The organism is Devosia sp. (assembly GCF_017744655.1).
Lineage (GTDB): Bacteria > Pseudomonadota > Alphaproteobacteria > Rhizobiales > Devosiaceae > Devosia.
The window spans coordinates 57,672-115,342 of sequence record NZ_JAGIAW010000008.1; the positions used below are offsets into that span (position 1 = coordinate 57,672).

46 protein-coding genes (2 of these 46 cut by a window edge) are annotated in these 57,671 nt (G+C 61.4%); 35 read left to right on the forward strand and 11 right to left on the reverse strand.

From position 1 onward, the window contains the following. From J7557_RS15895 to J7557_RS15905, 3 genes are all read left to right on the forward strand, one after another. Nucleotides 1–1,033, forward strand: the 3' portion of a protein-coding gene (locus tag J7557_RS15895; protein ID WP_291421023.1) for a glutamine synthetase family protein. 326 nt of this gene lie to the left of the window's left edge; the window shows 1,033 of its 1,359 coding nt (coding positions 327–1,359); its start codon lies off the left edge, out of view; it ends in the stop codon at nucleotides 1,031–1,033. A 180-nt stretch (nucleotides 1,034–1,213) separates the two neighbouring features. Next, nucleotides 1,214–2,596 (forward strand): aldehyde dehydrogenase family protein, encoded by a 1,383-nt coding sequence (locus tag J7557_RS15900; protein WP_291421024.1) that lies wholly within the window; start codon nucleotides 1,214–1,216, stop codon nucleotides 2,594–2,596. Between the two features lie 154 nt (nucleotides 2,597–2,750). Beyond that, nucleotides 2,751–3,905, forward strand: a complete 1,155-nt coding sequence (locus J7557_RS15905; protein WP_291421025.1) for an iron-containing alcohol dehydrogenase — start codon at nucleotides 2,751–2,753, stop codon at nucleotides 3,903–3,905. A 122-nt stretch (nucleotides 3,906–4,027) separates the two neighbouring features. Here the strand turns inward: J7557_RS15905 and J7557_RS15910 are convergent, their stop codons facing one another. Then, nucleotides 4,028–5,512, reverse strand: a complete 1,485-nt coding sequence (locus J7557_RS15910) for a mannitol dehydrogenase family protein (RefSeq protein ID WP_291421109.1) — start codon at nucleotides 5,510–5,512, stop codon at nucleotides 4,028–4,030. Nucleotides 5,513–5,655: 143 nt separating this feature from the next. On the opposite strand from J7557_RS15910, the gene J7557_RS15915 reads away from it, so the two are divergent. After that, the gene (locus tag J7557_RS15915; RefSeq protein WP_291421026.1) at nucleotides 5,656–6,567 is read left to right on the forward strand and encodes a sugar kinase; all 912 of its coding nucleotides are present in this window, start codon (nucleotides 5,656–5,658) and stop codon (nucleotides 6,565–6,567) included. A 140-nt stretch (nucleotides 6,568–6,707) separates the two neighbouring features. On the opposite strand, the gene ppk2 is transcribed toward J7557_RS15915, so the two are convergent. Then, entirely contained in the window at nucleotides 6,708–7,562 is an 855-nt protein-coding gene (ppk2, locus tag J7557_RS15920) for a polyphosphate kinase 2 (RefSeq protein WP_291421027.1), read from the reverse strand. A gap of 87 nt (nucleotides 7,563–7,649) precedes the next feature. Between ppk2 and J7557_RS15925 the strand changes: the two genes are divergently transcribed. Further along, nucleotides 7,650–8,942: an ATP-binding protein gene (locus J7557_RS15925; RefSeq protein WP_291421028.1), complete on the forward strand. Its 1,293-nt coding sequence runs from the start codon at nucleotides 7,650–7,652 to the stop codon at nucleotides 8,940–8,942. Nucleotides 8,943–9,103: 161 nt separating this feature from the next. Here the strand turns inward: J7557_RS15925 and J7557_RS15930 are convergent, their stop codons facing one another. Then, nucleotides 9,104–9,655: a gamma carbonic anhydrase family protein gene (locus J7557_RS15930; RefSeq protein ID WP_291421029.1), complete on the reverse strand. Its 552-nt coding sequence runs from the start codon at nucleotides 9,653–9,655 to the stop codon at nucleotides 9,104–9,106. A 128-nt stretch (nucleotides 9,656–9,783) separates the two neighbouring features. Then, the gene (locus tag J7557_RS15935) at nucleotides 9,784–11,193 is read right to left on the reverse strand and encodes a protein adenylyltransferase SelO (RefSeq protein ID WP_291421030.1); all 1,410 of its coding nucleotides are present in this window, start codon (nucleotides 11,191–11,193) and stop codon (nucleotides 9,784–9,786) included. A gap of 88 nt (nucleotides 11,194–11,281) precedes the next feature. Here J7557_RS15935 and J7557_RS15940 point away from each other — a divergent pair, with 88 nt between their 5' ends. Together J7557_RS15940 and J7557_RS15945 are read left to right on the forward strand one after the other, a co-directional pair. Next, nucleotides 11,282–11,944 carry an HAD family phosphatase gene (locus J7557_RS15940; protein WP_291421031.1) on the forward strand — a complete coding sequence of 221 codons (663 nt, stop codon included), beginning with the start codon at nucleotides 11,282–11,284 and terminating at the stop codon, nucleotides 11,942–11,944. Nucleotides 11,945–12,434: 490 nt separating this feature from the next. Then, nucleotides 12,435–13,340 (forward strand): cell wall hydrolase, encoded by a 906-nt coding sequence (locus J7557_RS15945; RefSeq protein WP_291421032.1) that lies wholly within the window; start codon nucleotides 12,435–12,437, stop codon nucleotides 13,338–13,340. A gap of 48 nt (nucleotides 13,341–13,388) precedes the next feature. On the opposite strand, the gene pckA is transcribed toward J7557_RS15945, so the two are convergent. Continuing rightward, complete coding sequence (gene pckA / locus J7557_RS15950; RefSeq protein ID WP_291421033.1) at nucleotides 13,389–14,981, reverse strand: phosphoenolpyruvate carboxykinase (ATP); 1,593 nt, start codon at nucleotides 14,979–14,981, stop codon at nucleotides 13,389–13,391. 240 nt (nucleotides 14,982–15,221) lie between these two features. Here pckA and J7557_RS15955 point away from each other — a divergent pair, with 240 nt between their 5' ends. From J7557_RS15955 to J7557_RS15975, 5 genes are all read left to right on the forward strand, one after another. Beyond that, entirely contained in the window at nucleotides 15,222–15,938 is a 717-nt protein-coding gene (locus J7557_RS15955) for a response regulator transcription factor (protein ID WP_035079460.1), read from the forward strand. 101 nt (nucleotides 15,939–16,039) lie between these two features. Beyond that, on the forward strand, nucleotides 16,040–17,731 hold the full coding sequence (locus J7557_RS15960; protein ID WP_291421034.1) for a sensor histidine kinase: 1,692 nt from the start codon (nucleotides 16,040–16,042) through the stop codon (nucleotides 17,729–17,731). 184 nt (nucleotides 17,732–17,915) lie between these two features. Then, nucleotides 17,916–18,380, forward strand: a complete 465-nt coding sequence (locus J7557_RS15965) for a hypothetical protein (RefSeq protein ID WP_291421035.1) — start codon at nucleotides 17,916–17,918, stop codon at nucleotides 18,378–18,380. A 142-nt stretch (nucleotides 18,381–18,522) separates the two neighbouring features. After that, nucleotides 18,523–18,927: a PTS sugar transporter subunit IIA gene (locus J7557_RS15970; RefSeq protein ID WP_035079454.1), complete on the forward strand. Its 405-nt coding sequence runs from the start codon at nucleotides 18,523–18,525 to the stop codon at nucleotides 18,925–18,927. A gap of 1 nt (nucleotide 18,928) precedes the next feature. Then, nucleotides 18,929–19,222 carry an HPr family phosphocarrier protein gene (locus J7557_RS15975; RefSeq protein ID WP_291421036.1) on the forward strand — a complete coding sequence of 98 codons (294 nt, stop codon included), beginning with the start codon at nucleotides 18,929–18,931 and terminating at the stop codon, nucleotides 19,220–19,222. Nucleotides 19,223–19,364: 142 nt separating this feature from the next. On the opposite strand, the gene J7557_RS15980 is transcribed toward J7557_RS15975, so the two are convergent. Next, entirely contained in the window at nucleotides 19,365–19,688 is a 324-nt protein-coding gene (locus tag J7557_RS15980) for a YARHG domain-containing protein (RefSeq protein ID WP_291421037.1), read from the reverse strand. A gap of 168 nt (nucleotides 19,689–19,856) precedes the next feature. Here J7557_RS15980 and J7557_RS15985 point away from each other — a divergent pair, with 168 nt between their 5' ends. Both J7557_RS15985 and J7557_RS15990 read left to right on the forward strand, forming a co-directional pair. Further along, entirely contained in the window at nucleotides 19,857–20,780 is a 924-nt protein-coding gene (locus J7557_RS15985; protein WP_291421038.1) for a VOC family protein, read from the forward strand. A 44-nt stretch (nucleotides 20,781–20,824) separates the two neighbouring features. After that, nucleotides 20,825–21,370: a DUF924 family protein gene (locus tag J7557_RS15990; RefSeq protein WP_291421039.1), complete on the forward strand. Its 546-nt coding sequence runs from the start codon at nucleotides 20,825–20,827 to the stop codon at nucleotides 21,368–21,370. A 117-nt stretch (nucleotides 21,371–21,487) separates the two neighbouring features. On the opposite strand, the gene J7557_RS15995 is transcribed toward J7557_RS15990, so the two are convergent. Next, nucleotides 21,488–22,729 carry an aminopeptidase gene (locus J7557_RS15995; RefSeq protein WP_291421040.1) on the reverse strand — a complete coding sequence of 414 codons (1,242 nt, stop codon included), beginning with the start codon at nucleotides 22,727–22,729 and terminating at the stop codon, nucleotides 21,488–21,490. Between the two features lie 802 nt (nucleotides 22,730–23,531). Between J7557_RS15995 and J7557_RS16000 the strand changes: the two genes are divergently transcribed. Next, nucleotides 23,532–25,328, forward strand: a complete 1,797-nt coding sequence (locus J7557_RS16000; protein WP_291421041.1) for an ABC transporter ATP-binding protein — start codon at nucleotides 23,532–23,534, stop codon at nucleotides 25,326–25,328. Nucleotides 25,329–25,368: 40 nt separating this feature from the next. On the opposite strand, the gene J7557_RS16005 is transcribed toward J7557_RS16000, so the two are convergent. Then, entirely contained in the window at nucleotides 25,369–25,926 is a 558-nt protein-coding gene (locus J7557_RS16005) for a hypothetical protein (protein WP_291421042.1), read from the reverse strand. Nucleotides 25,927–26,075: 149 nt separating this feature from the next. After that, nucleotides 26,076–26,576: a cytochrome b/b6 domain-containing protein gene (locus J7557_RS16010; protein ID WP_291421043.1), complete on the reverse strand. Its 501-nt coding sequence runs from the start codon at nucleotides 26,574–26,576 to the stop codon at nucleotides 26,076–26,078. Nucleotides 26,577–27,197: 621 nt separating this feature from the next. Here J7557_RS16010 and J7557_RS16015 point away from each other — a divergent pair. Together J7557_RS16015 and J7557_RS16020 are read left to right on the forward strand one after the other, a co-directional pair. Then, a complete protein-coding gene (locus tag J7557_RS16015; protein WP_291421044.1) occupies nucleotides 27,198–27,482 on the forward strand; it encodes a hypothetical protein in 285 nt (94 codons plus the stop codon). Nucleotides 27,483–27,548: 66 nt separating this feature from the next. Then, nucleotides 27,549–29,630, forward strand: a complete 2,082-nt coding sequence (locus J7557_RS16020; protein ID WP_291421045.1) for a DUF87 domain-containing protein — start codon at nucleotides 27,549–27,551, stop codon at nucleotides 29,628–29,630. A 3-nt stretch (nucleotides 29,631–29,633) separates the two neighbouring features. Here J7557_RS16020 and polA read toward each other — a convergent pair whose 3' ends face one another. Then, entirely contained in the window at nucleotides 29,634–32,555 is a 2,922-nt protein-coding gene (gene polA / locus J7557_RS16025) for a DNA polymerase I (RefSeq protein ID WP_291421046.1), read from the reverse strand. 147 nt (nucleotides 32,556–32,702) lie between these two features. On the opposite strand from polA, the gene cfa reads away from it, so the two are divergent. From cfa to J7557_RS16055, 6 genes are all read left to right on the forward strand, one after another. Further along, nucleotides 32,703–33,821, forward strand: a complete 1,119-nt coding sequence (gene cfa / locus J7557_RS16030) for a cyclopropane fatty acyl phospholipid synthase (RefSeq protein ID WP_291421047.1) — start codon at nucleotides 32,703–32,705, stop codon at nucleotides 33,819–33,821. Nucleotides 33,822–33,916: 95 nt separating this feature from the next. Beyond that, on the forward strand, nucleotides 33,917–34,486 hold the full coding sequence (locus J7557_RS16035) for a TetR-like C-terminal domain-containing protein (protein ID WP_291421048.1): 570 nt from the start codon (nucleotides 33,917–33,919) through the stop codon (nucleotides 34,484–34,486). After that, complete coding sequence (locus tag J7557_RS16040) at nucleotides 34,483–35,637, forward strand: SGNH/GDSL hydrolase family protein (RefSeq protein WP_291421049.1); 1,155 nt, start codon at nucleotides 34,483–34,485, stop codon at nucleotides 35,635–35,637. The genes J7557_RS16035 and J7557_RS16040 overlap by 4 nt, the downstream gene beginning before the upstream one ends. 191 nt (nucleotides 35,638–35,828) lie before the next feature. Beyond that, nucleotides 35,829–36,158 carry a phosphopantetheine-binding protein gene (locus J7557_RS16045; RefSeq protein WP_291421050.1) on the forward strand — a complete coding sequence of 110 codons (330 nt, stop codon included), beginning with the start codon at nucleotides 35,829–35,831 and terminating at the stop codon, nucleotides 36,156–36,158. Next, nucleotides 36,155–37,357, forward strand: coding sequence for a beta-ketoacyl synthase (locus J7557_RS16050; RefSeq protein ID WP_291421051.1), 1,203 nt, complete (start codon nucleotides 36,155–36,157; stop codon nucleotides 37,355–37,357). Before J7557_RS16045 ends, J7557_RS16050 begins: the two co-directional genes overlap by 4 nt. Nucleotides 37,358–37,516: 159 nt before the next feature. Beyond that, entirely contained in the window at nucleotides 37,517–37,789 is a 273-nt protein-coding gene (locus tag J7557_RS16055; protein ID WP_291421052.1) for a hypothetical protein, read from the forward strand. Nucleotides 37,790–37,855: 66 nt separating this feature from the next. Here J7557_RS16055 and J7557_RS16060 read toward each other — a convergent pair whose 3' ends face one another. Continuing rightward, on the reverse strand, nucleotides 37,856–38,428 hold the full coding sequence (locus tag J7557_RS16060) for a GcrA family cell cycle regulator (protein ID WP_291421110.1): 573 nt from the start codon (nucleotides 38,426–38,428) through the stop codon (nucleotides 37,856–37,858). A gap of 365 nt (nucleotides 38,429–38,793) precedes the next feature. Between J7557_RS16060 and J7557_RS16065 the strand changes: the two genes are divergently transcribed. The 12 genes from J7557_RS16065 to J7557_RS16120 form a co-directional block, all read left to right on the forward strand. After that, nucleotides 38,794–39,993, forward strand: coding sequence for an aspartate aminotransferase family protein (locus J7557_RS16065; protein WP_291421053.1), 1,200 nt, complete (start codon nucleotides 38,794–38,796; stop codon nucleotides 39,991–39,993). Nucleotides 39,994–40,175: 182 nt separating this feature from the next. Then, nucleotides 40,176–41,108: an ornithine carbamoyltransferase gene (gene argF, locus J7557_RS16070; RefSeq protein WP_291421054.1), complete on the forward strand. Its 933-nt coding sequence runs from the start codon at nucleotides 40,176–40,178 to the stop codon at nucleotides 41,106–41,108. Nucleotides 41,109–41,278: 170 nt separating this feature from the next. Then, nucleotides 41,279–42,271, forward strand: a complete 993-nt coding sequence (locus J7557_RS16075) for an Hsp33 family molecular chaperone (protein ID WP_291421111.1) — start codon at nucleotides 41,279–41,281, stop codon at nucleotides 42,269–42,271. Nucleotides 42,272–42,385: 114 nt separating this feature from the next. Continuing rightward, on the forward strand, nucleotides 42,386–43,102 hold the full coding sequence (locus J7557_RS16080) for a LuxR family transcriptional regulator (RefSeq protein WP_291421055.1): 717 nt from the start codon (nucleotides 42,386–42,388) through the stop codon (nucleotides 43,100–43,102). 299 nt (nucleotides 43,103–43,401) lie between these two features. Next, nucleotides 43,402–44,046, forward strand: a complete 645-nt coding sequence (locus tag J7557_RS16085; RefSeq protein WP_291421056.1) for an acyl-homoserine-lactone synthase — start codon at nucleotides 43,402–43,404, stop codon at nucleotides 44,044–44,046. A 10-nt stretch (nucleotides 44,047–44,056) separates the two neighbouring features. After that, nucleotides 44,057–45,877 carry a glycosyltransferase family 2 protein gene (locus J7557_RS16090; protein WP_291421057.1) on the forward strand — a complete coding sequence of 607 codons (1,821 nt, stop codon included), beginning with the start codon at nucleotides 44,057–44,059 and terminating at the stop codon, nucleotides 45,875–45,877. A gap of 41 nt (nucleotides 45,878–45,918) precedes the next feature. Further along, nucleotides 45,919–46,425: a DUF2937 family protein gene (locus J7557_RS16095; protein WP_291421058.1), complete on the forward strand. Its 507-nt coding sequence runs from the start codon at nucleotides 45,919–45,921 to the stop codon at nucleotides 46,423–46,425. 88 nt (nucleotides 46,426–46,513) lie between these two features. After that, nucleotides 46,514–47,917 carry an adenosylhomocysteinase gene (gene ahcY, locus J7557_RS16100; protein WP_291421059.1) on the forward strand — a complete coding sequence of 468 codons (1,404 nt, stop codon included), beginning with the start codon at nucleotides 46,514–46,516 and terminating at the stop codon, nucleotides 47,915–47,917. Between the two features lie 100 nt (nucleotides 47,918–48,017). Further along, complete coding sequence (locus J7557_RS16105) at nucleotides 48,018–50,336, forward strand: methyl-accepting chemotaxis protein (protein ID WP_291421060.1); 2,319 nt, start codon at nucleotides 48,018–48,020, stop codon at nucleotides 50,334–50,336. A 207-nt stretch (nucleotides 50,337–50,543) separates the two neighbouring features. Next, nucleotides 50,544–52,535 carry a methyl-accepting chemotaxis protein gene (locus tag J7557_RS16110; RefSeq protein WP_291421061.1) on the forward strand — a complete coding sequence of 664 codons (1,992 nt, stop codon included), beginning with the start codon at nucleotides 50,544–50,546 and terminating at the stop codon, nucleotides 52,533–52,535. Between the two features lie 251 nt (nucleotides 52,536–52,786). Further along, a complete protein-coding gene (locus J7557_RS16115; RefSeq protein ID WP_291421062.1) occupies nucleotides 52,787–54,832 on the forward strand; it encodes a methyl-accepting chemotaxis protein in 2,046 nt (681 codons plus the stop codon). A 459-nt stretch (nucleotides 54,833–55,291) separates the two neighbouring features. Beyond that, nucleotides 55,292–57,671, forward strand: partial view of a PAS-domain containing protein gene (locus J7557_RS16120; protein ID WP_291421063.1) — the 5' portion only. Its footprint extends 5 nt past the window's final position; the window shows 2,380 of its 2,385 coding nt (coding positions 1–2,380); its start codon is at nucleotides 55,292–55,294; its stop codon lies beyond the right edge, outside the window.

Consider the following 57,671-nt stretch of genomic DNA (forward strand, 5'->3'; position numbering starts at 1 on the left):
TCATCACGAGCCCATTCCGCATGCGCCGCGCAGCATTCTGAAAAAGCAATTGGCGCGGCTCGAAGCCATGGGGCTCTCGGCCAATTTTGCCAGCGAGCTGGAATTCTATCTCTTCGACGAGACGTTCCGCTCGGCCCATGACAAGGGCTATCAGAACCTGACCGCGGCCGGCTATTACATCGAGGACTACCACATCTTCCAGACGACCAAGGAAGAAGGGGTGATGCGGGCGCTGCGCAATCAACTGCATGCCTCGGGCATTCCGGTCGAAAATTCCAAGGGCGAATGGGGCCCCGGCCAGGAAGAGATCAATGTGCGCTATGCCGAGGCGCTTGTTATGGCCGACCGGCATGTGGTCATCAAGAATGCGACCAAGGAAATCGCCTTCGGCCAGGGCAAGGCCGTAACCTTCATGGCCAAGTGGGCCTATGATCTCGCCGGGTCTTCCGCGCATATCCATATGTCGCTGGCGAAGGGCGGAAAGAACCAGTTTGTGGATGAGAGCGACCCGCTCGGCATGTCCGCGCTGATGAAGCATTTCATGGCCGGGCTGCTCACCTATGCCGGCGACATCACCTATTTCCTCGCGCCCTATATCAACTCCTACAAGCGCTTTCAGGTTGGCACCTTTGCGCCGACCAAGGCGATCTGGAGCAGTGACAATCGCACGGCGGGTTTCCGGCTTTGCGGCGAGAACACCAAGGGGGTGCGCGTCGAGTGCCGTATTGGTGGTGCGGATCTCAATCCATATCTGGCCTTTGCAGCGCTGCTGGCGGCGGGGTTGAAGGGGATCGAGGACAAGCTGGTGTTGGAGCCGGCCTTTTCGGGCGACGCGTATTCGGGCGAAAAACTGCGTGAAGTGCACAAGACACTGCGTGATGCAGTGGCTGCGCTCAAGGGCTCAAAAATGCTCCGAGAGGCTTTCGGGGCCGAGGTGGTGGAGCACTATGTGCACACCGGCAATTGGGAGCAGTTCGAATACGATCGCCGCGTGACCGACTGGGAGCGCAAGCGCGGGTTCGAGCGGAGTTGAAGAGGCCCGTTTGCAGCAACACCCATGGTTCGTCGTCATTGCCGGGCTTGTCCCGGCAATCCATCTTGCCTCCGCATGGACTACCGGGACAAGCCCGGTAGTGACGAAGGAATGGGGGCGGCTGGTGGGTTCTCTCGAGAGCCACCCGGCAATGATATAAAGTTTGAGTGGAACAAAAGCATGACCGAGACGGTCCAGATCATTTCCCCCGTGGACGGAAAAGTGTTTGCCGAGCGGCAGACGCTGGAGGGAGCAGCCATTGCCGCGGCCGTGAGCAGGGCCAAGGCGGCGCAGCGGGCCTGGCGCGCGGTGTCGGTGGGCGAGCGCGTTGCGGCGGTGGGACGGATGGTCGATTCCCTCCTCGCCATGAACGACGAAATCGTGCCCGAGCTCGCCTGGCAGATGGGGCGGCCGATCCGCTTTGGGGCGGAAAAGCGCGGGGTCGAGGAACGCAGCCGGCATATGCTCGATATTGCCGAGACGGCCCTGGCACCGTCGATGCGGCCCACGAAAGAGGGTTTTGTGCGCTATATCTCGCATGAGCCGCTGGGCGTGGTGCTGGTCATAGCGCCGTGGAATTATCCGTTTCTCACGGCGGTCAATTCCATCGTGCCGGCGCTGGTGGCGGGCAATGCGGTGCTCTTGAAGCATGCGAGCCAGACACTGCTGGCGGGCGAGCGCTTTGCGGCAGCGGCCAAGGCGGGCGGGCTGCCGGAGGGGATTTTCCAGAACCTCGTGCTCAGCCATGCCGACACGGAAAAACTGGTCGGCTCGGGCGAGATCGACCACATCAATTTCACCGGATCGGTGGAAGGCGGGCGGCGGATCGAGAGGGCAGCGGCCGGGACTTTTGCCACTTTGGGCCTTGAGCTTGGCGGCAAGGACCCGGCCTATGTCCGCGCCGACGCCAATCTCGATTTTGCCGCCGAAAACCTCGTCGATGGCAGTTTTTTTAACTCGGGGCAATCCTGCTGCGGCGTCGAACGCATCTATGTGCATGCTGACGTTTATGATGGGTTTGTCGAGCGCTTCATCGAGCAGGCTCGGAGCTGGACCCTGGGCGATCCGCTCGATCCCGACACGATTGTCGGACCCATGGCGCGCGGCAATTTTGCTGATCATGTGCGGAGCCAAACGGAAGAAGCGGTGCGTGGTGGGGCGAGGCGGCATCTCAACTGGGGCGACAAGCGCGATGCAGCCGGTTCGCCTTATCTGGCACCCGAAGTTCTTACCGGCGTCAATCATCAGATGAGCGTCATGCGCGAGGAGAGCTTTGGGCCGGTTGTAGGCATCATGAAGGTGGCTGACGACGCCGAGGCGATTACGCTGATGAATGACAGCCCCTATGGGCTGACGGCGTCGATCTGGACCGAAGACATCGCGGCCGCCGGACGGATCGGCGGCGAGGTCGAGACCGGCACGGTTTTCGCCAATCGCTGCGATTATCTTGATCCCGCGCTCGTCTGGACCGGTGTGAAGGATACCGGGAAGGGCGGGGGTCTGAGCGAGATCGGCTACCACAATTTGACCCAGCCGAAGAGTTTTCATCTGCGGCGGGTCTAGTGCCAGGCCCTCGTGGTTCGAGGCACAAGTGAGGATTTCTCTCCGTTCTATCGTCACCACCGGGCTTGTCCCGGTGGTCCATGCGGAGGCGAGATGGATTGCCGGGACAAGCCCGGCAATGACGACGGAGAGTTAGTTAGGGACACGAGGCAGAATGACCAAAGCCAACTGGAATTATCCGACCGCCGTCCGCTTCGGGGCGGGGCGCATTGCTGAATTGCCCGATGCGCTGAAGGTGGCGGGAATAAAAAAGCCGCTGCTGGTGACCGATGCGGGGCTGGCGGCATTGCCGGTAACGCAAAAAGTGCTGGCGGATTTGAAGGCCGGAGGCATCGAGGTTGGGCTTTTCTCCGACGTAAAACCGAACCCGATTTCGGCCAATGTCGAGGCGGGCATCAAGGTTTTGCGCGAGGGTGGTTATGACGGGGTCATCGCCTTTGGCGGTGGTTCCGGGCTCGATACGGCCAAGGTGATTGCCTTCATGGCCGGACAGACGCGGCCGATGTGGGATTTTGAGGATATCGGCGATTGGTGGACGCGCGCCGATCCAAAGGGGATTTTTCCGATTGTTGCGGTGCCGACCACGGCGGGAACGGGCTCGGAAGTGGGGCGCGCTGGCGTCATCACTGACGAGACTACGCACACCAAGAAGGTGATCTTCCATCCCTTGATGATGCCCAAGGTGGTCATTGCCGATCCCGAACTGACGGTGGGCATGCCAAAGTTCATCACCGTGGGCACGGGCATGGACGCGCTGGCGCATTGTCTGGAAGCCTATTGCGCGCCGGGCTATCACCCGCTGGCTGACGGCATTGCGGTGGAAGGTATTCGGCTGGTGTTCGAAAATCTGCCGAAGGTTGCGGCCAATCCCGGTGATATCGAGGCGCGCGGGCACATGATGAGCGCGGCGGCCATGGGGGCGACGGCGTTCCAGAAGGGGCTCGGGGCCATTCATGCGCTGAGCCATCCGGTGGGGGCGCTCTATGATACCCATCACGGCATGACCAATGCGGTGTTCATGCCCTATGTGCTGCAGGCGAATAAATCGGCCATCGAAGGCAAGATCGCGCGACTGGCGGCCTATATCGGGCTGGCGCCGAGTTTTGAGGCATTTCTGCATGCGGTGATTGGGCTGCGCCTGCGATTGGAAGTGCCGCACACGCTGCGGGATTTCAAGGTCGATGGCGAGCAGCGGGACAAGATCGGGGATATGGCCATTGTCGATCCCACAGCGGGTGGCAATCCGGTGGAACTGACCAAGGAACGGGCGCTGGCGATTTTCGATCGGGCGCTGGAGGGGAAGGTTTAGGTTTTTTCTCGACCTCCCACTCTCTCGGTGTCATCCCCGCGAAAGCGGGGACCTCCGTTTCTAGGGGTTCCCGCTTTCGCGGGAATGACACCGTGGAGGAATGTGAGCGCGGTGGCTCGCCGTCAGCCGACGATCTCCGCCACCGTCGCCTTGGCCCCCTCGTCAAACAGGCTTTCGAGATGGCCGACTACCGTGTCGCGGAACACGGCATGGCCAGCCAGGTCCGTACCAAAAACTTCCGTCAGGCTCGACAAGCCATCATATAGCGCCACCGGATCGTCTCCAGCATCTGCTGCAATCGCCATCATCTTCAGCGCATGCGGATCCCTGACGTCGATCTCGTTGCCGTCCTCGTCAATGCCGGTGACATAGCGCATCCAGGCGGCGACGCCGAGGGCGAGGCGGGTGATCGGCTGGCCGGCCTTGAGACGATCACGGATCGTGCCGAGGAGGCGCTGCGGCAGTTTTTGCGAACCATCCATGGCGATCTGCCAGGTGCGGTGCTTTAGCGCCGGATTGCGGAAGCGCTCGAGGAGCTGGTCGCGATAGGCGCCGAGATCGACACCGGGCATGTCGAGCGTCGGCATGGCTTCTTCGGTCATCAGGCCGTGGATGAGTTTTACATAGGCGGCGTCGCCCATGACCTCGGCGATATATTGGTAGCCGCCGAGATAGCCCAGATAGGACATAGTCGAGTGCGAGCCGTTGAGCATGCGCAACTTCATGTGCTCGAAGGGTTCGACCTCTTTCACCAGCTGTGCGCCGACCTTTTCAAAGGCCGGGCGGCCCGCCGGAAAATGGTCTTCCACAACCCACTGGGTGAATGGCTCGGTCATGATCGGCCAAGAGTCTTCGGCGCCGATCAAGCTCGTCACTTCTTCGCGGTCGGCATCGGTGGTGGAAGGCACGATGCGGTCGACCATGGTCGAGGGGAAGGCGACCGATTTGACCCATTCGCCGAGATCGGCATCACGTAGCGCAGCAAAGCGGGTGACGATGCGCTTGGCGGTTTCGCCATTGGAGGGGAGATTGTCGCAGCTCATTACGGTGAAGGGGGCGATGCCGGCCGCCTTGCGGCGGGCAAGGGCTTCGACCAGCATGCCCGGTGCCGATTTCGGCGATGCGGGATTGGCGAGGTCATGGACCACGTCGGGATGGTTCTGGTCGAGTTCGCCGGTCGCGGGGTCGTGGCAATAGCCCTTTTCGGTCACTGTCAGCGACACGATGCGGATAGCGGGCGATGCCATCAGGTCGAGGAGGGCGTCGCGCTCGGTATTGGCGTCCATGACCGAGAGGATGGAGCCGATGACGCGCGGATGCGTGCCTTCGGCGTCGCGCACGGCGATCGTGTAGAGCCCGCCTTGCGGTTCCAGCGCTTCCTTGGTGTCGGGGCGGCGAAGGCTGGCGCCGACAATGCCCCAGCTCGGATCGTCCGCGAGGAGATCGTCGACATAGACGGCCATGTGCGCGCGATGGAAGGCGCCGATGCCTAGGTGCACAATGCCGGGAGTCACCTTGGCCCGATCATATTTCGGCACGCCGATGCCCGGCTTGAGGGAGCCGAGGGTGGCTGGGCTGAGGCGCGGGCTGGTCATGACGGCTCCAATTGAGGCAAATCGGGGCGCAGCATAGTGACTTCCAATCTTGTATGGAAGACTAGTTGCGGCTAGCTACGCTTGTTTATGGGTTGCAGGCTTGTCCGCGCAAGCGGGGCCCGGCATAAGCCTTTGGAGGAATTGGGAGGATGGCCATGGCCGGCAAGCGGATCGTCAGCATTGGCGAGTGCATGATCGAAATGAGCGGCGGCGAAGATCGCACCTATCGCCTGGGCTATGCTGGCGACACGCTCAATACGGCCTGGTATCTGCGCGCGCTGCTCGGGAAGAGTTGGGACGTCGACTATGTGACAGCGCTGGGCAAGGACCGGTACTCCGACGATATCCGCGGCTTTCTCAAGACCAACGGCATCGGCACCGATCATATCGGCACGATCCCCGAGCGGCGGCCGGGGCTCTATATGATCCATCAGGACAAGGGCGACCGGCACTTTACCTATTGGCGCGACCAATCGGCGGCAAAGCTGCTGGCGGACGACAAGTCGGCGCTGCAAAAGGCCGTGGAAGGCGCGAGCCTTGTCTACTTCTCCGGCATTACCCTCGCCATTCTGGCACCCAAAGCGCGCGGGCGGCTGCTCGGGGCCATCGTCAAGGCGCGGGACAACGGCGCGAGGATCGCTTTTGATACCAACTTGCGACCGGCTTTGTGGTCCAGCCCAAGGGTTATGGCCTCGGTGCTGACGGCCGCAGCCGGCCTTTGCGATGTCGTGCTGCCGACGCATACCGATGAAGCGCCGCTCTTTGGCGACAAGAGCGTGGATGAGACAGCCGACCGCTATCTCGAGCTTGGGGTCGAGGAGGTGGTGGTCAAGGATGGGGCCAAGGAAGCGCTGATCGCGACGGCGATTGAGCGCGTGCGGATTGCGCCAAAACCGGCCGAGAAGGTGGTGGATGCCACCGGTGCCGGGGACAGTTTTAATGGCGGCTATCTCTCGGCGCGGCTCAATGGAAAATCGATCCGCGAGGCGGCGGAAGAGGCGCATCGTGTGGCGGGGGTGGTTATCGGCCACAAGGGTGCGCTGGTGGAGCCGAAGTTTTTGAAGTGAGGTAGAAAGGCCCCCTCACCCGGCCTGCGGCCGACCTCTCCCCCAGAGGGAGAGGTGGGGGATTGCTGAAGTCGCTGAGCGACACCTCTCCCTCTGGGGAAGAGGTCGACGGCGCAGCCGGCGGGTGAGGGGGCCTTTCTCTACTCCCCATCCATCTTCAGAAATTCATCCGCGCTCAGCACGATCTTGTCGTCGATCTTGCCGATGGCCTTCTTGTCCTTGCCCTCATATTCGAAGCCGTTGAGCACGGTGCGGATGACGTTCAATCGCAGCCGGCGCTTGTCATTGGCACGGATGACGGTCCAGGGCGCATGGGCGCAATCGGTGCGCTCCAGCATGCGGTCCCTCGCCTTGGAATAGTCGTCCCACTTGCTGAGCGCTTCGAGATCGATCGGCGAGAGTTTCCAGGTTTTGAGTGGATCGTGCCGCCGATCGTGAAAACGCTTCAATTGCATTTCGCGGCCGATGGAGAGCCAGAACTTGAAAAGGCGGATGCCGTCCTTTGTCAGGCGCTTCTCGAATTCGGGGGCCTCGTCGAGAAAAAGTTCGGTCTGTTCGGGCGTGCAAAAGCCCATGACCGGCTCGACGCCGGCGCGATTGTACCAGGAGCGGTCGAAGAGCACCATTTCTCCTGAGGCGGGGAGCCAATCGACATAGCGCTGAAAATACCATTGCGTGCGTTCGCGGTCGTTCGGCTTGGGCAGCGCGGCGATGAGATTGAAGCGCGGATTGAGATTTTCGAGGATCGTCTTGATGGTACCGCCCTTGCCGGCAGCATCGCGCCCCTCGAAGACGAGGACGATGCGCTCGCCGGCCTTGGCCATATGGGCCTGCAACAGCACGAGTTGCTTTTGCAGCGCATAGAGCTGCGTGTCATACTCGTCGCCATCGAGCTTCTCGTCATAGGGATAGCCGCCCGATTTCAGGGCCGCTTTCTTGATGGCGGAGGGTAGCTCGGGATTGTCGATGTCAAAGCCAGTAAGGGGATCGCTCACACTGTCGCTCCATTGTCACGAGCAACGTGCTAGAAGTTTTGATCCCGCGCAAGAGGCGGGAGCAAGCGCTTGATTCGGCAGTCAAAAATGGACGATTCCCAGTCGCCCCAGACAGTGCTGCGTGGCCAGGCTATTTTGGCGCGCATCATCAATTATGCCGGGCTCCTCCTGGGGCTCGCCGGCCTTTTTGTCGCGCTGGTGCTTTTTGGCAATCTGCGGCCCGATTTTGCCGCGCTCGGCTATCTTGTGGCGCTGGCCTTCGTTGCTTTCCTGCCCATGCCCGTGCGCACGGTGACGCGGATCGTCGAAACGCCGGCCGCGCCCGTTCTGCCCCAGGGGCCGGATGAAAATGTGATGGCCGCCTTTGCCGAGGCTTTGGGCGAAGCCTGTCTCGTGCTCGATCGGCGCGGCACGGTCGCCTATCGCAACCAGGCGGCGGCGAGCCAATATCCCAATGTGCAAAAGGGCAAGGTGCTTACCCTTGTCATGCGCAATCCCGAACTGGTGGCGGCGGTGGACGCCGCGCTGCGCACGGGCACGCCGCATAGTTTTGAACTGCACGAAACGCTGCCGAGCGAAACCTGGGATCGCGTCACCGTGGCGCCCATCCGCAGTCCCGGCAGCGATTGGCTCGAGGAAGATGATCGGCACCTGCTGGTGACCTTCCAGAGCCTGACCGAATTGAAGCGCGTCGATGCCATGCGCACCGATTTCATCGCCAATGCCAGCCACGAGCTGCGCACGCCTCTGGCTTCGTTGCTGGGCTTTATCGATACGCTGCTCGGCCCGGCGGCGCGGGACGCGGTGGCGCGCGAAAAATTCCTTGGCATCATGCGCGGCCAGGCCGACCGCATGAGCCGGCTGATCGATGATCTGCTCAGTCTCTCGCGTATCGAAATGTATCAGCATGTGCGCCCGACCGGCTCGGTGGATCTGGCGGGGCTTTTGCGCGAAGTGCGCGAGGGGCTGCAGACCCAGGCCAAGGCGGCCGAACTCGATGTGGTCCTGGACCTGCCCGAGGGGCCGGTAACAGTGATTGGCGACCGCAACCAGCTTTATGAAGTGTTCGAAAACCTCGTCGACAATGCCATCAAATATGGCGCGGACGGCAAGACCGTCGATGTGTCGCTGACCAAGGTCGATCGCGGCGGGTTCAAGCATCTCGTCAGCGTCGTCGACCATGGGCCGGGCGTCGAACCCGAACACGTGCCGCGCATGACCGAGCGGTTTTATCGCATCGAGGTCGAGACGAGCCGCAAGAAGAAGGGCACGGGCCTGGGCCTGGCCATCGTCAAGCACATCGTGCAGCGCCATCGCGGGCAGATTTCCATCAAGAGCCGCCCCGGCGAAGGGCTGCGCGTGGATGTTATGCTGCCATAGTGCCTGTGGGTAGCAAGCAATTACTGCGGAGACTCTAGTTCCATCGTCACCGCCGGGCTTGTCCCGGTGGTCCATGCCCGTGGCGAGATGGATTGCCGGGACAAGCCCGGCCATGACGACCGAAGCGGGAATGGGGGCCCGGCAAGGCCCCGCTGAGACGACTAAGCCGGGTCGAAATCGCTCGGGCGATGCACCTCCACGAGGCCCGCGGCAAAGCGCTTGGCATTCTTCACATAGCGATCGGCCGAGGCCGTGAGGCCGGCAATGGCTTCGGCGTCGAGCGTGCGAATGACCTTGCCCGGCGCGCCGACGACGAGGGAATTGTCGGGAATCTCTTTGCCCTCCGTGATGAGAGCATTGGCGCCGATGAGGCAGTTTTTTCCGATCTTCGCGCCGTTGAGCACTGTCGCGCCCATGCCGATCAGCGTGTTGTCGCCAATGGTGCAGCCATGGATGATGGCGCTGTGGCCGATGGTGCAGTTTTCCCCAATGGTGAGGGGAAAGCCCTGGTCGGTATGGAGGACGCAGTTTTCCTGAACGTTCGAGCGGGCGCCAATAGAGATGCGCTCGATATCGCCGCGGGCGACGGTGCCGAACCAGATGCCGACTTCGGGGCCGATATGGCAATCGCCGATGAGCACGGCGGTCGGAGCGATCCAGCCGACCTCGGGGGAGATTTCCGGGGTGATCCCGTCGAGGGCATAGATGGGCATGGGGTCCTCCGTGGTTTGGACGAATACTAGCCACCCCAACGCGTCGCGTCATTCCCGCGAAAGCGGGAATCCCCCTTTCCGAAACAGAGATTCCCGCTTTCGCGGGAATGACTTCGTGGGAGGAGAGGTTAAATCAAGACGCCATAGGCTTCGCGCATCTCAGCGATCTCGCTCAGGGTCTGGTGAAACAGGCTCCAGTCATCGCTTTCGGCAATCGGGGCCCAGATGGCCTCCATGTCATCGATCAGCATCGTCCGCGGCTTTTCGCGGGCGAAATAGGCGTGGTCGAGATTGACGTCGTCTGATGGCCCGAACGTTTCGAGCAGATCCGCCAGCGGGCGGAAGGCGTCGGTGGCGTAAAACTTGGCGGCGGGGCTACGTGCCGCGCGTTCGGTGCTGAGGGCGCCGCCGCGCCAGTCGAAGAAGAACTGCTCATAAGGCGCCTTGCTGGCCGAGAGGAAGCCGAAGAGGGCTGTCACAAAGGCATTGTTGCTGTCCCCATCGCGCGGCGAGAGGCCGAGGCGGCGCAGCATTGCGAGGGGCAGTTGCGTGCGGAAGATGGGCCAGACCGTGTTGAGCGCCGGCTCCAGCGCCTCGATGTTCGAGAGCGGCAGCAAGCATTCGGCGAGGCGGGTGAGGTTCCAGGCAAGCGTGTCGGGCTGGCGGCCAAAACTATATAGGCCGGTTTGGTCGAAATAGGCGGCGGTGAAGTCGGGGTCGTAGACCGGCAGGAAGCGCCAGGGGCCGTAGTCGAAGCTTTCGCCAGTGATGTTGATATTGTCGGTGTTGAGTACGCCGTGGACGAAACCGGCAGCGATCCATTGCGCGCCGAGCAGGGCGACCCTTTCGACCACGGCTTCCAGCAAGGCGGCGGTTGGGTCCGCCGCGCCCGCAAGGTGCGGATAGTAATTTGCGATGGAATAGTCGACGAGGCGGCGGAGATTGTCCGTGTCTTCGAGATAGGCCAGCCGTTGAAAGGTGCCGATGCGGATATGGCTGTGGCTGAGCCGGGTCAAAACGGCTGAGCGGGTCGGCGAGGGTTCGTCGCCGCGATAGAGTTCTTCCCCGGTTTCGACCAATGAAAAACTCTTGGACGTATAGACGCCCAGTGCTTCGAGCATTTCCGTCGCCAGCACCTCGCGTACGCCGCCCTTGAGCGTCAGGCGGCCATCGCCGCCGCGCGACCACAGCGTCTTGCCCGAGCCCTTGGTAGCGAGATCAAGGAGCCGCCCGTCGACAGGATCGACGCACTGCGCGAACAGAAAACCGCGGCCGTCGCCAAGGTCGGGATTATAGGTGCGGAACTGGTGGCCGTGATAGCGCAGGGCCAGGGGCTGGGGCAGAGAGCCGGGCAGGGGTTCGAAGCGGCCGAAATGTTTCAGCCACTCCTCTTCCGTCAGATCGCCCAGGCCAATGCGGTCGGCCCAGCGCTGGTCGCGATGGCGCAGGATGGTCTTGGGAAAATCGGCAGGGGCGACGGGGTCGAAGAAGTCGCGGCCGAGATCGGCATGGCTTTGGGCGGGGATAAACTGGGTCATGTCGGCTCTATGTTTCGGCCCGTGCTGCAAGGCTCGCTTGCGCCCTCGTGTCTGGCGTGCCGGGTCAAATCGGCCTATATCATGGCGGATGATACAGCTTGCACCATTTCAGGCCGCCATCTTCGATATGGACGGCACTTTGCTCGACACCGAAGCGGTCTTCAAGACCATCGTATTCGAGGTCTGTACTGACCTCGGCTTCGAAATGACCGACGATGTCCATCGTTCCATGGTCGGCGGCAGCCATGAGCGCACCAGCCAGCTTCTGCTCGAAGCCTATGGCGTCAGTTTTCCTTATGCTCTCTTCGATGAAAAATGCCGCGTCAGCATGCGCGAGCGTTCTCATGGCGGCGTGCCGGTAAAGCCTGGTGTTCACGATTTTATCGCGGCGCTCCATGCCAATAATATTCCGACGGCGGTCGCGACATCGTCGCGCAATCCCCATGCCCAGCACCATTTGAGTGCGGCGGGTCTGCTCGATCTTTTCGAGACCATTGTTACGCGCGATGACGTGACCCATCCCAAGCCCCATCCCGAGCCCTATCTGACGGCGGCGAGCCGGCTGAAAATCGACCCGGCCAATTGCCTCGCGCTCGAGGACAGCCTTGCCGGCGTCCATGCCGCGCATGCCGCCGGCATGCAGACCGTGATGGTGCCCGATCTCGTCCATCCCAATGACGAGGTTTTGGCGCTCGGCATTTCGGTGATGGAAAGCCTCGTGCACGTCCACAAGGCGGCCTTTCCTCACTAAGCGTTTGCTCTGATTTTCAGCGCAACCTAACGCTCAATTGTTACCCCGGCGAAGGCCGGGGCCCATCCTGAGATCTCGAGATGGATCCCGGCCTTCGCCGGGATGACAGCCTGTGGGTGGGGCACATTTTTGCAGGAGCCAAGCGTATTTTGCGCCCGCCTTGACGTTAACGGCAGTGGCCAGACCTGTGATCCCGCCGCATCGGTCTGTTAAGAATCAGACGCGCTAAAAAGCGCATAAAATTCTAATTTCTTCCGAAAACCTTTGGTCAGTACGTTGCAAACCCATGGATTTCATGGGTTTGCAAGATCGGCTTTGCGCATTAACCGTGTTTTAAGAAGCTAAGGCGCATGGTTAACCAGCCGTAAATTTTGGCTTCCATCTCTCTGCGGGCTTGGCTAGGGTGCCCCCGCAAAGACGGATTGCGAATGCGATCCAACCAGAAGGCCCGCCGGAGGTAACGGATGGGCTCAGGGGCAAGGACGGGGCATTGACTTCACGCTGGGGGCACAAGTTCTCGCGCGCCGCTTTCAAAGTGGCTGCGCTCGCCGCGACGGTACTCGTCGTTGGCGTGATCGCCTCGCCCCTCATGGTCCATGCCAACGAAACTGACCTCGTGCTGCCGCTCGACATTCCGGCCCCCATCGCTCAGGTCCGTACGCAGCCCGCTCTCGGCGCCACCATGGTGCCGCTCGCGCCGGGGCAGCAGAAGCTGACCGATGCGCTTCTTTCCAACTACGTCGCGCGCCAGCAGCAGCTTCGCGCCGTCGATGTGACCGAGGGTGGCGTGCAGCCCCCGCTCTCGACCGAAATGCTGATGGGCTATATCGCCCGCGGCTCGCTCGATGGCGGCAATACCGCGCTTTCGGCCATCGACAGCTTCATGAAGCCTGCCGCGCCGACACACCAGCCGACCGTGACGCCTGATCTGCTCGCGGCCTATGTGGCCAGCGGCTATCAGCCGACCGCCAAGCGCGCTGAAGTGGCCAATGCCGAGCGCGATTGCCTTGCCCAGGCGATCTATCACGAAGCCCGCGGCGAAAGCGCTGCCGGCCAACTGGCTGTGGCCAATGTCATCGTCAATCGCGCCCGTTCGGACAAGTATCCGTCCTCGCTCTGCGGCGTGATCTACCAGGGCGCCAATCAGGGCCGCTACAAATGCCAGTTTACCTTTGCCTGTGACGGCCGCGGTGATGCGCCGGGCGAACGCCAGGCCTGGGCCCGTTCTATGGCGCTGGCCAAGGACGTCTATGCCGAATATGCAACTGGGGCAGAAATCGGCGCCATTCCGGATTCGGCACTGTTCTACCACACGACCAATGTTCGTCCTTCCTGGTCCTATACCTATAGCCGCGTGGCTGAAGTCGGGGCGCATATCTTCTATTCGCCGAACTGAGGTTTTCCCGAGCGGGAAACGAAAAGGGCGCCACTGGCGCCCTTTGTTTTATTCGGCTGCCTGCAGCAATTGCGGGCCGGCCTCCGCGTCGGCGTCGGGGCCGAACTTCTTGAAATTATTGCGGAAAAGATCGACGAGCTTGGTTGCCTGGCTATCGTAGGCGTCGGTGTCAGCCCAGCATTGGCGCGGGTCGAGGAGGCGCGGGTCGACACCGGCGACATCAGTGGGAACGGCGAAGCCGAAGAGCGGGTCTAGGCGCGTCGGGGCATTGTCGAGCGCGCCGTCGAGCGCCGCGGTGAGGAGGCGGCGGGTGGAGGCGATGTCGATGCGCTTGCCTTGACCATAGGCGCCGCCGATCCAGCCGGTGTTGAGGAGCCACGCTTGGGCGCCGCTCGAACGCAGGCGCTCGGCCAGCATGTCGCCGTAGACCGTTGGATGCAGCGGCATGAACGGGGCACCAAAGCAGGCCGAGAAGGTCGCTTGCGGTTCGGTGACACCGCGTTCGGTGCCGGCGACCTTGGCGGTGTAGCCCGAAAGGAAGTGGTAGACGGCCTGTTCGGGCGTCAGCTTTGCCAAAGGCGGGAGGACGCCGAAAGCGTCGGCCGTGAGGAAGACGACGGTTTTGGGCGTGCCGCCGACGCTGCCCGGGGCGAGCGAGGGCAGGACGTGGAGCGGGTATGCCGCACGCGTGTTTTCGGTGAGCGATACGTCGTCAAATGCTGGCACACTGTTAGCATCGAGCACGACATTTTCGAGCACCGTGCCAAAAGTTCGGGTGGCGGCGAAGATTTCGGGCTCGGCACTGGCGCTGAGCTTCACCGTCTTGGCGTAGCAACCGCCTTCGAGATTGAAGACGCCGTCTTTGCTCCAGCCATGTTCGTCGTCGCCGATCAGTGGCCGAGCGGGGTCGTTGGAGAGTGTCGTCTTGCCCGTGCCCGAGAGGCCAAAGAACAGCGCGGCTTCCCCATTGGGGCCAAGATTGGCCGAGCAGTGCATGGGAAGGACATCGTCGGCGGGAGCGTGGAAGTTGAAGAGCGAGAAAACGCTCTTCTTGATTTCGCCGGCATAGCTTGTGCCACCGATGAGGACGAGATTGCGGGTCATGTCGAGCGCGATGACGGTTTCGGTGCGCGTGCCGTGGCGAGCCGGGTCGGCGGTGAAGAGCGGTGCATGGATAATGGTCACCGGGGTGGCCGTGTCCGAGGTTTCAACACCTTCGCCGGGACGAATGAGCAGATTGCGGATGAAGAGGGCGTGCCAGGCGCTCGGGGTAAGGACGGTGACGCCATATTGGTGGCGCGGATCGGCTCCGGCGAGGAGGTCCTGGCGGTAGAGATCTTTGCCTGCTAGGTGCGCCTTGATGTCGCTGAGGAGCAGATCGAACTGAGCGGGCGTAAGAGCGCCCGAATTGTCCCACCAGATTTTTTTCTCGGTCAGCGCATCGCGGACAATGAACTTGTCCTTGGGCGAGCGGCCGGTAAACGCGCCGGTTTCGACAGACAGAGCGCCATGGGCGGTAAGCCGTGCTCCGCCTTCTCTCAGCGTGTTTGCAACCAGTGTGGGGGCTATGGCGTTTGCACTGAGCGAAGGTGCGGCTTCGGCGATTGCCTGGCGCAGGGCGCTATGGTCCTCGACACTCATTCTTCGTCTCCATCAGGCGCCGCCAAGGGCAGCGGATAGGAACGAAAATAGTGAGGCCTAAGCCATGCGAACCATCCCGAAATCGGTCGTAAGACGGAAGTCGCAACCATTTCGTAGGGGGTGAGGGACTGGCTAGAGGCTTGGCCCCGCCTTATTTAACGCGTAATTGTCGCCTGCAACGTCGCGTGAGGGGCCGCTGGTCCCGACAAGATGCAAGCGTCGCAACTAGAAAGGCAGAATATGCCCAAGATCGCCCTCGTGGACGACGACCGGAACATTCTTACCTCCGTTTCCCTCACCCTCGAGGCGGAAGGCTATCAGGTAGCGACTTATACCGACGGGGCCTCGGGCCTCGAAGGCCTGACCACCGACAAGCCCGATCTGGCCATTCTCGACATCAAGATGCCGCGCATGGATGGCATGGAATTGCTGCGCCGCCTGCGCCAAAAGTCCGACGTGCCGGTGATCTTCCTCACTTCCAAGGACGAGGAAATCGACGAGCTGTTTGGCCTCAAAATGGGCGCCGACGATTTTATTACCAAGCCGTTCAGCCAGCGCCTGCTGGTGGAACGGGTCAAGGCGATCCTCCGTCGTTCGGCGCCGCGCGATCCTTCGGCTGCTGCCGGCCCCGCCGGCGAACCCGTGCCGGGCAAGGCCCTGATCGAGCGCGGCTCGCTGGTGATGGACGAAGAGCGCCACACCTGCACCTGGAAGGGCCAGCGCGTGACGCTGACCGTCACCGAATTTCTGATCCTGCAGGCTTTGGCTTTGCGCCCCGGCGTCGTAAAGTCGCGAAACGCGCTGATGGATGCGGCCTATGACGATCAGGTCTATGTCGATGATCGCACCATCGACAGCCACATCAAGCGGCTACGCAAAAAGTTCAAGGCGACCGACGACGACTTTGAAATGATCGAAACGCTCTATGGCGTCGGCTATCGCTTCAAGGAGCAATAAGGAACTTCGTGGCCACGATCGATCCTCATGTCGAGGGAACGCGTCCCGAGCGGGACGTCGAACCTGCGCCCGCGCAAAAAGGGAGCAGGCGTGGCTGGCGCATGGCGTTGAAACCGCTTGGACAGGTGATCGTGGCGCTGCGGCGCTTTGTCGATTTTACCATTTTTTCGAGCCTGACGCGCCGCATCATCGTGCTCAACCTTGCGGGCCTGCTCGTGCTGGTGGTGGGTATCTTGTACCTCAACCAGTGGCGCGCAGGCCTGATCGACGCACGCGTGCAATCGTTGCGCGTGCAGGGGGAAATCATTGCCGCGGCGATCGCGGCGTCGGCAACGGTCGACAGTGATGTCATCTCGATCAATCCCGACCGGTTGATCCAACTGCAATCGGGTAACGTCTCCCCGCTCTCCTATTTCGATCCGTCGCTCGAATTTCCCATCAGTCCCGAGCGCGTTGCGCCGCTCCTGCGTAACCTGATTACCCCTACAAGGACCCGGGCACGCATTTACGACCAGCAGGGCCTGCTGATCCTTGATAGCGACAATATCATCGGGCGCGGCGAGGTGATCCGACAGCAGATCGACACAACCCGGACCAATTCGTTTTTTCTTCTCGACTGGTGGAATGCCGTTATCGCCTGGGCGCCGGGCGATAATTTCTCAAAATATCAGGAATATGGAGCGGACGAGGGGACGCGCTATCCCGAAGTCGCCTCGGCCCTGCAGGGGGCGTCTGCTGACTTCGTGCGCGCCGATGACCATAACCAGCTTGTGGTGTCCGTTGCCGTGCCGGTGCAGCGTCTGCGCGCCGTGGTCGGGGCCATTCTGCTTTCGACCGCGCCGGGTGATATCGACTCAGTGGTGGCGCAGGAGCGCTGGAGCATTTTGCGCATCGCGCTGATCGCTGCGGGGGTGCAGATCGCGCTGTCGCTGCTGCTCGCCGGCACGATTGCGGGCCCGATGCGGCGCCTTTCGGCTGCTGCCGAGCGGGTGCAGACGGCGGGCAATGCGCGTGCCGAAATTCCGGACCTGACTGATCGTCCAGACGAAATCGGGCACCTCTCGGGCGCGCTGCGCCGTATGACCGATGCGCTCTATAATCGCATCGAAGCCATCGAGCGCTTTGCCGCCGACGTGGCGCATGAATTAAAAAATCCGCTGACCTCGCTGCGTTCGGCCGTGGAAACGCTGCCGCTGGCGAAAAAGCCGGAAGACCGGGCGCGGCTCAACGACATTATCCAGCATGACGTCAAACGGCTCGACCGGCTGATAACAGATATTTCGAGTGCCAGCCGGCTCGATGCGGAACTGGCGCGCGAAAGCGCCGAACTGGTCGATGTCGAAAAGCTGGCCGAGGCCATGGTCGGTATCCAGAAGGATGTGGCGGCAGGGCGGCAGGTCAATGTGGTGATGGGCAAGCGCCTCGGGCGCGGCTCGACCGTGATTACCGGGCACGAAAGCCGCCTGGCGCAGGTGCTCGCCAATCTGATCGACAACGCCGTGTCGTTCTCGCCGGTCGATGGCACCGTGACGGTGTCGGTGTCAACCGAGACCGACATGATCGTCGTGACGGTGAGCGATGAAGGGCCGGGCATTACCGGCGATGTCAGCCGCATCTTCCAGCGCTTTTATACCGACCGGCCGGAAACCGAGAGTTTTGGCAATCATTCCGGGCTTGGCCTGTCGATTTCCAAGCAGATCGTCGATGCGCATAAGGGAACGATCAAGGCGCAGAACCGGACGGATCGGTCGGGCGCGCTGTTTACGGTGTCGCTGCCGAAGTCGCGGCGGTAGTTTTGGGCATCGTGCTTGCCGCTCCCCCCACCCTCATTCCCTCCCCACAAGGGGGAGGGAGGCGCTGGCTGAACTGCTTTCACTCCTTCTACGGCGTCATTCCTGCGAAAGCGGGAATCTCACTGCGGAGGATCAGGGATTCCCGCTTTCGCGGGAATGACGTCGTGGGTTGGGGGGGGCGCCCGTGACCCGCGAAAACATCCACGCGACCGCCATTCTGCTGGACGGCAAAGGCATCATCCTTCGTGGCCCCTCGGGCTCGGGCAAATCGCTGCTCGCCCTCTACCTTCTCGACGTCTTCGCCTCTTGCGGCCGCGATGCCGCGCTGGTCTCGGATGATCGGGTCGACCTCGAAGGTGGCGGCAAAACCATTCTCCTTCACGCCCCAGCCAGCATCGCCGGCCTCATCGAACTGCGCGGTCACGGCATTGTCAGACGGCCCTATCAAAGTGGCAAAAGGCTCGATCTGGTGGTTGATCTCGTGCCGACCCTTGAACGGATGCCCGAGAACAACGATTTCAAATGTGCGCTTTTAGGCCTCGAAATCGCCCGTTGCCCGGTGCCGCAGGCGGGTGTGATTGGAATCGAGCACCAGCGCCTCTTGATCGAAGAGGCGCTGCGCGCAATCGCTATCCCCTCTGGAGGGTGACAATTTATCGCTTGCAACCGTTGTCATCGGGGGCAAGACTGGCCCCCGCTCCCAAATGCACCCGAGGCAGGGAGCGGGGGCTTATTGGACTGGGATGGGGTTGCGCCCTGATTAAGACGCAGCCATCGTCTGGGGAGAATGCATGATCGGGTTGGTTCTGGTGACGCATGGCGCGCTGGCGGATGAGTTCAAGCTGGCGCTCGAACATGTTGTTGGACCCCAGGAACAGTGTGAGACAATCGCCATCGGTCCTGAGGACAACGCGGAGACGCGTCGTGAGGACATTCTGGCAGCGATCGACCGGGCCGATAGCGGCGATGGCGTGATCATTCTCACCGATATGTTCGGCGGCACCCCGTCGAACCTGGCTATTTCAGTGATGCAGAACCGTAATGTCGAAGTGATCGCGGGCGTCAACCTGCCCATGCTGGTCAAGCTTGGGCGCGTGCGCGGCGATCTTGCTCTGGCCGATGCGGTGGCTCTCGCGCAGGAAGCGGGCCGCAAGTATATTACGGTGGCCAATTCCATTCTCGGTGGAGCATCCTGAAATGGATGGAGATCGTGCCGTCGCCCAGCAATTGACCATCGTCAACCGCAAGGGCCTGCACGCACGCGCCTCGGCGCGCTTCGTGCGCACGGCGGAATGCTTTGATGCTTCGCTGCACGTCGTCAAGGACGGTCAGTCGGTCAATGGCAATTCCATCATGGGCCTGATGATGCTCGGCGCCGGGCCGGGCTCGACCATTCTGGTGCAGGCAACGGGCAAGCAGGCGCGCGAGGCGCTGGAGGCCATTGTCGAGCTGGTGAACAACGGCTTTGACGAGGACAATGAGGGCGTTTGAGGCGTCCGTCGTCCCGCGAATCCCTCAAAATCACCGTGTCATTCCCGCGAAAGCGGGAATCCCTATTCCAGCACCCTGAGATTCCCGCTTTCGCGGGAATGACGCCGCGAATGGGCGGAGGTCGCGGTGAAAATGCGGGCGCTCAATTGCACCCACGCGATTTCTCCACCGATGCAATGGTCGCGACGTTTTCCCGTTCTACCGCGTTGAGCTTCACCTGGGCCTGATTGGTGATCCAGCAGCCTTCATTGCCGAAGGCGTTCTTGGCGCGCTGGGTGGAAAAACAATAGCCGTTCTGCTTGTAGATCCAGTTGCGCACTTCCCAGAGTGACTGGCAGGACAATTGGCGTAGGTCCGAGCGCTGGAAATAGTCGCTGTCATCGCAGCCGATCATCTCATAGCAATTGGCAAATGCACTCGTCATGCTGGCGAGCATAGCCAGCGTCACCGCAAACCCTCTGAGCATATCGTCCTCCTCTGCTGGGGCGATCAAAGCATGGATTAACGACAGCAGGAAGATTGTCGATTGGGGTGGTTTGGGCGAACGAAGCCTTCACCATTGTTTCCATAGAAGTCCCGGTCGTGTGGGACTAGATTGGTGTCAGCTCAAGTTTAGCGCTTTTGGGAGGTCGGCATGATCGACACATCCGTTCAGACAGTGGTGAAGTCCAAGCCGCAACTGCCGCTCAGCACGACGCTGGGGCCGGTTCATATCGCCGTGACCGATCGCGCCCGCGCCCTCGCCATCTGGCAGGATGTGGTCGGGCTCGAACTGATCGACGAGACGGGCAATCTCTTGCAGCTTGGGGCCGGCGGCAAGGTGCTGATCGTGCTCGAGACGGGCGCCGTGCGTCCGGCTGTGCCGCGCAGCATCGGGCTCTATCATGTGGCCGTGCACGTGCCGAGCCGGGTGGATCTGGCGCAGATGGCGGTGCGGGCGTTGCAGCGCAATGTCAGGATTTCGCCGACGGATCACCTTGTCAGCGAAGCCATTTATCTCTGGGATTTTGACGGCAACGGCATCGAAATCACCTTTGAGACGCCATGGCGCGGTACGCTGGGCGATCCGGAAAAGGGCGAAACCTATGCCATGACCGCTGACGGAAAACCCCATTCCGGGCGCGAGCCGATCGATCTCGATGGTCTTCTCGGCGAATTGGGTCCGGCGCCGATGCTTGCTCCGCGCATGCCTACCGGGACGCGGATCGGCCATATCCATGTGCATGTGAACGACCTCAACATGGCCATGGATTTTTATCGCGACGTCATCGGCTTTGCTGGGTTCCTCTTGATCAATTCCTTCGGCATGGGCGATGTCGGGCTCGACTACATGCCGCATACCGTGGCGTTCAACATCTGGTCCGGTCCCAATGCGGCGCTGCCGCCGGCGGGATCGGCAGGCCTGCGCTGGTTCACCATTGCCGTGCCCGGCGCCGAGCATTTCGATGCGGTTATCGGCCGGCTCGAAAAGGCGGGGACGCCGATCGAGAAGCTGGACAAGGGCGTTGAAACGCAGGATCCCTTCGGCAATCGCATTCGCGTGGTCCCGGCAAACTAAAGCGAGGCTGCTGCGTTTTGCTTCAAACTGGGCAAGGGGAAGACATGCGCAACGCAGATGACGTGCTGAACTTCTGGTTCGTCGAGCACGGGCCGGAAGACTGGTTTGCCGGCAAGGCCGAATTCGACGCGAAAATCGCCGAAGTTTTTGGCCAGACCCACGCCCATGTCGCCAAGGGCGAGGCCTGGGAATGGCGCGCCAAACCCTCTGGAAGACTGGCCGAGATTATCGTGCTCGACCAGTTTTCGCGCCAGCTGTTCCGCAATTCGCCGCTTGCCTTTGCGCAGGACAAGATAGCCCTGGTGCTGGCGCAGGAAATGGTGGGGCAGGGGCTCGACATGCAGTTCGAGCAGCCGCGCCGGGGCTTTATCTATCTGCCCTTCATGCACGCGGAATCGGCGGCGATCCAGTCAGCCTCGGTGCGGCTCTATGAGGCGCTGGGGGACGAGGATCAGCTGAAATATGCCGTGGCCCATCGCGAGACGGTGGACCGTTTTGGGCGTTTTCCCTTTCGCAATGCGCCGCTCGGGCGCGAGAGTACGAAGGAAGAGCTGGCCTATATGGAAGAACAGGCCGAGCGGAAGTTTTAGGTTTTGGTCCTTTAGTCGTCGTTACCAGCGGGCTTGTCCTGGTGATCCCTAGCGGAGGCGAGATGGATTGCCGGGACAAGCCCGGCAATGACGACGGAGGGGAAAGTAGAGCGTTCCTTAGAACGCCCATTCACCCTTGCGCATGACAGGCTCGACCGTGCCGTCGGCATGGACGCCGTCGATGTCGATCTTGTCCGAGCCGATCATCCAGTCGATGTGGATCAGGCTCTTGTTGCCGCCCTGGGCAAAGATCTGATCCTGGGAGAGGTCCTTGCCGCCCTCAAAGCAGTCGGCATAGCACTGGCCCATGGCGATGTGGCACGAGGCGTTTTCGTCGTAGAGCGTGTTGTAGAAGAGGATACCCGAGGCCGAGATCGGCGAGGAATGCGGCACAAGCGCCACTTCGCCGAGGCGGCGGGCGCCTTCATCGGTGTCCAAGACCTTGTTGAATACGTCCTGCCCCTTTGTGGCCTTGAGCTCAACCAGCACACCGCCTTCGAAGCGCGCCTGGATGTTTTCGATCAGCGTGCCGTTGTGCGAGAGCGGCTTGGTGGCCGCCACGGTGCCTTCGACACGCAGGCGATGCGGGGTCGTGAACACTTCCTCGGTCGGAATATTGGGGTTGCAGGTGACCCCGTTCTTGGCTTCCGACGCGCCGCCCTTCCAGCGGTGACCATCGGCAAGGCCAATGGTGAGATCGGTGCCCGGGCCCGTGTACTTCAGGGACGAAAATTTCTTGCCGTTGAGCCAGGTCCAGCGGGCTTTCAGGTTCGCATTATGCGCCTTCCAGGCGGCAATCGGGTCGTCCTGGTCAACGCGCGAGGCCTTGAAGATGGCGTCGGCGAGCTTGGCGACCGCGACCTCTTCAGCATCGTTCGGGAAAACGAGCTTGGCCCAGGCCGGGGTCGGGTAGGAGACGATGTTCCAGTTGATATCAAAACCGGTGATCAGCTCCAGCGCCGGGCGATAGGCGGCCGAATTGGCGCGGTTGGCACGCGAGACCTTTTCCGGGTCCTGGCCGGCCAGCATCATCGGGTTGTCGCCCGAAATTGCGAGGCGCGCGGCATTGTTCTTGTAGGCCTCGGCCATGCCCGCATAGAGCCAGCCGGCAGCGCGGTCAAAACTCCCATCATTGGCATATTTGTAGCGGGCGAGCGTCGCTTCCTCGTCCGAATAGATCGAGGTGACCAGACCCGCGCCGGCCTTGTAGGCGTGCTCGGTGATACGACGCACGAGCGGCGCCGCAACCATCGGGGCGGTGATGATGAGATCCTGGCCCTCGGCCAGTTGCAGGCCGACCTTGATCGCCACTTCGCCGAGTTTGTCGAGTTTGGCGGGATCGATGGGGGAATTGCTCATCGGGACAAAGCCTTCTTTTCGTTGAATCGGTTGGCCGCGAGCCTACCGCCCCCACATGCGCCGCGCCACCCGCGCAAATCGGAAAATCCGTTGATCTCAATCAAGGTTGGCCGCTCGGCACGGGCGGATATGGAAGCCATCACCTTTGGAGGCTCTTTCCATGACCGTTCTCATCATCGCCGTCGTCACGATCTTCGGCGCCTTCGCCGCCGCCATGGCCTATGCCGAGTTCCAGACCCGCGGGATCTATGCGCCCGGGGCGAAGAAGCCGGAGTAGCCTGACCAACGCACCCCGCTGCCCACCTTGTCCACGATCAATCCGTCGTCGTCACCACCGGGCTTGTCCCGGTGGTCCATGCGGAGGCGAGATGGATTGCCGGGACAAGCCCGGCAATGACGACGGAGAAGTTTTCAAGGCACGCCGGTAACGTCAGCTGCGCGCGCTGACGCCCCGACCTCCCGACACTGTGCCTCAACGGCACCACGCGCAACTTTCCATCCCAAGACCTATTGGCAAAGGCGAACGGTTTGGCTATCAACCGTACGCCGCTTCATTTTCTTTGAACCTAGGGAGGCGTTGCATGACAGCATTTATGATCGCTTCCCCGTTTGGCATCGGCCGACCTTAGGTCCCTGCCAACCGCGGCCCGCCGTTTAGGCCAGCCGCCCGCGGTTTTCTCTCTTCTTTTCCTTCCGCAGACCCGACCGGCCCGACAGGGTCATTGTCTCGACCGGTCAGTTTTGTGCCTTTCATAGCCATTTTTGAGGAGCCGGCCGCCGGAGAACGGGGCCGGACTGCCAAATGAGTCGCAAGAAACTCGACTTCCGCGCCGATGCTTTCCGCAGCGTGCTCGGCTTTACCTTCCGCCACTGGGCTCGCCAGCCCAAGCGTATCGCCCTGATTGCCGGCCTCGTCATGGTCGCCACCATTGCCGAAGTGCTGGTGCCGATGTTTTCGGGCCGCATTGTCGACGCCATTTCGGGCGGACAGAATACCGCGCTCAACGATGCCGTGCGCGCCTTTGCCGTGGTTGCGGCGCTGGGTGTAACCAGTGTCGTGCTCCGCTTCTTCGTGTTCAACGGCATCATCAAGCTGACGCTGAAAATGATGGCCCGGGTCGTCGATGATGGTTTTTACCGCGTGCAGCGTTTTTCGACCGATTGGCATGCCAACAGCTTTGCCGGCTCAACCGTGCGAAAAGTGACGCGCGGCATGTGGGCGCTCGACGCGCTCAATGACATTCTGCTGGTCGCACTGCTGCCGAGTTTTGTGATGCTGGTCGGCGCCTCGATCCTGCTCGGCTCCTATTGGCCGGTCATGGGTCTGGTCGTGGCCGGTGGTTCGGTGATCTACATCGCCTTCACCGTCCTGATGTCGGTGGGCTATGTGGCGCCGGCCGCAAGCCTTGCCAATGCCTGGGACACCCGCCTTGGCGGTGCCCTGGCGGATGCGGTCAGCTGCAACTCGGTGGTAAAGGCTTTTGGCGCCGAAACGCGCGAAGAGGACCGGCTGCGCCATGTCATGTCCAAGTGGGATTCGCGTACCCGCCGGACCTGGAAGCGCGGCACGCTTAATGGCACCATTCAGGGTCTTCTCATGACCCTGATGCAGGCCGGTATTCTGGGCACGGGCCTTCTGATGTGGACCCAAGGGTTGGCTTCTGCCGGCGATATCACCTTCGTCCTCGCCATGTTCTTCGTTTTGCAGGGCTATCTGCGCGACGTGGGCATGCACATCCGCAACCTGCAGCGCTCGGTCAATGACATGGAAGAGCTGGTGGCCCTGTCCGAAATGCCGCTCGGTGTCGAGGACAAGGCCGGGGCTCGGCCGATTGCCATCGGTAAGGGCGCGATCAATTTCGACCACGTCACCTTCCGCTATGGTGCGCACGCCACTCCGCTCTATCGCGACTTCTCCGTCGCCATCAAGCCGGGCGAACGTGTGGGTCTTGTGGGGCATTCGGGTTCGGGCAAGACGACGTTCGTAAAACTGATCCAGCGGCTCTATGACATCAATAGCGGCGCCATCACCATCGACGGTCAGAACATTGCCGAAGTGCAGCAGGCGAGCCTGCGCGGTCAGATCGCCATCGTGCAGCAGGAGCCGATCCTGTTTCACCGGACCCTGGCCGAAAACATCGCCTATGGAAGGCCGGAAGCGGGCCGGGCCGAAATCATCGAGGCGGCAAGACAAGCCAATGCGTATGATTTCATCATGTCCCTGCCCAAGGGCTTTGAGACCATGGTGGGTGAGCGCGGGGTGAAACTTTCGGGTGGTGAACGCCAGCGTGTCGCTATCGCCCGAGCGTTTCTCGCCGATGCGCCGGTGCTCATTCTGGACGAAGCCACCTCGAGCCTCGACAGCGAGAGCGAGGTGATGATCCAGGAGGCGATGGAACGGCTGATGGTCGGCCGGACGACACTCGTCATCGCGCACCGCCTCTCGACGGTTCGTGCTCTCGATCGCCTCTTGGTCTTCGACAAGGGCAAGATCGTGGAAGAGGGCAATCACGAGGCGCTGATCCGTCTTTCGGGCGGCATCTATCGCCGGTTGTTCGAGCGGCAGGCGCTGGAACTGACCAAGGGCCTCGTAGCCTAAAATGCAAAAGAGCCCGCGGAGCGATCTGCGGGCTTTTCGTTCAGGCGACATCCATGGTGGAAATGCCCATGCGCGGATCGCGCACCACGCGGATTCTGCGGCATTCGGAGCCGCCCAGGCGCCGGCGCGGATCGTTGGGATCGACCCGCTCGATGCGGCGCCGGTCGGGACCGAAATAGTGCTCGGCTTCGACATAGAGCAATTCGCGCTGCAACTGATCGCTGAGCTTGTGGCTCATGTCGACAATGCCGTCGCTGACGAAGAGCACTTCATCGAACCCCATTTGCACCAGCGGCACGATCTGGTGGCGCGGCCCAGCGGTGACGAAACAGACAATGGGCGCGAAACGACGGAAAATATGATCGGAGCTCCTGAGGCCATTTATGATGCGCTGCTTGGCGCCGTCTGGCAAAAGCCCATGGACCAGGAAATAGGTCAGCCGGTTTTTGGGCAGCTCGGCGAACTGGGTATAGTTGGCCACCGTGCCGAAGCCGAATTTTGTGGCCAGCGTACCGAGCGCGCTGGTGCTCACATCATTGGGCGCGAAAGTAACGGCGCCGCAATCGGCGAGCATGTTGGTGGTATCAGACAAGATCATGGCCGCTTCCCTCCTAGAAACTGCTCAAGTCATCGTCCGACCTATTCTGAGGAAATTGTTTGAATCACGTATTAATGCGTAGTTCGACGTTAATCTGTACGAAAGTACTGCTTCTCCTGGTCAATATATCAAGAGTAGAGATATGCTGATCAGCTCTCGGGCTTGAGCATGCGCATGAGCACGCCGCTCCTCAGCACGAATTGCTGCACCAGCGCGCCGGCGATGTGGATGAGGACGAGGGCGATCAGCGCCAGGCGCAGCGGCCCGCCATGGACATCGGCCGCGTTCTCGATGCCGCCGAACCAGGCGACAAGGCCGGAAATCGGCAGCGCGAAAAGCAGCACATAGATGAGGCCATGGATCACATTGGCCACGACGCCGAGGGCGGCAGGCTGGCCGGCCGGATGCGGCGGAGCGCCATGGCGGAGGCGGATGACCACGCGCGCGGCGGCAAGGATCAGGATCAGGCTGCCGACAATGATATGGGGCAGGGGATTGGCGCCCTCGGCGGGGCCGCCTTCCATGCGCGCGTCCCATGCCATTTCCATACTTTCATGGACCAGCAATTGGAAGAGAATGAGGGCCGCAATGACCCAATGGAGAATGACCTGGGCGCGGGAATAGCCGGCGGATGGGGTGGACACGGACATGGTGACGCTTTCCTTCAGGGCCTGACGGCGCGGCGCGCCGCATGGGTCCAGAATTGGCGAGGCGAAAGGAACTTGCAAGTGAACAAATGGACAGGCCAAAGCCCCGGCCGGCCAATCTGGCTCCCGGTTTTGAGCGGACCCCGGAGCGGCAATCGCCTCGGATGAATTTGTATATGAAGCGATCACCGCTCCGGAGGCCGGGTTTTTGGACAGAGCCCACAGCGCCTCTTGATCGCTCGTCGCGAGGGACCGACTCCCGAACCTATGGGGAAGGCGACCTCCCCACAACCGGCTCCCCCCGCCACTGATCGCCTGCAGGCCGCTCGCGCGGGGTGGATGGGGGAAGAATAAAGGAGATTTTGCGGGCGGGGATAAGCGGGATAAGTGGGCTGGTTTCGTGGCTTGCAACACCCCCTCCCAACCTCCCCCTAAAGGGGGCGGAGCTGGGCCGGTGTTTTTGGCACGAGACAGCCCCCAGACGCGATGCGGCCCCTCCCCCGCGAGGGGGAGGATGGGTGGGGGCGTCTCGATCCCCTTAACCCTTCATTCACCATAAAACCAGGCCACCGGAGCCCGGCCCGCGAAAACGCATTGTATTTAAATCAAATACGAGGCAGCCCTATGGCTTATTCCGAACCGATGCCCGACGCCCACGTCGCCGAATTTCTGGATCTGGCGCGCTCGGCCAATGTCACCTTCGATATTACGGAAGATCGCCTGCACATGCGGATGGTCAATCCCAACTGGGCCATGTGGTCGCCCATAAGGCATCTGCTCGACGAGATCGGGCACGAGCGGATCGAGGCGTTTGTGCGCCGGGAAACTGCCGCGCGGCAGGCGGTGGAGAGCTGGAACGAGGCGAGCGTGGAGCGGCTGAAGGGGGCGGCGGAGGTTATGCGTGGGTGAGGATTGGGCTTTTAATCCATTTGCTTGATGCTAAGTTCACAAGCAGGGGGATACATGGAAAGCAAATTGACAATCAAGGAACGAGTCATCGTTCTGATTGGAAATGCACTATTGGCCTATGCGGCCTACGTGATCGTGGGACGGCAGTTCCAAATTACTGGCGCACTACAGAGTGCATGGTTGATAGCCGCACTCTCAATGTGGTTCTTAAATCTACTTTCATCGCCATGGTTTGTGCCTCCAAGAGATGCGCTAGCAACGGGTGCGGCGGCGGCAGTCTTGTATTGGACGATCGACGTCTCGCAGACCCAGTCGTTCATAGGTGCCCTCGAAGTGCTGCGTTGGGTCGCATTCGGCTACGTGCTCCTGCTGATTGCTGTGGCGCTGGTAGCCCTATTTTCGCTCTCGAATGACAGCCGAAGCGCGACGGGGGCGGCTGCCGCTCGGCTCTCTGCTGCAATGGGGAAAGGGGAGCTGATCTTTACGCCCGCAGTACTTGTGAGTGTTATTGGTGGCTATCAGCCAGATTTCGGGGGGATCTCCTGGCTGGTTGCACTTTGGGTCTTCTTTGTTATTGGTCGTCCAATTGAAAAGCTATTCCCAATTTGGAAACATTTTCAGCTTGAGACTAAATCGATGCCGTTGGAGGCTGTTGGGGCAGTCATACGCGTAGACGATCCAAATATAGTGAGGGTTAGCCTATCGTCCACTGAGACATGGCAGGCGAATCGGTTACATCTCGCCGCCATGGCCGATGGAAGCCAGCATTACGTGGTGGCTCTGTTCTCCCAAGTAAATGGTGCTGAAATTCTTGGAACTGGACTGTGTATAGCTCAGCCGCAGGTGCCGTTTCAGATCAAGCCACAGACTGTCATTTCAACACACGACGAACAGCTGACCAAAGATTTCTTAAGCAAACATAGTGGCATGAACGGTGCAACACTGGTTGGCTTCGTTGTTGAGAACTCCTCGATTGGATTAGTGCGTTTCGAAGTGGCAAGCACCTCGCCACTCGCGCAGGGGGGAGTGGTATTTCTGCTCATGCAGGGGCGAATAGTCTTCTATCAAATCTTGGATGCGGAGACCTCTGAGGAGAGTTTTGATCGCAACCCGCGAGGCACACATATCGTGATGGCGAGCCAAATCGGTGCCTACGATGCTGCACTTGGATTTGAGAAGTTCTCTTGGCTGCCGTCAATGAATGCGCCGGTATTTTGGGCGGCAACACCTCAATTGCCAGCGCCGACCTTTACGAACCGCGAATTTGCATTGGCAAACGTGCCTGAAACAGGGGTGGCGGTCGCCGCGAAAATCGACGACCTGATCAATTATCACACTGCAATTTTGGGAGTTACAGGTACCGGCAAGACCGAGCTCGCTCTAGACATTGTAAGAGAGGCGGTCTCGCGAGACGTCAAAGTCTTTTGTGTGGATTTTACAGGTCAGTATGCTAGGCGACTCGCAGACTGCTCTCCCTCATTCCCCGGTCCAAGCGGAGGGGAAACTCAAGAAATAGAGCAGAAGATGCGCGCGGTGGACTATGGCGCCTTCAAGGCCGAGAAAGAAAGGAAAGCATTGGACGAGGCATTGGATGGTCTGCGAGAATCCACCGAAAAGCAGGTGGCTGACTACCTGATGTCGCATGGCAACTTAGCAATCTTCGAACTTGCCGAAATCACGAACACTCGTGCCACCCTACGCATCACAGAAATGTATCTTTCCGCCATAATGCGCTGGGCTAAGGAAAATAGGGGGAAGCGACAGGTACTGATAGTGCTTGAAGAGGCGCACACAATCATCCCTGAGACCGGAGGGGCTGGTTTTGACTTCGACACACAGGGCGTAGTCAATCGCATTGGCCAGATAGCGCTCCAGGGCAGGAAGTACGGTGTCGGTCTGCTTGTGCTGTCACAACGAACTGCCTTGGTTAGCAAGACTATCCTGTCTCAGTGCAACACCTTTTTGACGCATACTTTGATAGATCAGACCAGCCTCTCCTTCCTAGACAGTGTCTACAGTAGCCAGCATGCGCGGATGATACCCAATCTTGGTAGATATGAGTTCCTTGCTTACGGTAAAGGGGTACGTTCTTCCCGGCCGATAATTCTTCGGCGTGAATTCGACCAGGCAAAACTTGACGCAAGTTAGCTTTCAGTGCGCCTCATCCCAATTCTTGGCCGCATGTGCGTCCACCTGGATCGGCACGGTTAGCCGCACCGCCGGTTCTGCTGCGCCTTCCATCACCCGTTTGATCACCGGAATCGCCTGATCTTCCGTGCCTTCCGGCACTTCAAAGATCAGTTCGTCGTGGACCTGCAGCAGCATGTCGGCGTCAATTTTTGCCTTTTTCAGTTCCGGCTCCATGCGGATCATGGCGCGGCGGATGATGTCGGCAGCAGAACCCTGGATGGGGGCGTTGATGCTGGCGCGTTCGACAAAGCTGCGTTCGCTGGGATTGCCGGAATTGGCATTGGGGAACTGGATTTTGCGGCCAAAGATGGTCGTAACAAAACCGTCGGCTTTCACCTTGACCTTCTGCTCGTCCATATAGTCGCGAATGCCCGGGAAGCGCTCAAAATAGGTTTTGATGTAGTCGCCGGCTTCGCCGCGGGGGATGCCGAGCTGGTTGGCAAGGCCGAAGGCGGAAATGCCGTAGATGATACCAAAATTGATAGCCTTGGCGCGACGGCGCACTTCGCTCGGCATGCCTTCCACGGGCACGTTGAACATTTCCGAGGCCGTCATGGCGTGAATGTCGAGGCCTTCTTCGAACGCGTCCTTGAGCGCCTGGATATCGGCGATATGGGCGAGGACGCGCAGCTCGATCTGGGAATAGTCGGCCGAGATCAGTGTCTTGCCAGGTGCAGCGACGAAGGCGGTGCGGATTTTGCGGCCATCGCTGGTGCGGACCGGAATGTTTTGGAGGTTCGGATCGTTTGACGAGAGGCGCCCGGTAAGCACACTGGCCTGCGAATAGGACGTGTGCACGCGGCCGGTGCGCGGGTTCATATAGGTGGGGAGGGCATCGGTATAGGTGCCCTTGAGCTTGGTGAGCTGGCGCCAATCGACAATGGTGCGAGCAAGGGGAATGCCCTTGAGCGCGAGGTCTTCGAGCACATCGGCGCCGGTCGACCAGGCGCCGGTTTTCGTCTTGGTGCCGCCTTCGAGGCCCATCTTGTCGAAGAGGATTTCGCCGAGCTGTTTTGGCGAGCCGAGATTAAAACTCTGGCCGGCGAGTTCATGGGCTTCCGCCTCGAAGGCGGCGGCGCGCTGGGAAAAATCGCCCGAGAGGCGGGCGAGAATCTGGCGATCGACGGTAATGCCGCGCGCTTCCATGCGGGCGAGCACGGGAGCGAGGGGACGTTCGAGGGTTTCGTAGAGCGTCGTGGCGTTTTCCGCCGCAAGGCGCGGCTTCAGGATGTGCCAGAGGCGCAGCGTGAGGTCGGCGTCTTCGCCGGCATAGCGGGCGGCAGCCGATATATCGAGCTGGTCGAAGGTTTTCTGCGCCTTGCCGGTGCCGGCAAGCTCGGAAAAGGTGATGGTCTTGTGATTGAGCCAATGGTCGGCGAGCACGTCGAGGCCATTATATTGCGGGCCGTCGAGCGCGTAGGACATGAGCATGGTGTCGTCGATCGGCGCCATGTCGATGCCGTAGCGCCAGAAAATCTCCATGTCATATTTGACGTTCTGGCCGATCTTCAGGATCGCCGCGCTTTCGATCACCGGCTTTAGCGCTTCGAGGACGTCGCGAATGGGCAATTGGCCTTCAACGAGGCCGCCGCCGGAGAGGAGGTCGCCGGCAAGGGCGTGGCCGACGGGGATGTAGCAGCCTTCGCCGATCCTGGTGGAAAGGCAGATGCCGACGAGATCGGCGGTCTGTGGATCAAGGCCGGTGGTTTCCGTGTCGATGGCGACGAGGCCGGTATCGACGATCTTGGCGACCCAGGCGGCGAGACGCTCGGGCGTCGAGACGGTTTCATAGTCGTCGTAATTGATCGGAATGGCCTTGATACGCGCATGTTCTTCGGCGGCAAAGCGGGCGGGGCCGGAGCCGGGCACGACATTGGCGGCAAGCTTTGCTTTCGCGACCGAAAGGCTGGCGGATTTTTGCGGGACACCGGGCACCGGGACGGCAGCGCCGGCCTTGAGTTCGGGATCGGCCTCAAAGTCATCGGGATTGGCTTCGAGCAGCGCTGCCAGGCGCTTGGTGATCGTGGCGAATTCCATCGCCTTGAGGAAGGGGAACAGGGCCGCAGGCGCCATGGGCTGGCGGATGAGGCCATCGAGGTCGATTTCGACCGGGACCTTTTGCTCGAGCGTCACGAGCTTCTTGGAAATGCGCGCAAGATCGGCATTGGCGATCAGTTTTTCGCGGCGGGCGTTCTGCTTGATCTCGCCGGCGCGCTCCAAGAGCGTTTCGAGATTGCCATAGGTATTGATGAGTTCGGCGGCGGTTTTGACACCGATGCCGGGCACGCCGGGGACGTTGTCGACAGAGTCGCCGCAAAGCGCCTGCACGTCGATGACCTTGTCGGGGGTGACGCCGAATTTGGTGAAGACTTCATCGGGGCCGATCCAGCGCAGGGGCGGCTGGCCGGGGCGGGGAATGGTGTCGAGGAGACGGATGGAGCCATCGGGCTCGACGAGCTGCATCAGATCCTTGTCGGAAGACGCGATGGTCACCTTCCAGCCGGCATTTTTCGCCATGCAGGCATAGGTGGCCATGATGTCGTCGGCCTCCCAGCCTTCCATTTCGATGGAAGGAATGGAAAAGGCGCGGGTGGCCGAGCGAGTCAGGGGGAACTGCGGAACCAGTTCTTCGGGCGCCGGTGGGCGCTGGGCTTTATAATCGGGATACAAATCATCGCGAAAAGTCTTGCCCTTGGCATCGAAGATGACGGCCATGTGGGTCGGCGCTTCGTCGGCGTCCATGTCCTGCGTTAGCTTGAACAGCATGTTGCAGAACCCCTGCACGCAGCCGACCGGCAGGCCATCGGACTTGCGGCTGAGCGGCGGCAAGGCGTGGAAGGCGCGGAAAATATAGCCCGAGCCGTCGACGAGCAGCAGATGCATGAGACGATTCCCTTTCAGTCCGGGCGGGACTTTAAAGGGTCGGGAACAAATAGGGTACCCGGATTTTGCGTGGCTTGTGCGAGGGCTTGATCGTTAATCGACGATGGAGTTAACCTTGTGGCCTTGCCGACCCCTTCTGGTGTTGCCATGTCCAGTTCTGCCAAGCACTTCGTCACCGACCGGCTCAAGGCCATCGGTATGGAAATCAACGGCCCCGCGCCGTGGTCGCCGCAGGTTCACAATGAGCGACTATGGGCGCGGCTGCTGCGCGATGGCACGCTGGGGCTGGGCGAAAGCTATATGGACGGCTGGTGGGATGCGGAGGCGCTCGACGCGTTCCTCTTCCGCCTCGTCAGCAGCAATGTCCAGGATGCTTTCCCTAGGGACCTGGCCGTGATGTGGAGCCTCGCCAAGGGGCACCTGCTCAATCTCCAGCGCCTGCGGGTGACCGAGGTCGGGGAGAAGCACTATGACATCGGCAACGATCTCTATGCCGCCATGCTCGATAGTCGCATGATCTATTCCTGCGGCTATTGGCGCGATGCGGCCGATCTCGAAGCGGCCCAGGAGGCCAAGCTCGACCTCATCTGCCGAAAACTCGGCCTCGCGCCCGGCATGCATATCCTCGATATCGGCTCGGGCTGGGGCGGGCTGCTGAAATTCGCGGCGGAGCGCTATGGCGTGACGGGGCTCGGTGTGACGGTCAGCAAGGAGCAGGCGGCGCTGGCCAATGAACGGAGCAAGGGATTGCCGGTCGAAACCAGGCTCCTCGACTATCAGGCGCTCGAGGGGCAGTTCGACCGGATCGTCTCTGTCGGCATGTTCGAACATGTGGGCTACAAGAATTATCGCGCCTATTTCGAAAAGGCGGCGCGCCTCCTCAAGCCCGATGGGCTTTTCCTGCTTCACACGATCGGCGGCAATCTTTCGACGACCCATGGCGACCCCTGGAGCGAAAAGTACATTTTTCCCAATGGCATGCTGCCTTCCGTCACCCAGATCGGCAAGGCGCTGGAAGGCCTCTTCGTCATGGAGGACTGGCATAATTTCGGCGCCGATTATGACCGGACGCTGCTCGCCTGGCGCGACAAGTTCGACGCCGCCTGGCCGGCGCTGAGGGGCGAGAAATATGACGAGCGGTTCCGGCGGATGTGGCGCTACTACCTCTCGAGTTTTGCCGCCATGTTCCGCGCCCGCAGGATCAATCTCTGGCAATTGGTGCTCTCGCCCAATGGCGTCGCGGGCGGATATCGCAGCATTCGCTGACATTCTCGTCGCCCCTTGGGTGTGACGGTAGCCGCTTGTCATTCCGATAAAACTAATGATATTAGGCAAAAAACTAATATCATTAGGAAACCACTATGCCGCGCGCGGGACTTTCGTGGGAAAAGTTGATCCAGGCAGGCGCCGCCCTTGCCGACAGCGAGGGATTTGCCGCCCTCACGCTGGCGGCGCTGGCCCGCCAGTTCGACGTAAAACTCGCCAGCCTTTATGCGCATGTGCGTAATTCCGACGACCTCAAGGCCGGCGTCGCCCTGCTGGCGCTCGATCTCCTGGCAAAATGGGCCGAGTCGGCCGTGGCGGGTCGCGCGGGGAAAGAGGCCGTGGTGGCCTTGGCAGAGGCGCATCGGCGCTTTGCCGGGGAGCATCCGGGTCTCTTTGAGGCGGCGCGATTTCCGCTTTCGGCGGAGCAGGCGGCCGGCAGCGGTGGCCCGCGGCTGGCGCGGACCATGCTGGCGGCTCTGCGCGGCTATGAGCTTTCCGAGGCGGACCAGGTACATGCCGTGCGGCTGCTCGGTTCTTTTTTTCTGGGTTTTTCGCTGCTCGAGCGTAGCGGCAGTTTTGCCCATAGCCAGCCCGAGCCCGGTCAGTCCTGGCGGCGCGGGCTCGATGCGCTCGATGTGACATTCAAGAATTGGAAGACGACATGAAGAATTTTGCCATTACCGCCGATCTGGTTTTCGGCGCGCAGGAGCTGGAGCGGACCGAAATGGGCCTGCAACCGCATCGCCTGCCGGCAAAGGCGCGGCGGCAGAACGAGGATGCCGGCTTCTCCATGGCCGAGCGGCAGCCTTCGGGTATCCGATTGAAATTCCGCACGGCGGCGAGCGTGATCGAATTGGACGTGCTGCCGACCAAGCGCGTCTATACCGGCATGCCGGCGCGACCGGATGGGGTTTTCGATCTGCGGGTCGATGGCGAACTGACACAGCAACGAGGTGCGCTCGGCGGGCGTGTGATGCGCATCGGCATGGCGCCGCCATCCATGCTGCTAGAGCCGGGCGAGGTGCAGGTGCTGCGCTTCGAAGGCCTGCCAGAGCGGGAAAAACTCGTCGAAATCTGGCTGCCGCATGACGAAATGGTTGAGCTGGTGGCGCTGCGGGCGGATGCCGATCTTGTACCGGTCGCGCCCGGAAAAATCTGGCTCCACCATGGCAGTTCCATCAGCCAGGGTTCTAACGCCACCTCGCCCACCGGCATCTGGCCGGCAGTGGCCGCGACGCTGGGTGGGGTCGACCTTGTGAATATGGGTTTTGGCGGCAATGCTCTCCTCGATCCCTTCACGGCGCGGGCTATGCGCGACGCCAAGGCCGATTTCATCAGCGTCAAGATGGGAATCAATCTGGTCAATGCCGACGTGATGCGGATGCGCGCCTTTGGTTCGGCCCTACACGGTTTTCTCGATACGATCCGCGAGGGGCATCCAGAGACGCCCTTGGTGGTGGTGTCCCCCATTTATTGTCCGATCCATGAGACGACGCCCGGCCCCTGCCAGTTCGACTTTGCCGCCCTGGCCGAGGGCCGGTTGCTGTTCCGGGCGGAAGGCAAAGCGGAGGAGGTGCCCAAGGGCAAGCTGACGCTCGTCACCATTCGCCAGAAAATGCAGGAGATCGTGATGCAAAGGTCTGTCAGCGATCCCAAAATCCACTATCTCGACGGTCTCGAGCTCTATGGTGCCGATGACAGTGCGCGGCTTCCCCTGCCCGATGCGCTGCATCCCGACGCGGCTGCGCATGAACTCATCGGGCGTCGGTTCGCCGAGAAAGCCTTTGCGGGCGTTTTTTCTAGAAGGGGCGAATAGCTGAGGCATTCGCGGCTAACGGCGCCGAGTTCTGCTTGCCGTAACTTCGTCACCAGCCTATTGACCGTGTGGACGCACCCGGCGACAGTATTGTGATCGAGGCGTTTGTTGCCGCTGATATATATGCCTGAGTCCTTGGCATTTACGGTTCCCACGACTGGGGCTGAGCCGGATTTATTTGAGGAGCTATCATGAGCGAAACGGGTACCCCCGCTTCTACCCCCCGCGCCCTGCCGTCCGACGACGTGCTGCGCGAAGAAATCATCCAGCTCATCATGACCGAACGCAATGTCGAGCGCGAAAAGCTGGTGCCGGAAGCCAGTTTCCGTTCGCTCGGCTTTGAATCGCTCGACGTGGTGATGTTGCTCATGGGTGTCGAGGAAAAATACGGCGTCTATCTACCGATCGACGGCGAACTGAGCACGGTCAATACGCTCTCCGAACTGCTCGATCTGCTCGTCGCGCGCATCAAGACCGCCGAGCCGGCTTCGGCCGCGACGGCACCCAAGGCTGCACAGTGAGCGTACCGGTCGCCATTACTGGCATGGGGGCTGTCACCGCGGCCGGCCTGGGCGTGGATGCGCTCTGGCAGGCAGCGCGCGATGGCGACCCCAAGGTTTCCCGGCTGGAGGGAGACGAGTTCGCTCGCAGCCACGTCAAGATCGCGGCGCGTGCGCCCTTTGACATGGCGGACCATTTTACGCCCAATCAGGCGCGCACGCTTGATCGGTTCTCCGCACTTGCCATCGTGGCAGCGCGGGAAGCCATCGAGGCAGCCAGGGCCGAACCCCGCGAGTGGGGTGACCGGGTTGCGCTGATCATCGGCACGGGCATCGGTGGCATCGAAACCACCGCCTCCATGTATGGGTCCTTCACCTCGGGCACGCGCGGCGATCCGATGGCGATCCCGAAGATCATGCCCAATGCGGCGGCCTGCCAGGTCGCCATGGCTTTCGGCATTACCGGCACGCTGCTGGCGACGGCAGGGGCCTGTTCGTCATCGGCCCAGGCGATTGGCCTTGGGCTGCAACTGATCCGCGCCGGCATTGTCGACCGCGCCATTGTGGGTGGTTCGGAAGCCATGGTGATCCCATCGTCCATGCTGGCCTGGGAAATGCTGCGTGTGCTGACCCCCACGGCCCAGCGCCCCTTCTCCAAGGGTCGCGACGGCATGATGATGGGCGAAGGCGCCGGTGTCATGGTGCTGGAACGTCTTGATCTGGCCGAGGAGCGTGGTGCGCCGATCGTGGGTATGCTGCGTGGTTACGGCACGACGAGCGATGCCAAGGACCTGCTACGCGCTGATCCCATGCGCTCGTCTGCGGCGATCAGCCGGGCTCTTGCCGATGCGGAGGTCGCTCCGTCCGACATTGCCTATTGTAATGCGCATGGTACGGGTACCATCGCCAATGACGTGGCGGAGGCCGAGGCGCTGTCGCTGGTCTTTGGCGAAAACCTGCCCAACCTTGCCGTGTCTTCGACCAAGCCGATCCATGGCCATCTCATCGGCGCAGCCGGGGCGGTGGAAGCCATCGTGACCGTCAAGGCGCTCAACGAAGGCATTGCTCCGCCGACGATCAATTTCCTCGAGCCCGACCCGGCCATGCATCCGATCAATTGCGTGCCCAACACGGCTCAGCCGATTTCGGGCAAGATCGGCATCAGCAATTCCTTCGCCTTTGGCGGCATCAACTGCTCGCTGGTCTTCTCGGCCGCCTGAGGCAAGGCGTCGGACAAAAGATCTGCAAAAAGGGCGCTCTCGGAGCGCCCTTTTTTCTGCGGGAACCCGACCCGCTCAATATTCTAACGAATTTGCCGCGCAACCACCCGGACAAACGCACGTTTGCCACTCATCCTTGGTGCCGTTGCGGAGCAGGACGTGGCATTCTTTCAGAAAAAGGCTGAGCGGATCAGTTGGTCCCAACTGACGTTGACCGAACACATCATCATGATGGCAATGACCGTCGAGCCGCAAAAGCGCGTCGAGTGGCTGGTACAGCGCGCCCTCTGCTTTCATGGCCTGACCGAGATTACGCCTCAGGGCCTGAAACTCACCCATTTCGGACGACGCATTATCGCCGAACGCCATGGGCTGCCGGTGGTGGTCGGACGCGATCCGGCAGAAGAACGGCAAACGTCCAACGCCGTTTGAAACTGACTGACCAGAAACAAAAAGGGCGCCGCACGGCGCCCTTTGTTTTTGGTGAAGCGGCTGATCTCAGCGCTTCTTCTTGTCGATCTGGTGGTAGGCCCGGCGCGAGTGGAATTCGCAATAGGGGCCGGTTTCGAGGCTGTGCTGGCCACAGAAATAAAAATCTTTGCTCAAGGGATCGCCGATCGGCCACTTGCAGGTGTGCTCGTTGAGCTGCAGCAGCGAGAGGCGCTTGTCCTCGGGAATGAACAGCTCCTGGGTCGCCGGGGCGACATAGAGCTCGGCTTCCATCTGCGGCGACATGGCGAGGGCGGTGGCGCCCATGACCTGCGGACGCGGCATCACCGACGGACGCGGCTTGGCAGCGGCGGCCATCGAGCTGACACCAGCGGAAATGCTGGGGCCGGAAGGACGACGCGGCGCCTGGCGCGGGGCCGGACGGGCGCGCGGCGTGGTATTGGTGGGCTTGGCGCGGGCCGAAAGTTTCAGGCGGTGCACCTTGCCGATAACGGCATTGCGGGTGACTCCTTCGCCCAGTTCGCCGGCGATCTGGCTGGCGCTCAGGCCCTCCATCCAGAGCTTCTTCAGAAGCTCGACACGCTCGTCGGTCCAGCCATTGGGTTGCGCTCCGGTAACCATCGTCAACTTAGAATCCTCTCTCATGCCGCCAAAGTGGCCTGGCAGCCTTTTCGACTCTACAGCTCGTATGCTGAGTGGGTCCGCCACACGATATCTCGTGTTCCCCAACGAGTTAGACACTACGACATCGCAGGAATCGGGATCAAGAGTCGGGGGCATTTTCCCCCCAAAAATCAGTGGTTAATTTTACGCTAACAATCCTTGAGTCAAATCAGTCACTTGGGCCCGAGAGCGTTGACTTAACGGGTAAAAACCGCCTATTTCTTCCCACCAAACGCGCTGCCTGAGGGGCGCGTTTTTGATTTGTGTGGCAGGTTTGCCACGCTTTTTGATCCCACCTCCCGAAGCTGAAAGGGGAGAAATCCATGTCTGCGCTCTATGCCACCTACGCCCGTTCCGAAGTTTCGTTCGAGCGCGGCGAAGGCATGCGCCTTTTTGACCAGCATGGACGAGAATATCTCGACTTTCATTCGGGCGTGGCGGTGAACGCCTTGGGCCATGGCGACGCGCATCTCGTCAGCGCGCTCAAGGCTGCCGCCGACAAGGTCTGGCACACGGCCAATACCTTCACTATTCCCGAGCAGGAACGGCTGGGGCAGCGGCTCGTCGATGCGACCTTTGCAGATGCGGTGTTCTTCACCAATTCCGGCGCCGAAGCGCTCGAATGCGCCATCAAGACGGCGCGGCACTATTTCTGGGCCAAGGGCCAGGGCGAGCGTTATGAAGTGATCGCCTTTTCCGGCTCCTTCCATGGGCGGACGCTCGGCACCATCGCTGCCGGCGGCAATCCGGACTACCTCCAGGGCTTTGGTCCCCCGGCGCCCGGCTTCAAGCATGCCAAGCCCGGGGACCTCGACAGCGTCAAGGCGCTGATCACGCCCGAAACCTGCGCCATCCTTATCGAGCCCGTGCAGGGCGAGGGCGGGGTAACCGCCATGTCCAGTGAATTCATGCAGGGTCTGCGCAAGCTTTGCGACGACAACGACATGCTGCTCATTCTCGATGAAGTGCAGTGCGGCTTTGGCCGCACCGGGCGCTTTTTTGCCTATGAATGGAGTGGCATCACGCCCGATATCGTGGCTGTGGCCAAGGCCATCGGCGGCGGCTTCCCGCTCGGCGCCTGCCTTGCCAAGGGCGATGTTGCCGCTTCAATGGTGCCCGGCACGCATGGCTCCACCTATGGCGGCAATCCCTTGGCGACGGCCGTCGGCAATGCCGTGCTGGACCGGATCCTGGCACCCGGCTTCATCGACAATGTCAACGCCATGGGCCAGCGCCTTGCCTGGCACCTGCAGCAGCTCGCACAAAAATATCCCGACTATGTGCTGGAATTGCGCGGCAAGGGTCTGCTCGCGGGCATCAAGCTCTCGACCCCTGTGCGGGATATGGTGACGCGTCTGCGCGATGATCACCAGTTCCTCTGCATCGGCGCGGGCGACAATGTGCTGCGTCTTCTGCCGCCGCTGATCGTCTCCGAGGCCGATATCGAACTGGCGATGGCGAAAATCTCGGCGGCCTTCGATGCCATCGAGGCGGAAGCGGCTGCGGCGCCTGCTGCGAGCTGATTGTCATGTTGACGTTTTATCATTTTGGGCGTCGCCGACGCGGTTTGTTCCCTCCGCCTCGCTAAGTCGCGTGTCTTCGGAAAGCGTTAACTACTTTCTGGAGACATGCCCTTCAGGCAGAGTGTTAGAACCGCGGCTGCTGCCGCTCCAATTTCATAAGCGTCACAAAAGGAACCCGGCCCATGTCAACGACCGGTACCCCCAGGCATTTTCTTTCCATCGATGATTTCTCCTATGCCGAACTGCGCGGCATGCTTTCCCAGGCAGGGGCGCTGAAGGCGCGCCTCAAGGATGGCGACCGGCCCCAGCTCCTCAAGGACAAAGTGCTGGCCATGATCTTCGAGCGCCAGTCGACCCGCACCCGCGTCTCATTCGACGTCGGCATGCGCCAGCTGGGCGGCGAGACCATCATGCTCTCCGGCCAGGAAATGCAGCTTTCGCGCGAGGAAACCCTGGCCGACACGGCCAAGGTGATGAGCCGCTATGTCGACGCCATCATGATCCGCATCCTTTCCCATGCCGATCTCCTCGAACTCTCCGAAGCAGCGACTGTGCCCGTCATCAACGGCCTGACGCGCCGGGCGCATCCGTGCCAGATCATGGCCGATCTCATGACCTTTGAAGAGCATCGCGGCGATATTCGCGGGGCCAAGATCGCGTGGGTAGGCGACAGCAACAATGTGCTCCATTCCTGGGTCAACGCGGCCGAGCTCTTCGAATGCGAACTGACCATCGCGACGCCCGATGAATATAGCCCGGAAAAGGACCTGATGCAGGACATCACCCGGGCCGGTAAATATGCCAAGCTGATCGAGGATCCACGCGAGGCTGTCGAGGGCGCCGATCTCGTTATTACCGATACCTGGGTGTCGATGGGCGACGTCGACGCCGCCGAGCGCCGCCGGGTCTTGAAACCGTATCAGGTGAACACCAATTTGATGAGCTTGGCGAATAAAGACGCCCTGTTCATGCACTGCCTGCCCGCCCATCGCGGCGACGAGGTGACCGACGAGGTGATCGATGGTCCCCAGTCGGTGGTGTTCGACGAGGCCGAAAATCGCCTCCACGCCCAGAAAGCCATTTTGTGCTGGGCCTTCGGGGTTGAAACGAACTAGGCGCGTTTTTCGCGCCGCCGTTCCTCTCTTGCTTAGTGTTGTCCCCGCGAAAGCGGGGATTTCCGCTTTGGCGGACATGAGCGCTTTGCAGGATTGGAGAGTGGCGCGTTTCGCTCCCGGGGCGTAGCCTCACCCGAAAGCCTGATTGAATGACCACGGAACCGACGACCATGACTGACAGCTTCCTTTCCGCCATGGGCCTTGATCGCCCCGAGTCCGGCGACGATGCCGTGGTGCCCTTTACCCTCGAAAAGCTCGATACCCGTGGCCGCATCCTGCATCTCGGTGCCTCGCTCGACGCCATCCTGTCGCGCCACAATTATCCCGCTCCCGTCGCGCGCCTCCTCGGCGAAGCAGTGGTGCTGACGGCATTGATCGGTTCGTCGCTGAAATTCGAGGGCCGGCTGATCCTCCAGACCCAGACCGATGGTCCGGTCAACCTCATCGTCGTCGATTTCGACGCGCCCGATGGCATGCGCGGCTATGCCCGCTTCGACCATGACATGGTGCTGAAGGCGGCCGAGGAAGGCCGCACGAGCCCTGCCGAAATGCTCGGCAAGGGACATCTCGCCATGACCATTGACCAGGGCGCCCATACCGAGAGGTATCAGGGCATCGTGGCGCTCGACGGCAACAGCCTCGAAGAAGTGGCGCATACCTATTTCCTGCAGTCCGAGCAGATCCCGACCCAGGTGCGTCTGGCTGTGGCGCAGATGTCGACCAAGGGCGATCATCGCCCCCGCTGGCGCGCTGGTGGCATGCTGATCCAGCATCTGCCCGAAGGCGGTCTCGTGCGCATGGCCGACCTGCCGGGCGACGGCAATTTCGAGAACACCGACCCCAATTTCCAGGAAGCCGATGGCTGGGCCGAAGCGCGCTCCATGCTGGCGACCGTCGCGGATGTGGAACTGGCAGACCCCGAAGTCTCGCCCGAACGGCTACTGTTCCGGCTTTACCACGAGACCGGCGTGCGCGTGTTTCCGCCCATGCCGCTCGAAGAGCGCTGCACCTGCTCGGCCGACCGGATCGAGGAAATGCTCGCCAATAATTTCTCCGATGAAGAACGCGAGGATATGGCGGTCAATGGCGAAATCGAAGTGGTTTGCGAGTTTTGCTCGTCTGCCTACCGGTTCAACCCGCATCAGTTCCAGGTAAAGCACTAAAACGTTCGGGCGCCGAAGATATATTTGACATCTATTCTTCGGCGCTCGACTTGAATTTTTTTCGAGCCTCGGCAAAATTGTGTCACAATGGGTCGCAGGGGGAGCTGCATCCAAATGAACGCCGACCTGATGTTGACGATCGAGGCCCTGCAGAATCAGGAAAGCCAGCAAGGCATTCATGCGGTGGTGCTTGACGCCATTCGTGAATATGGCTTTGAACGCTTCATCATTTCCGGCCTGCCGGATCGCGGCATGGACGTGCGTCCCTTCGTGCTGCTCTCGGGCTGGGATGACGAGTGGTATCAGCGCTATACCAAGCTCGGCTATGTCGATGTCGACCCCGTGGCGCGCAACTGTTTTGCCACCACCTTGCCTTTCGATTGGTCGGCGGCGCCCTATGACCGGGCCGAGGACTTTTCGGCACGGCGCGTGATGGATGAGGCGCGTGATTTCGGCATGGATGAGGGTCTCTGCGTGCCGGTCCATCTCGAAGGCGGCATGCAGGGCGTGGTTTCGCTCGTCGGGCGGACCGATTGGCTCGATGAAAAGCAGCGCCTCGAACTGCATATGCTGGCGCTTTATGCGCATGGACGGCTACGTTTTCTCAATACCATGGACCGCACCCCCGTCCGGCGGCTCATCACCCCGCGCGAAGCCGAGGTGCTCAAATGGGTCGCGGCAGGCAAGACCGCCTCGGAAATTGCCGATATCACGGGCCTCAGTTTCAGGACCGTCAATCAGCATTGCGAAAACGCGCAAAGACGGCTCGGCACCAATAATCGCCTCCATACCGTCGTGGAAGCCATTCGCCAGAAGCTGATCGTTCTTTAGGGCGTGCGCGCAACGCTGCGGCACGTCTGACCTCATCACACTCTGGCTGTCACCCCGGCGAAGGCCGGGATGACAATCGAGTGTGGAACTCCCTCAGCGCTGAATCCAAGCCCTTGCCTTTTGTCGGGCCTGGTTGGAGAGCGCCTTTGTGCGTTCTGCACCGACTCAAATTCTAGAAAAAAAGCTGCGTATTCTCGCCGGAAATGTGCCGCTGGCTATTGGGAGATTTGCCGATTTTCAGCCGCGTGACCGCCGTGCCAAATGCTTGCAACGATGCAGGCAGCTTTGGGGGCAAGGTAATGCAAGTGCATATCATCCGCGCGCCGATCAGCGGCGAATCTCCTCCACTTCTCGAGGAGAACTACCGCCTGCGTCACAAGATTTTCGTTGACCTTCAGGGGTGGAATGACCTGCGTCGGCCCGATGGGCGCGATGTCGATGACTTCGACAATGCGGACGCAACCCATATCCTGCTCACTGATGGCGACGAACTCGTTGGCGGCTCGCGTATCACCCCGCTCAACAGACCGAACTTGCTGCAGACCGTCTTTCACGGGCTTGTGCTTGGAGACCTCCCCGCCGATCCCTCGCTTGGGGCCGATTGGACGCGCTTTTATGTTCGTCCCGATCGACGCGAAGGCCGGCGGCGCGCACCCGAGTCTGCAGCTCTTTTCTGCGCGATGATGGAATATGCCCTCGCTGAGGGCTTTACCTTCATCACCTTCGTTTCCTCTCTGTCCATGGTGGAGCACGGCACCAGCGTGGGCTGGAGGATTACCCCGCTCGGAGCACCAGCCCTGGTCGACGGCAAGGCCACTGTCGCCGCCTGGATCGAGGTCTCCGAGCAGGCCCTCTACAATGTGCGGCGGGCCACCGGGATGAGCCATGCGCTCATCCCGGCCTCTGCGCTGCGACGAGGCCGGAGCGGGGTTCTGACGGCCTGACGGCAGCGCCATGCCGCGCGCCTTCAAGCTCATGCGGGCCATTGTCGGGCCGGACGGTGACGATGCAACGGCAAGGCACCTCCTCGAAGAGGCACTGCTGACCGAAGTCGATCCGCTCCTCCATGCCGCCTTTTCGCTCAATATCGATATCGGCACCGCGCTCGAGCGGGGCGCGGTGGCTTGCGGGCTCACCTATTTCGATGTCATTCCCGCCGGCAGCAGTTCGGCCGGGCCCTTGCGGATCGAGCGCCTTGCCGATGTGCATTTCGTGCGGGCGACGACGATGGGCGAGGAGGTCGCCTATGCCGCGCCCGACTTCAATGGGCTCATGCGATTGGGCGCGCTCTACGATACCGACCCGGCGCTGACCCGGCGGCTCTGCATCGTGCCGGGCGCGGCCCTGCGCCAATATCTCGCCGCCGAGGCGGCGCCCGACCTGCTTGTTGCGGCGCGGCAGGGGCTGGTGCGGCATTGGCCCACTGCCACGGCCAGCCTCGAACTGACCCTTGGCGTGCGCCTTGCTTTCGGCACGCTGGTTTTGGTTCTCGTCGCGACGCTGCTGGCTCTGCCCTATCTCGCGCCCGCCTGGGCCATGCCTGCCTGGGCCACGGTGATGCTGCTGCCGGCGCTCATTCGCCTCGCCTCCATCTTCATGCCCAATCGCCTTACCGCGCCCGAAGCGCGCGTCGAACCGCAGGACCTGCCGCTCTATTCGGTGCTCGTGCCGCTGCGCGACGAGGCCGACATGGTCGACCAGCTCTGCCGCGGCCTCATGGCGCTCGATTATCCCGCCCATCGGCTCGACATCATTTTCGTCGTCGAGCAGCGCTCGCCCCGGACGGTGGACGCGGTGCGCCGGCACCTGGGTGATGCGCGTTTTTCGCTGGTGGAAGTGCCCCATGCCCTGCCGCTGACCAAGCCCAAGGCGCTCGATTTCGCCTTGCCCTTCTGCCGCGGCGAATTCGTCGTCGTTTTCGACGCCGAGGACCGCCCCGAACCGGGCCAGCTTCGCCAGGTGGTCAACCAGTTCCGCCGGGCGCCGCACCTCCATTGCATCCAGGCGCGGCTGGTGATTGCCAATGGGCATAAAGGGGCGCTGCCGGCTCTCTTCGCCGGTGAATACGCCGCGCTTTTTTCGGTCTTTCTCCCGGCCTTAGGGCGCTGGGACATGGTGATGCCGCTGGGCGGCACCTCTAATCATTTCCGCCTTGCCAGTCTTCGCGCGACCGGCGGTTGGGACGCCTATAATGTCACCGAGGATGCCGATCTCGGGGTTCGGCTGGCGCGGCGGGGCCTCAGTTGCGGCACCAGCAGTTCCGCGACTTTTGAGGATGCGCCGGAAAATCTGCGTGTCTGGATGGGACAAAGGCGGCGCTGGATGAAGGGCTGGATGCAGACCGTGCTCGTCCATAACCGTCATCCCGGCCAGTTGGTTCGTGAACTGGGCTGGTGGCGGTTCCTGGTGTTCGAGATCGTGGTTTTCGGCATGATCCTGTCACCGCTTCTGCATACCGGCTTCATGCTCAGCTGCCTCTTTGCCCTCGTCACCGGTCATGTCGAGCTGCTGCGGCTCGATCTGTGGACGGCGAGCTGCCTCTCGGTCTTTGCCTTCGGCTATGGCATCGCCTTTGCCATCCACATCCTTGGGCTCGTCCGCACCGGTCAGACACAGCTCTTGTCATTCCAGGCCTTGCTACCGGTCTATTGGATCGCCGTGGCCTGGGCGACCTTGCGAGCTCTCGTTGATTTAACCCTAAATCCCTTTGACTGGATCAAGACGGCCCATCGCCCCGTTTCTGACACCAGCGGGCGGCAGGTTGCCGCCGAATAGCGGCTCGGGCACACTGCCCGGTGCGGCAGGAGGGTGAGAATATGCGGCGCATGCTGGCTAGTGTCGGTGGAGTGGGGCTGGCGGTGATGCTGAGCCAGTTCCCCGAATATGCGCAGCAATATACCCAGCGCCTCGGCGGCGCCGTGGACGAATTGCGCATCGTTACCGCCGATTTCGACCATGCCGCCGAAGAGGCAGGACTGGATCGGGAAGGGGCGCTTGATCGCTACCAGGCGTCCAGCGACACCTTCCTTGCCGATCGCGGCGAGAGCATGGAGCGCACCTTTGTGCGCTACGACCAGTTGAGCCAAACGCTGCAGAAGATCCAGGGCGCCGATCCCATCGAGCGCTTCAGGAACCTGCCGGCCTTCCTCGATACCGATATCGGCCGCAGGACGCTCGAAAACTACCAGCCGGCCGTGCCCGTTACCATGGAAGGGCTCTTTTATGCCGCCGCCGGCTTCGGCGTCGGCTATCTTCTCCTTTCCGCCCTCATCCGCTTCTGCGCCCTGCCATTTCGGCGGCGGCGGGTCTATTACCGTTCATAAGACATAAACATACCTTTATATCCTCGGTTGAATACGACCCTCGGCTTGCGTATAGGAAGATCAACCAAAATCCTTCCGGAGACCGAACATGACCAGTCCAGCCACCGATTACGCGGTCAGGGACATTTCGCTGGCCGATTTCGGCCGCAAGGAAATCCAGATCGCCGAGATCGAAATGCCGGGTCTGATGGCGATCCGCGAGGAATACGCCGCCGCCCAGCCGCTCAAGGGCGCCCGCATTGCCGGCTCGCTGCACATGACCATCCAGACCGCCGTGCTCATTGAGACACTGGTCGCCCTCGGCGCCGAAGTGCGCTGGGTCTCGTGCAATATTTTTTCGACCCAGGATCATGCCGCTGCCGCCATCGCCGCCGCCGGCATTCCGGTTTTCGCCCACAAGGGTGAAACGCTCGAAGAATACTGGGACTTTACCGACCGCATGATGGACTGGGGCAATGGCCTCACCCCCAACATGATCCTCGACGACGGTGGCGATGCCACCATGTACATCCTCAACGGCGCCAAGGCCGAGAAGGACATTGCCGTCCTCGCCAAGCCCGGCAATGAGGAAGAGGAAATTTTCTTCGCGACGATCAAGCGTCGCCTCGAAAAGACCCCCGGCTTCTTCGGGAAGATCAAGGACGCCATCCGCGGCGTTTCGGAAGAAACCACCACGGGCGTGATGCGCCTCTACCAGCTCCACGCCAAGGGCGAGTTGCCGTTCCCGGCCATCAACGTCAATGACTCCGTCACCAAGTCGAAATTCGATAACAAGTACGGCACCCGTGAATCGCTCGTCGACGCCATCCGTCGCGGCACCGACGTGATGCTGGCCGGCAAGGTCGCCATCGTCTGCGGCTATGGCGATGTGGGCAAGGGTTCGGCTGAATCGCTGCGTGGCGCCGGCGCCCGCGTGCTCGTCACCGAAGTCGACCCGATCTGTGCTCTCCAGGCCGCCATGGAAGGCTTTGAAGTTGTCACCCTCGAGGAAGCTGCGCACCGCGCGGACATCGTCGTCACCGCCACGGGCAACCGTGACGTGCTGATGGTCGACGACATGCGCAACCTCAAGGACATGGCCATCGTCTGCAATATCGGCCACTTCGACAACGAAATCGACGTGCTGGGTCTGCGCAACTTCAAGTGGACCAACGTCAAGCCGCAGGTTGATCTCATCGAACAGCCCAATGGCAAGCGCCTGATCCTCTTGTCCGAAGGGCGTCTCGTGAACCTCGGCAATGCCACGGGTCACCCGAGCTTTGTCATGTCCGCCTCGTTCTCGAACCAGACCCTGGCCCAGATCGAACTCTGGACCAATGGCGAAAAGCTCGAAAAGAAGGTGCACGTTCTGCCCAAGCATCTCGACGAAAAGGTCGCCGAACTGCATCTGGCCAAGCTCGGCGCCAAGCTGACCAAGCTCTCCAAGGTTCAGGCCGACTATATCGGGGTCAGCGAGAACGGCCCGTTCAAGTCGAACGAGTATCGCTACTAAGCCCCTGACACCCATCGAAAAGCCCGCATTTTCGGGCTTTTTATGGGAAATTTACCTTAATCGTGCAGCTTGCCCCCGATATTTCAGTGTCGGGGGCGACATGCGCAGTTTTCTTTCCAATCCACTTTCCGCCATGCGATCGAGCATCGCGGCCAAGGTGCTGATCGCAACGATCGGCATCGTTCTCGTCACCATGGCGAGTTTTGCCTTCTATCAGGACTGGCGCGACAGCCGCCGGCTCGAAGGGGATATCGAAGCCGATCTGCGCAGCGTCGCCTCCTCGACCGCCCGCTCGGTCGGCAACTGGTTCGGCGGCCGTACCCTCTTGATCGAGGCCGCCATGCAGTCGGTAGCCAAGCTGCCGGTCGGCGAAAATGTCTCGGAAACTTTTAACCGCGACACCTATATCAACAATTTCATCTCGACCTATTTCGGTCACGCCGCCACCGGCCAATTCGACACCTTTCCGGCGAACGAACTGCCCGAAGGCTACGATCCGCGCGTGCGCCCCTGGTATCAGGACGCTGTCGCGGCGGGTGGCACTGTGCTCACCGAGCCCTATGCCGACGCCTCTTCGGGCGATCTGATCGTGTCTCTTGCCACGCCCGTTTCGGTCAATGGCCAGGTGACCGGCGTCGTCGCCTCCGACTTCTCCATCGCCGCCATCGTCGCCATGCTGGCCGAAGTTGATCTCGGCGGCAAAGGTGAGCTTTTCCTCGCCAGCGCCAATGGCACCATCCTCGTCCATGCCAATCCCGAACTCGTGGGCAAGACCCTTGCCGATGCCTTTGACGGCACGGCGCCGGCGCTCTCGGCCGAGCCAGTGGTTGCCAGCGCTGCCGGCGCCGAGGTTCTCGTCAGCTTCGCGCCCATTCCGGGCCTTCCGGGCGTTGAATGGTATGTCGGCATCGATCGTGACAAGGCTGCCGCCTTTGCGCCGCTGACCGAGGCCCGCACAATTCTCTTCGGCGTCACCGTCCTCGTTACCCTACTGTCGGTTCTGGTCATCTGGCTGGTGCTGCGCTCGCTGGTTTCCCAACCGATCGCCCGGCTCACCAGCGTCATGGGCAAGGTGGCCGATGGCCAGTTCGATACCGAAGTGCTGGGTGCCGAACGCCAGGACGAAATCGGTGCCATGGCCCGCGCGGTGGAAGTGTTCCGCGAAAATGGCCTCAAGGTCGCCCAGATGACCGAAGCGGAAGCGGCCCGCATCATCCGCGATTCCGAGGCCCGGCAGCAGATGATGGTGGAATTGCAGCGCGCCTTTGGCGACGTGGTCGACGCCGCCGTCGATGGCAATTTCTCCCAGCGCGTGCCGGCCCAGTTCCCGGACGCCGAGCTCAACGATCTCGCCAATTCCGTCAACCGCCTCGTCGACAGCGTCGATCACGGCCTGACCGAGACCGCTTCGGTGCTTTCGGCCCTGGCCAATACCGACCTGACCCGCCGCATGAATGGCCAGCATCATGGCGCCTTCGCCAAATTGAAGACCGACATCAATGCCGTGGCGGACAAACTGACCGATATCGTGGGTCAGTTGCGCGGCACGTCGGGCACGCTCAAGACTGCCACCGGCGAAATCCTCTCCGGGGCCAACGACCTCTCCGAGCGCACCACGCGCCAGGCCGCGACCATCGAAGAAACCTCTGCCTCGATGGAGCAACTGGCCCAGACCGTTACTGAAAACGCCAAGAAGGCGGCCGATGCCAGCCAGAAGGCGGGCATGGTCTCGCGCTCGGCCGAGGATGGTACAGTGGTGATGGGCGAGGCCAATGACGCCATGGAGCGCATCACCCAGTCCTCGGCCAAGATTTCCAACATCATCGGCATGATCGACGATATTGCCTTCCAGACCAACCTGCTCGCCCTCAACGCTTCGGTGGAAGCCGCGCGGGCTGGCGAGGCGGGCAAGGGTTTTGCCGTGGTCGCCGTGGAAGTGCGGCGCCTCGCGCAATCGGCGGCCAATGCGTCCTCGGAAGTGAAGGCCCTGATCGAACAGAGCGCGCAGGAAGTCGGCACCGGTTCCAAACTCGTGGCCGATGCCGCGGGCAAGCTCACGGCAATGATGGAAGCGGTGCGTGCCAATACCGCGCTCCTCGACGACATCGCCCGCGCTAGCCGCGAGCAGGCTTCGGCTATTGACGAGGTCAATACCGCTGTCCGCCAGATGGACGAGATGACCCAGCACAATGCGGCGCTGGTGGAAGAGATCAACGCCGCCATCGAGCAGACCGAGAACCAGGCCGGCGAGCTCGACCGCATCGTCGACGTGTTCCAGATCGAAGAGGGCAGGGTGGCCCGGGCACAGGCGGCCGCACCACGCCAGCCGGCAAAGCCGGTAGCGCGGGTCAAGGCCGCGGCCTCGGCCTATCTCAGCCAGGGCAATGCCGCCCTCAAGGATGACTGGTCCGAGTTCTGAGAACTTTGGGCATGACGGAAGGGGGCCGCACGCGGCCCTTTTTCTTTGGCGGAAAATAACTTCCGCTTGGGGACATCTTTTACGCCCGCTTAATCACAACCACGCATTTTTACTGGTGTAGGAACCACCGAACTGCCGTTGCGAATGCCGTCAGCTTAGGGTGCATTGAATAGGGGACCCCAAGTGTTGGGTTGGGTTACGGGTAGTTTGTCGCGTCGGCTTTATTTCCTGCTGGCAATTTTCGCTGTCGGCATGATGGGGGTCGTTTCCTATCAGCTTTACAACCAGCGCATGAACCTCGAAGAGTTCAAGCGCACGGAATTGCAGAGCGTGGTGCAGACCGCGGTCTCGACCGTGCAGAGCTTTTATGATCGCGCCCAGGCCGGCGAGTTCACCGAAGACCAGGCCAAATCCCTGGCGCTCGAAACGCTGCGTGCCCTGCGCTATCAGGGCAACGAATATTTCTTTGTCGATACCTATGACCTCGTGATGCTGATGCATCCGACCAAGCCCGAAAAGCAGGGCTCGGATCGTTCCATCGAAAAGGACGGCCGCGGGGCCCTCTACATCAAGGAAATGGTGGAGAACGTCAAAGCCCATGGCTCGGCGTTCCAGACCTATCTCTTCAAGAAGCCCGAAGGCGGCGAAGCCGACAAGGTGTCTTATGCGCAGGGTTTCGAGCCCTGGGGCTGGAGCATTGCGTCGGGCATTCTGTTCAACCAGGTGGATGCGATCTTCTGGCAGTCGGTACTCGAAGGCGGCGGCATCACGCTTGCCATCATCGTGGCCATCCTGGTGGTCGGCGTCTTCGTCGCCCGTTCGATTGCAAAGCCCATGGTCGAATTGAACAAGTCCATGGTGCAGGTCGCTGACGGCGCCTATGAGACTGTCATCGACGGCATGACCCGCAAGGACGAAATCGGCGCCATGGCGCGCGCCGTCGAAGTCTTCCGCGAAAATGGCCTGAAAGTTGCCGAGATGACCGAAGCGGAGGCCGCGCGTATCATTCGTGACCAGGAAGCCCGTCAGGAGATGATGGTGGAACTGCAGCGCTCGTTCGGCGACGTGGTCAATTCCGCGGTCGAGGGCGATTTCTCTCAGCGCGTGCCGGCACAGTTCCCGGACGCAGAGCTCAACGATCTCGCCAATTCGGTCAATCGCCTCGTCGACAGCGTCGATCACGGCCTCACGGAAACCGGCTCCGTGCTCTCCGCGCTCGCCAATACCGATCTTACCCATCGCATGGTGGGCGAGCATCGCGGCGCCTTCGCCAAATTGAAGACCGACATCAATGCCGTCGCCGACAAACTGACCGATATCGTCGGCCAGTTGCGCGGCACCTCGGGCACGCTCAAAACCGCGACTGGTGAAATTCTTTCCGGCGCCAACGACCTCTCCGAGCGCACCACGCGCCAGGCTGCAACCATCGAAGAGACTTCGGCCTCGATGGAACAACTGGCTCAGACCGTCACCGAAAACGCCAAAAAGGCGGCCGATGCCAGCCAGAAGGCGGGTCTGGTCACGCGTTCCGCCGAAGAAGGCGGCGCGGTGATGGAAGAGGCCAATTCGGCCATGGAGCGGATCACCCAGTCTTCGTCGAAGATCTCCAACATCATTGGCATGATCGACGACATCGCCTTCCAGACCAATCTCCTGGCACTCAACGCCTCGGTGGAAGCAGCGCGTGCCGGTGAAGCTGGTAAGGGCTTTGCGGTGGTCGCCGTCGAAGTGCGGCGCCTTGCGCAATCGGCCGCCAACGCTTCCTCGGAAGTGAAGGCCCTGATCGAGCAGAGCGCGCAGGAAGTCGGCACCGGCTCGAAACTCGTGGCCGATGCCGCGGGCAAGCTGACCGCCATGATGGATGCGTTGCGCGCCAATACGACGCTGCTCGATGACATTGCCCGCGCCAGCCGCGAACAGGCTTCGGCCATTGACGAGGTCAATACCGCCGTCCGCCAGATGGATGAGATGACCCAGCACAATGCCGCGCTGGTGGAAGAGGTGAATGCTGCCATCGAGCAGACCGAGAACCAGGCGAGCGAACTCGACCGTATCGTCGATGTCTTTGCGCTCGACGCCCGTCCCGGCACTGCCGCCCGGCCTGCGCCGACCAAGGCTCAGCCCAAGGTAAAGGCCGCTGCTGCCGCCTACCTCACCCAAGGCAGTGCGGCCCTCAAGGAAGACTGGTCGGAGTTCTGATCCGAACCAGGATATGGTTTGCAAAGGGGCCTCTGGGCCCCTTTCGCTTTTGGGCGGTAGCGGAATTTTTACCGTGTTCGTGCCTTATTGGACGCCAGAGACGTGGATGGACGGCCATAGCTCGAAAAGTGCGGGGGCACATCGGTTTGGGCAAGACGCGGAGAAACCGCGTCCCGGTTCTGCATGCCTTTATCCCCGCGCCCCAAGCGTCACGGATAACGACACACCAGAAGGTGTGAGAAGGCATAGGAATGTTTAAACTCAACATCGCGGGCCGCATCTATCTGCTGGTCGGCCTCGCTGTGGTGTCGCTGGCCGTCATGGGCTGGATGAACATGCAGCAGATCAATGCGACGCGTGACCAGCTGCGCGCAGCCGAACTCCAATCCATTACCGACTCCGCCGTCTCCGTCGTCGATGGCTTCTACAAGCGCGCCCAGGCCGGCGAGCTGACCGAAGAAGCCGCCAAGGCCGAGGCGCTGAGCGCCCTGCAGAGCCTGCGCTATCGCGGCAACGAATACATGTTCATCAACGGCCTCGACGCGATCATGCTCATGCATGGCGTCAAGCCCGAAATGGTCGGCATGGACCAGTCGGAAATGGCCGATCCCACGGGCAAGAAATTCGTCGCGGAGATGATCGAGATCGCCAAGAAGAGCGGTTCGGGCTTCATCGAATACCAGTGGGCCCGCACGCCCGACACGCCGCCGGTCGACAAGCGCACCTATGTCAAATTGTTCGAGCCCTGGGGTTGGGTCGTCGGCACCGGCGTCTATATCGACGACCTGCGCGCTGCCGCCCAGCATAGCCTGATCGAAACCGGGCTGATCGCTCTTATCGTCGCCCTCGTCGTTTCCGGCGTCGCCTTCCTCATCTCCCGCACCATCACCACGCCGATCGCCCGTCTCACCGATGTCATGGACAAGGTGGCCGATGGCCAGTTCGATACCGAGGTGGTCGGCGCCAATCGCAGCGACGAAATCGGTGCCATGGCGCGCGCCGTGGAAGTCTTCCGTGAAAATGGCCTCAAGGTCGCGGAAATGACCGAGGCGGAAGCTGCCCGTATCATTCGCGATAGCGAAGAGCGGCAGAAGATGATGGTCGAGCTGCAGCGCGCCTTTGGCGATGTGGTGGATTCGGCCATCGACGGCGATTTTTCCAAGCGCGTGCCGGCGACCTTCCCCGATGCCGAGCTCAATGGTCTCGCCAAGTCGGTCAACAACCTCGTCGACAGCGTCGATCGCGGCCTCGATGAAACCGGCACCGTGCTTTCGGCCCTCGCCAATACCGACCTGACCCGTCGCATGGAAGGCCAGCATCGCGGCGCCTTTGCAAAGCTCCAGTCCGACGTCAACGAAGTGGCCGACAAGCTGACGTCCATCGTCGGCCAGTTGCGCGGCACTTCGGGCACGCTGAAATCGGCAACGAGCGAAATCCTCTCCGGCGCCAATGATCTCTCCGAGCGCACCACGCGCCAGGCAGCGACCATCGAGGAAACCTCCGCCACCATGGAGCAACTTGCCCAGACCGTGACGGAAAACGCCAAGAAGGCGGCTGACGCCAGCCAGAAGGCCAATGCCGTGTCGCTGGTGGCCGAAGATGGCGGCCGCGTCATGAGCGAAGCCAATCAGGCCATGGAGCGGATCACCCAGTCCTCGGCCAAGATTTCCAATATCATCGGCATGATCGACGACATCGCCTTCCAGACCAACCTGCTCGCTCTCAACGCTTCGGTGGAAGCGGCGCGTGCCGGTGAAGCCGGCAAGGGCTTTGCCGTGGTCGCCGTGGAAGTTCGTCGCCTCGCCCAGTCGGCCGCGACCGCTTCCTCGGATGTGAAACTGCTTATCGAGCAGAGCGCCCAGGAAGTCGGCACCGGTTCGAAGCTCGTAGCCAGCGCCGCCGACAAGCTTTCGGCCATGCTCGAAGCGGTGCGCGCCAATAGTGCGCTCCTCGACGATATCGCCAGCGCCAGCCGCGAACAGGCGTCGTCCATCGATGAGGTCAACACCGCCGTCCGCCAGATGGACGAAATGACCCAGCACAATGCGGCGCTGGTGGAAGAGGTGAATGCGGCCATCGAGCAGACCGAGGCCCAGGCAACCGAGCTCGACCATATCGTCGATGTCTTCGCCATCGACTCCGCGCGTGCAGCCCGCGCCGCCGTCGCGGCCAAACCGACCCCGTCCACCCGCCCCAACGGCATCAAGGCGCTTCAGGGCAAGGTCAAGCAGGCGGCTTCAGCCTATCTCAGCCATGGCAATGCCGCGGTGAAATCAGACGATTGGTCCGAATTCTGATTTTTGGACCCTGGTCGATCACATTACTCCCCGGCCCATGGCTGGGGAGTTTTCGTTTGGGCGCATTGGTGGCAGAATCCCTGATCGCCTATCGGTAGCAGAAAGGTGACCTGTCTAGCCCGAACCGGTCCGAATGGTTAACAAATCGTTTCTAGTTCGTTCTCGGTCAAGCGCTTCCTTCGCGCTTTGCCCGCAAAGCACAGCCATAAGGACTCTTTTTCCCGATTCTCCACCTCGGTATGGTGAGGCGATTCGGTTGTCGGGGGACACGTAACCGGCTCGGGGGCACCTGGAATCCTCGTTTGAGGGTTTCCGCGTTTGGGCGCCTGTCTCATGTGCACGCGTACCGGCTCTGCCGGACTTGCAGCGAAACATAAGAAGCGAGGGCTATATATGGCGCCGGATCTATTCCGGAAGCATTGGAGATTCGCACTTCTAGCGTCTGCTCCTCTCACTCTGATGACGGCTGTCCCGGCCTTCGCTCAGGGCGCTTCCACGACAAATCTGGGCGGCATCGTGCCGGTCGCGGTGGTGCTTGGCGCGGGCGGCTTCGCCCTTGTCGCCGTCTCCGCGCTGCGCAAGCTTTCCCGCGATGGGCGCAAGGCCCAACGGCAGTCTCAGGAGCAGATCGCCGATCTCCGCGCCCTGGTCGACGATTATGAAAATCTCATCGGCGGCAGCCGCGAACTGACCGTCATCTGGCCCGAACAGCCCGGCACGCCGCCGCGCCTTCTCGGCCAGGCCGCCGCGGTCCTGCCGCCTGGGCGCCAGCCGCAAAGTGTGCTCAATTTCGATACTTGGCTTTCCGGCAGCGAAGCCGACAATCTGGCGCAACTTGTCGAACAACTCCGCGTCGAGGGGCGGCCCTTCAATGCGAGCGTCAAGGCGCTCGATGGCCGGCTCATCCGCGCGACCGGCTGGCTTGCGGGGGGTGGTGCGGCCCTGCGCCTGCGTCCCGCCTTTGCGCAGCCGGGGACGGATGCCCCGCCTACCAATGCCGAGGATCGTGAAAGCCTATTGGCGCTGCTCGATCTGCTCAACCAGCCGGCATTCCTCCGCGACACGAGTGGTCGTCTGGTCTTTGCCAACCAGCCCTATCTCGATCTCTGCCGGGCCCTCGGCAAACCGGTCAGCGCCGAAACGCCGGCCGAACTGCTCGATGCCAAGCAGTTGCAGGCCCATCTGGCGCAATGCCGCGGCCATGAAGAACCGGTGCGCCAGCGCGTATCGCTGGGCAAGGGTCGCGATTTCGAACTGGTCGATGTGCCGGTTGCCGAAGGCCGCGCTGGCTATCTCGAACCCCTCGTCGTCAGCGACGACAAGGCGGGTGAACCAAGCTTTGCCCATATCGCCGGGATCATCGACGCGCTGGCGACCCCGATCGCCATTTTCAATGCGCGGCGCGAACTGATCCAGTTCAATCCAGCCTATGCCGCCCTCTGGAATCTCGACCGCAAATTCCTTACCCCCGGCCTCGACGAGCGCGCCATTCTCGACAAGCTGCGCACCGAGGGCATGCTGCCCAATCAGGTCGACTACCACACCTGGCGCGCCAAACATCTCGAGAGCTATGGCCGCAAGGCCCCATTCGAAGCCGAGCCCTGGCACCTGCCCGATGGCCGCACTATCAAAGTCATTTCTGCTCCGGCCGGAACACATGGTGGCGTGATCTATGTCTTCGAAGACCTGACCGAGCGTCTGGAACTGGAATCGGCCAACAAGGCCATGACCAATGTGCAGCGCGAAACCATCAATTCGCTTTCCGAAGCCGTGGCCGTGTTCGGCACCAATGGCCGGCTGACGCTCAGTAATCCGCGCCTCTCCGCGCTCTGGAAGCTGCCGATGAACGCGCTCGGTGCCAATCCCCATATCGATCAGATCGCCGATGCCTCGGGCCAGGTCCTGCCCGATGGCGCCAAAATCTGGTCCGACCTCAAGCGCAATATCATCGACCTCAACCCCACTCGTACCGACAAGGCCGGGCGTATCGAGCGCACCGATGGGCGTTTGCTCGATTATGCGACCACCCGTCTGCCCGACGGGCAGACCATGATGACCTTCCTCGATGTGACCGAAAGCGCGAGCTATTCAAAGGTCCTCAAGGAACGCAACGATGCGCTGGTCACCGCCGACCGCCTCAAGGACGCTTTCGTCGAGAACGTCTCCTATGAATTGCGCAGCCCGCTGACCAATATCATCGGCTTTGCCGACCTGCTCGCCGGCACCGAGGGCGACAGTCTCAACGAGCGGCAAAAAGCTTACATCGAATATATCCGCGCTTCTTCGGTGACCTTGGGCGTGCTGATCGACAATATCCTGGACCTCGCCTCGGTCGATGCCGGCATTGCCGAGCTCAATCCCGAACCGCTCGACGTTTCGGTGCTGATCGACAAAGCGCGGGCCGGTCTTTCGGCGAGCTTCCCCGAAGTTTCGGGCAATACCACCAATCTCGTGGTCGAGGTCGAGCCGAACCTGCCCGAATTCATCGCCGACGGCACGCGCATCGTGCAGGTGCTTTACAATCTCCTCTCCAATGCCGCGCGCTTCTCCCCGCCCGGCGGAGAAATCCGGCTTTCGGTCACCCATCGTGCCGACCGCATCCTTTTCATCATCGACGATGAAGGCCCGGGCCTCACCGACGAGTTGCGCTCCGCCATTTTGACGCGTCTCGATACGCCGAGCGCCGGTGGACGTCTTCGCGGTGCCGGTCTTGGCCTTTCCATCGTGCGCACCTTCGTCAATCTCCATGGCGGCACGATTTCGGCCCAGCAGCGCGAACCGCGCGGCAGCCGCATCGTCGTCAATCTGCCGCGTGACAGCGCGCTTGCCGGCGTCGCCG

Coding starts and splice junctions, on each gene's coding strand:
- J7557_RS16045 (WP_291421050.1), top strand. CDS start 35,829: ATGAGCGAAACGGGTACCCCCGCTTCTACCCCCCGCGCCCTGCCGTCC.
- J7557_RS15925 (WP_291421028.1), top strand. CDS start 7,650: ATGGACGATTCCCAGTCGCCCCAGACAGTGCTGCGTGGCCAGGCTATT.
- J7557_RS15970 (WP_035079454.1), top strand. CDS start 18,523: ATGATCGGGTTGGTTCTGGTGACGCATGGCGCGCTGGCGGATGAGTTC.
- J7557_RS15960 (WP_291421034.1), top strand. CDS start 16,040: ATGGCGTTGAAACCGCTTGGACAGGTGATCGTGGCGCTGCGGCGCTTT.
- J7557_RS15900 (WP_291421024.1), top strand. CDS start 1,214: ATGACCGAGACGGTCCAGATCATTTCCCCCGTGGACGGAAAAGTGTTT.
- J7557_RS16115 (WP_291421062.1), top strand. CDS start 52,787: ATGTTTAAACTCAACATCGCGGGCCGCATCTATCTGCTGGTCGGCCTC.
- J7557_RS16060 (WP_291421110.1), bottom strand. CDS start 38,428: ATGGTTACCGGAGCGCAACCCAATGGCTGGACCGACGAGCGTGTCGAG.
- J7557_RS16010 (WP_291421043.1), bottom strand. CDS start 26,576: ATGTCCGTGTCCACCCCATCCGCCGGCTATTCCCGCGCCCAGGTCATT.
- J7557_RS16035 (WP_291421048.1), top strand. CDS start 33,917: ATGCCGCGCGCGGGACTTTCGTGGGAAAAGTTGATCCAGGCAGGCGCC.
- J7557_RS15940 (WP_291421031.1), top strand. CDS start 11,282: ATGATACAGCTTGCACCATTTCAGGCCGCCATCTTCGATATGGACGGC.
- J7557_RS16000 (WP_291421041.1), top strand. CDS start 23,532: ATGAGTCGCAAGAAACTCGACTTCCGCGCCGATGCTTTCCGCAGCGTG.
- J7557_RS16105 (WP_291421060.1), top strand. CDS start 48,018: ATGCGCAGTTTTCTTTCCAATCCACTTTCCGCCATGCGATCGAGCATC.
- J7557_RS15980 (WP_291421037.1), bottom strand. CDS start 19,688: ATGCTCAGAGGGTTTGCGGTGACGCTGGCTATGCTCGCCAGCATGACG.
- J7557_RS15995 (WP_291421040.1), bottom strand. CDS start 22,729: ATGAGCAATTCCCCCATCGATCCCGCCAAACTCGACAAACTCGGCGAA.
- J7557_RS15985 (WP_291421038.1), top strand. CDS start 19,857: ATGATCGACACATCCGTTCAGACAGTGGTGAAGTCCAAGCCGCAACTG.
- ahcY (WP_291421059.1), top strand. CDS start 46,514: ATGACCAGTCCAGCCACCGATTACGCGGTCAGGGACATTTCGCTGGCC.
- J7557_RS16095 (WP_291421058.1), top strand. CDS start 45,919: ATGCGGCGCATGCTGGCTAGTGTCGGTGGAGTGGGGCTGGCGGTGATG.
- J7557_RS15915 (WP_291421026.1), top strand. CDS start 5,656: ATGGCCGGCAAGCGGATCGTCAGCATTGGCGAGTGCATGATCGAAATG.
- J7557_RS16005 (WP_291421042.1), bottom strand. CDS start 25,926: ATGATCTTGTCTGATACCACCAACATGCTCGCCGATTGCGGCGCCGTT.
- J7557_RS16065 (WP_291421053.1), top strand. CDS start 38,794: ATGTCTGCGCTCTATGCCACCTACGCCCGTTCCGAAGTTTCGTTCGAG.
- J7557_RS16085 (WP_291421056.1), top strand. CDS start 43,402: ATGCAAGTGCATATCATCCGCGCGCCGATCAGCGGCGAATCTCCTCCA.
- J7557_RS16080 (WP_291421055.1), top strand. CDS start 42,386: ATGAACGCCGACCTGATGTTGACGATCGAGGCCCTGCAGAATCAGGAA.
- J7557_RS16090 (WP_291421057.1), top strand. CDS start 44,057: ATGCCGCGCGCCTTCAAGCTCATGCGGGCCATTGTCGGGCCGGACGGT.
- J7557_RS15930 (WP_291421029.1), bottom strand. CDS start 9,655: ATGCCCATCTATGCCCTCGACGGGATCACCCCGGAAATCTCCCCCGAG.
- pckA (WP_291421033.1), bottom strand. CDS start 14,981: ATGAGTGTCGAGGACCATAGCGCCCTGCGCCAGGCAATCGCCGAAGCC.
- J7557_RS15955 (WP_035079460.1), top strand. CDS start 15,222: ATGCCCAAGATCGCCCTCGTGGACGACGACCGGAACATTCTTACCTCC.
- J7557_RS16015 (WP_291421044.1), top strand. CDS start 27,198: ATGGCTTATTCCGAACCGATGCCCGACGCCCACGTCGCCGAATTTCTG.
- J7557_RS16040 (WP_291421049.1), top strand. CDS start 34,483: ATGAAGAATTTTGCCATTACCGCCGATCTGGTTTTCGGCGCGCAGGAG.
- polA (WP_291421046.1), bottom strand. CDS start 32,555: ATGCATCTGCTGCTCGTCGACGGCTCGGGCTATATTTTCCGCGCCTTC.
- J7557_RS15935 (WP_291421030.1), bottom strand. CDS start 11,193: ATGACCCAGTTTATCCCCGCCCAAAGCCATGCCGATCTCGGCCGCGAC.
- argF (WP_291421054.1), top strand. CDS start 40,176: ATGTCAACGACCGGTACCCCCAGGCATTTTCTTTCCATCGATGATTTC.
- J7557_RS15905 (WP_291421025.1), top strand. CDS start 2,751: ATGACCAAAGCCAACTGGAATTATCCGACCGCCGTCCGCTTCGGGGCG.
- cfa (WP_291421047.1), top strand. CDS start 32,703: ATGTCCAGTTCTGCCAAGCACTTCGTCACCGACCGGCTCAAGGCCATC.
- J7557_RS16075 (WP_291421111.1), top strand. CDS start 41,279: ATGACTGACAGCTTCCTTTCCGCCATGGGCCTTGATCGCCCCGAGTCC.
- J7557_RS15990 (WP_291421039.1), top strand. CDS start 20,825: ATGCGCAACGCAGATGACGTGCTGAACTTCTGGTTCGTCGAGCACGGG.
- J7557_RS15975 (WP_291421036.1), top strand. CDS start 18,929: ATGGATGGAGATCGTGCCGTCGCCCAGCAATTGACCATCGTCAACCGC.